This is a genomic window from Psychrobacter sp. Ps7, from assembly GCF_022129225.1.
GTDB lineage: Bacteria > Pseudomonadota > Gammaproteobacteria > Pseudomonadales > Moraxellaceae > Psychrobacter > Psychrobacter immobilis_A.
The window spans coordinates 1-51763 of sequence record NZ_JADQAH010000021.1; the positions used below are offsets into that span (position 1 = coordinate 1).

A 51763-nucleotide genomic window follows, 5' to 3' on the forward strand; every position below is an offset into this window, starting at 1 on the left:
CAACAAATCCCAGTTCATAATTAGTCCGTACTCTGTTTTTTTTAATTATGGACTAAATACCACTATGAATACACTGATTATTTAGCCAATAAAAAGAGCCACCAGATTTCTCCGGCAGCTCTTTTTTTAAATACTGACTAAGTTAGGTTTATTACACCAAACTATTTACTGCTTCAACCACAGCGTCAGTCGTAATACCAAACTCTTTGTATAACTGATCTGCAGGAGCAGATTCGCCATAGGTAGTCATGCCAATGACTTTGCCATCTAGACCAACGAACTTATACCAGTAATCCACATGCGCGGCTTCTACAGCTACGCGAGCGCGAATATTGGCAGGCAATACCGCTTCGCGATAGCTAGCATCTTGCTCAACGAAAATCTCAGCACATGGCATAGAGACTACACGGACGCCAACACCATTTGCGCTCAACGCTTCATATGCTTCCATCGCTAGGCCAACTTCTGAACCAGTAGCGATAATGATAGCTTGTAGCTCGCCTTGTTCTTTCGCCAATACATAACCACCTTTGGTGATGTTGGCTACTTGCTCATTATCGCGTGCTTGATGTGGCAAGCTTTGACGACTAAAAATCAATGCTGATGGATTATGTTCAGACTTAATGGCCTCAACCCAAGCACTGGCAGATTCGGTCGCATCACAAGGACGCCATGTGCGTAGATTTGGCGTGGTACGTAGGCTAGTCAATTGCTCAACTGGCTGATGCGTTGGGCCATCTTCGCCCAGACCGATAGAGTCATGCGTATAGACATGGATGACACGCTGCTTCATCAATGCGCCCATACGGACAGCGTTACGTGCGTATTCCATAAACATTAGGAACGTCGCGACGTAAGGGATAAAGCCGCCATGCAATGCAATACCATTGGCAATCGCAGTCATACCGAACTCACGTACGCCGTAATAGATATAGTTACCGTCAGCGTCTTTTTCGATGCCTTTAGCGCCTTTGAATAGCGTAAGGTTTGAGCCAGCGAGATCCGCTGAACCACCTAGCAATTCTGGTAATAATGGCTGTAAGGTATTGATAGCATTTTGACTGGCTTTACGACTGGCGACATCGCCACCCGCTTCTTGCGTTTGCTGAATGTAGGCTTTTGCTTGGCTATCAAAGTCAGCAGGCAAGTCACCATTTAGACGGCGCAATAGCTCAGATGCCAGTTCAGGATAGACTTTCTTATAAGCGTCAAAGTCCGCATCCCAGTTTTTCTGCTGTACGTCGCCTTTCGCTTTGGCATCCCACGCTTCATAGATTTCATCAGCTAATTCAAATGGAGCATGCTTCCAAGACAACGCATCACGAGTCAAAGCGATTTCGTCATCGCCAAGCGGCGCACCATGACTGGCTGCTAGACCTTGTTTGTTCGGGCTACCAGCACCGATTGTGGTTTTGCAAATCAGAAGACTTGGTTTAGTAGTCTCTTTAAGCGCTTGTTCAGTTGCTTGAGTGATAGCATCGGCATCATGACCATCTACTTTGATAACTTGCCAGCCGTATGACTCAAAACGCGCTTGCGTATCATCAGTGAACCAGCCTTCGACGTTACCATCGATAGAGATGCCGTTGTCATCATAGAAGAAGACAAGCTTGCCAAGACCTAACGTACCAGCCAGTGAGCACACTTCATGACTGATACCTTCCATCAAGCAACCATCACCTAAAAATGCATAGGTATTGTGGTCAACAATGTTGTGGCCATCACGATTGAACTGTGCCGCTAGCGTTTTCTCTGCAATCGCAAAACCAACGGCATTGGCAATACCTTGACCTAGTGGACCCGTCGTCGTTTCAATACCGGGGGTATAGCCAAGCTCAGGGTGACCTGGGGTTTTCGAATGCAATTGACGGAAACCTTTCAGATCATCAACGCTGACGTCATAACCAGATAAATGCAGCAATGAATAAATAAGCATCGAGCCATGACCGTTCGATAAGACAAAGCGGTCACGGTTGTGCCACTGTGGATCGGTTGGGTTGTGCTTCAGAAACTTGCGCCACAAAACTTCGGCAATATCAGCCATACCCATTGGCGCGCCTGGATGTCCAGAGTTGGCTTTTTGAACCGCATCAAACGACAGTACACGGATGGCATTGGCTAATTTACGTTCGCTAATTGGAGCTGGCATAGAGTGTCCTAGTATTGGGCTAAGAGGAGAGTTTACTCAAAGGAGTATAAGCATAAGGACGCCAAATGCGCCCCTAAGTTATAGACTATAAAATCAAAGTATAATATTAACATATTTGCTATGAGGCTAGCTAAGAAATGGTATGACAGAATCGTTTGTGTTTAATAATTATTCATATCAGTTTTATCAAACTACCCTATATTAAAAAGCTGTGAGTCATCTTAGTAACTCACAGCTAGTATAAGCAATATAGCTATTAAACTGAAATAGTCTCAGCACCGCCCATAAACGGACGCAATACTTCTGGAATGGTGATGCTACTATCAGCGTTTTGATGATTTTCCATCACTGCCAATAGTGTACGACCCACTGCCAAGCCTGAACCATTTAGCGTGTGTGCTAAGCTGGTTTGTTTGCCGTCTTTGACACGTGTGCCCATACGGCGCGCTTGGAAGTCACCGCAGTTAGAGCAGCTAGAGATTTCGCGATAGGTATCTTGGCTCGGTAACCATACTTCGATGTCATAGGTCTTTTGTGCTGCGAAACCCATATCACCAGTACATAGCTGAACAGTGCGGTATGGTAGGTTCAACTGCTGCAAGATATATTCAGCTTGTCCAGTCATTGCTTCTAGTAACTCATCAGACTGCTCAGCCGTGGCAATATTGACCATCTCGACTTTTTCAAACTGATGCTGACGGATCAGACCACGAGTATCACGCCCATGAGAGCCCGCCTCACTACGGAAACAAGGCGTATGCGCGGTAAACTTAAGCGGTAATTCACTGATGTCCAAACGCTCGCCACGTACCAAATTGGTCATTGGCACTTCAGCAGTAGGAATGAGATAAAAGTCCATATCTTCGTTGTTTGTATGATTTTTGAGCTTAAACAAATCATCTTCAAACTTAGGCAGCTGTCCTGTACCTTTTAGGCTATCTGAATTCACAATATAAGGCACATAGGTCTCAAGATAGCCGTACTTCATGGTATGGGTATTGAGCATAAATTGAATCAGGGCGCGATGCATTTGCGCCAACTGTCCTTTTAGCACATTAAAGCGGCTACCAGTCAGCTTAGTCGCGGCTTCAAAGTCGAGCATACCAAGTGTCTCGCCAATATAAGTGTGATCTTGAATCTCGAAGTCAAACGTACGAGGCGTGCCCCACTTGCGCACTTCTACGTTATCATCTTCTGACGTACCCACTGGCACATCGGCTGCTGGAATATTTGGAATTTGCATAGCAGCTTTGTTGATACGCTCTTGTAGAGTGCGCAGCTCGTCTTCGGCTGTTTTAATCTCACCGCTGACATTCTGCATCTCAGCCAATAGCTCACTGGCATCTCCGCCTGATTTTTTCAAAGCACCCACTTGCTTAGCACCCGCATTACGGCTCGACTGCAACTCTTCGGTTTTGATCTGCAAAGATTTACGTTCTGACTCAACCATTTGCCAAAAATCTATGTCAAGTGCATAACCACGAGTGGCCAGTTGCTGTTGTAAATCGCTTAAATCGCCGCGTAAGAGTTTTGGATCAATCATAATAGTTGCCTGTAACGCTAGAAGTGAGGAAGAGGTTCGAAAGTGTTATTTTTAAAGATACTGTTTTTAAAGGTGCTGATTTTATCAAAATAAGTGATAGCCGCTATAATACCAAGACACAGCAGATTTGACCATGTTTTGACCTCTGCTGATTGAATTTTCATTTATTACTTTCATTATCCGTAGCCAGTTATATTTGCTTTAAATACATCTCTCAAAGTTCAGCTTACCTCAATAAGCCTCGCCCATCTTTGTTAAAACCATTAATATCACCTCTATCAACGAACAGAGCGGCTTATATGTTTCATTTAGGGGTACTTTTCGGTAAGATAAGCGCATACCTTTTATTCGACTTCTAGCCAAGTACGACGTAGCTGCTACGTTTTGTCGATTTAAACCCAACACTTTCAATACAAGTATTTGAGAAACCTTTATGGCCTTGTACCCCTATACGCTACAACCTGTCGCCTTAAACCTAACTGAGGCAGAATTTCACCAAGCACAATACGAGCTATTTGCCAGTGCCAGCCCTTCTTTCGGTCTAAAAAGCATCAAAATGAAAGAATGGATCATTATGGCGGTAACCGTGGTACTAGCGATCGCAGGGTTGGTTTTTGTCACCGGCTACTCAACCATTATCTTTTGGCTGATGTTAGTTTCAGTCGTCATTTATTTACTGGTTCGTACCCTTGGCTTTAAATGGTATGTGAAAAGAGAGTTTGACAAGCAAGTGGCCGATCAAGAAATGCCAGACGAGATGCGTCAGATGAAATTGGGCGTACAAAAGCATGGCCTCGTCATGGCGATGCCAGTGAACCAGCCTGACACATTTAATAACAACCAAATGCGCGGCATGCAAATGCGAGCAGGCACGACCCAGCAAGCCGTCATTCCATGGTCAGCTGTCAAAAGCTGGGATGAGACGGACGACTATATCTTTATGATGTTTGAGATGAAAGGTCAACAAGGCAGCCAAATTGTGCCAAAACGCTTAGAAGCACAGAAATTCCCGATCGATACGGTACGTCAGCATTTGCAAGAAGTTATCCCCGTTAAAGGCTTAAATCCTGAAAACTTACAGCCGCCAGCATAAAATAGTAGAAGACTTCTTTATCGCTTACTATATGAGCGATAAAGAAATGATCAATAAAAAATATTTTTTACAAAATCAATCGTAATTATAAATTTATTGAATTTAACTTATCGATGGTGCTCTGCTATTATAATAGCTATCAAAAGCAAGGTGATAATTGCTCTAAATTATATGAATGTATAGTTATGATTTCAGCTTAAGCTGATGCCATTCTATATGGCAGTTTTACCATACTATTTTCTAAGATTGTTACTTTTTAAGGCTGAAAAGCGTTAATATATTAACGAGCATAGTAATGCAGCACACGAGTTGCTACACTTCTCATCTTCTTCATTTAATGTTTTATATCAACACTCAAACTATAAGGATAATATTATGAGTAACGCTACTAATCAAATCGGTCTAGAAAAAGCTGACATGAGCGAAGTCATTGCACAACTAAACAATTTATTATCAACTTATCACGTCTTTTATTTAAACGTCCGTGGCTATCACTGGAATGTAAAAGGTGAGCATTTTTTCACCTTGCATCCAAAATTTGAAGAACTGTATACCGCGCTACAGTTACAAATTGATGAAATCGCTGAGCGTATCTTAACTTTGGGCGGCACACCGCTGCATGCTTATAGCGATTTTACTAAACATACTAGCATTCAAGAAGATAAAAACGTCAAAGATGGCAATGCTTGTGTGAAAGGTGTGGTAACGGGTTTACAAGCTTTGATTACAGAGCAGCGTAAAGTATCTGCTCTAGCAGCAGACAGCGAAGATCAAGGAACAGCTGACCTCGTAGATGCCTATGTACAAGAGCAAGAAAAGCTCATCTGGATGTATAACGCCTTTTTGGGTTAATCATTGCTAAAAAAACAGTACATAACTAAAATCTAAATCATAAAAAAGCACCTACTTTAGGTGCTTTTTTTGTGCTTGCTGTTGCTAATGAAACCTTATTTTTGCATCCATTGACGCATTTTTTCGCGCTCAGCAGGCGTGGCTTGTAACCAAATTTGCATAAATTGATCTAAGGTATTAGCAGATGAATTAACGCTAGTGATTTGCTTAGTGGTCGCTACCGTACCCGTATTCACATTCGGTTGATCTAATGCGGCAATCGCACGCTGATTCTGTAGCTCTGCATCATCTGCTCCGCCAAACACACCGCCGAACGCCTTGCCTAAACCTGACAACAATCCACCTTGATTACCAGCGATACCTTGCTGACTTGCAACCACAGTATTGTTTTTCTCTACTGCCAGTATCGGACGTTTGGCATATTCTTTAGCTGCTGCATACTCTTCTGGCTGATTCGGCATGGTCAGACGATAGGTTTGATTGTCCGCCAATTCTGCCGTCACGCTCACATTACCCGAACGTAAATAGTCATGCTCATCACGGCGCAAGTCATATAAGCGGTCATACTTCGCAGTAATCGCATGTTGACCCGGCTGAAGCGTAAACTTTTTAGTCAATGGTTGAAAAGCGCTCTGCTGCACTTCTTGCCCATTAATAGCCGTGACTTTGATATGGTCATCAACCAGTAGCGTTACTTCAGCATGCGACAGCATAGAGACAGAGCCTGCACCAATAAGCAACGTGCTGATGGTCAGTTTTTTTAGCAAAGAAGCATTGGATTTCATAAGTGATTCCATTAATAGTGAAAACGTTTTGGCAATAGTAAAAGCGTTTTGGATAAAAGACTTTAGTTGTTAATGCTAAAAATCGAGTGGCATCGTATGTTGATCTTGTTCCGCTGAATCGTTATCTACTTGTGTCTCTTGCGCAATATCAGCAAGCTCTGCTGCTAGTGTCTGCTCATCAATGGTACGCAATGCGTCAGTGATGACTGCTTTGGATATATTGCTACGCCCAAGGTTCGAAAACATCGGCTGAATATAATTGAGTACTTCCATCATCGCACCGATGCGATGTGGTCCTTCAGTAAGCAAATAATCAATAATTCGATCATCAAACTGCCAACCACGCCGACGCAAGATGGATTGTAATAACGCCTGACGGTCGGCTAAGTCATGACCATTGGGTACTTTAAACGTAGGTGCTTGTGCCAAACGAGTCAGCAAATCCCTCAATTGAAAGGGCAAATCACCAGCAGGCTTATTGGCTGCAAACAACAATTGACGCTGACCTTCACGACTGCGGTTAATCAAATGAAATAAGGCTTCTTGCCATTGACTGCTTTGCTCCAGCACCTCTAAATCATCGATCGCGATTAGATCGAAGTTTTCTAGAGAGGAGAGGACGTGCACATCGGTATGAATCAACTCATTGAGTGACAAACAAATCGCGGACTTGTCCATCTCAATAAATGACTCACAGATAGCAGATAATAAGTGCGACTTGCCCGTAGCAGGACTGCCAAATAGGTACAGCTGACCAATCAGGCCGACATGTAGTTGCCGCACTGCATCAATAATTGACATCCAACCAGGACCGGCGAAGTCACTTAGACTTGCATCATGCTTAATGTCCAGATTGAGACTTAGCTGTGCTTCTGCCATGAATCATCAACTCGTTTTGCGTAATGCAATAAATAAAAGGATAAATTATTAATAACTGTCTTTGAGATGCTCTTATACTACCTGATATAAACTTGCTGCGTTAGCATCTCGTTGTTTTAATCGAGAGTATATCTGAGAATTACCTAATCAAAAGTCATCTTGTTAACGACCAACTGGATAACGGCTGATACTGTCAATACTGCGCCTATATATAACATATTTGCAAAATGACTGACAAGTCTTTTACCTATTAAGCCTTATCAATCACCATTTATTATCCGTCATCAATTTTACTATCCCATTATGATGACCTCGTTACTCTAACGATAAAATACTTATCTCTTCTCAAACAAAGCCAATTGCTTACGACCTTTATAAAAATCAGTCGAACGATAGTAGATGTATAAATGGCGAAACAGTACATTAAGCACGGCAGACACTGGCAGTGCGATGAGCATACCAACGAAACCCAATAAGCTTGCGCCTGCCAATACTGCAAAAATCACCCAAAGCGGCGATAGACCTATCTTATCACCCAATAGTAACGGCTGTAGGATATAACCTTCGGCGGCTTGCCCAACTAAAAACGCTCCGACAATCAGCGACAAATACGTCCAATTTAGCCCAAACTGGAACAGGCAGGCGATAATGGCAGCGATAAAACCAATGCCAAAACCCAAATAAGGAACAAAGCTAGCAATACCGGCAACCATACCAATAATAAGCCCAAGCTCAAGCCCAATAAGCTGTAATTGCACCGCATAAATAGCGCCCAATAAGACCATCACCAATAGCTGACCTTTGATAAATGCCATCAATGCAAGGTCACACTCTCGAGCAATCTGAATGACTTTTTCGCTATACGCAGCGGGAATCGCCAGCTTCCATGTCTGCAGACGCTGATCCCAATTGAACAAAAAATAAAAGGTTAAAATCGGTACTAGCACAATGAGTCCAGCATTATTGATGAAGTTCATGCTCGACACCAATATTTGGTTCATCATGGTACTGGCATCTTCAAACTTATAATTGGTCTGCATGTATTCAACCAATGTCTCAGAAAACCCTTTAGACTCCAACTCTGGCAGATTGATACGACTGTTGTTAACGAACCATTCACGTACGACTTCATTATACCAAGTTAAGACCTTAGGCAGATACTCCCACGCCGCTTGCAACTGATGCCACAAAGTCGGTATTAACCACCAAAGCAGTAGCACCATTCCTAAAGTGATGGTGGAATAGACAATGATAATCGCCACCCAGCGTTTGATATACTTCGATAAGCGTTTGACCAGCGGATTGAACAAATAAGCCAGTACGAAAGCAAAGACAAACGGTATAATGACTGGCATCATCAAATACAGTAACAATATACCCACCACCATCGCAACGACAATAAATAAGCGCCGAAAAAAAGGATCTATTGGTTGGTTCATCATGACAAGGAATCCTATGATAGGCTGATTTAAGATGGAGGTATAATTGAAAGAAATGATACGTCTTATCGTACAACAACGGCGTAATAGCGAACTGTTATCGACAATAAATTTAGCGTTCCATTATCGCAGAGTACAGCAAAAAATCCGTCATTTTTTGTTTCTTAACTTTTTATTTACTACTTAAAGTCAGTCTTCGTGAAATATCCGCCAAATATCCGCAAGTTGCTTTGCGAGTAAGGGTCATTTTTGGGTATAATGCGCGCACTATATTCAGAATTAACACGACCAACTCGATTTTCTACTGACAGACCTTCATTCCCTATAAAATTTGTGAGATGACCATGAGTAACAAGCCTTCTTTAAGCTACAAAGATGCTGGTGTTGATATTGATGCTGGCGATGCGTTGGTACAACGTATTAAATCAGTGGCAAAAGCCACCTCTCGTCCTGAAGTTGTGGGCGGACTTGGCGGCTTTGGAGCGCTTTGTCGTATACCAACTGGTTACACCTCACCGTTATTAGTTTCAGGTACTGATGGTGTGGGCACCAAACTTAAACTGGCGTTACAGCTAAACCGTCACGACACGATCGGTATCGACTTGGTCGCCATGTGCGTCAACGATTTATTGGTTTGCGGTGCAGAGCCATTATTTTTCTTAGATTACTATGCGACTGGCAAGCTTGATATTGATGTAGCAGCGACTGTGGTCACTGGTATTGGTGAAGGCTGTAAGTTATCAAACTGTGCCCTGATCGGCGGCGAAACCGCTGAGATGCCAGGTATGTATCAAGACGACGATTATGACTTGGCAGGCTTTTGTGTCGGTGTGGTCGAAGAAGCAGAAGTCATCACTGGCGAAAACGTCGCGGAAGGCGATGTATTGATCGCTCTTGCCTCAAGTGGTGCACACTCAAACGGTTATTCATTGGTACGTAAAGTCATCGAAGTCAGCGGCATTGATGTGACGAGCAGTGATGAGCAATTAGACGGTCAGCCTATCCAAGACGCGTTAATGGCCCCTACTCGCATCTATGTTAAAGCGATTAAAGCGTTGCAAGATACTCTTGGTAGCTCAGCGCTGCATGCAATGTCACATATCACTGGTGGCGGCTTAACCGATAATTTACCACGTGTATTACCAGAGAATTTAGCTGCTAGCATTGATACGACTAGCTGGCAGTTCTCAGAGCTATTCACTTGGTTACAAACCCAAGGAAATATTGAACAAAGCGAGATGTACCGCACCTTTAACTGCGGCGTTGGTTTTGTCATTGTCGTGCCTAAAGATAAAGCAGATGCGGCCATTCAAACTTTGAACGATGCTGGTGAAAAAGCTTGGCAATTAGGCGAAATGGTGAAGCGCGAAGCGGATTCTGTGGTGTACCGTTAATGTCAGACAGTCAAAAAAAAATTGATAATAACCCTTTACGGATTGCTGTACTGGTCTCTGGTAGTGGTAGCAACTTGCAAGTACTGATAGATGCGATGCAAGCTGGCGCACTGCCGATTGAGATTGTTGGCGTCATTAGTAACCGTGAAGATGCTTATGCCATCACCCGTGCAAAAGACGCTGACATTCCCGTAGCCGTATTGTCACATGTTGCTAGCGGCAAACGCATGGGAATCAAGACCTTTGAGAATCATGCCAGCAGCCAACTAGCCTTATGGCAACCAGATCTCATTGTGTTAGCTGGTTTTATGCGTGTCTTGAGTGCAGATTTTATCGATAATGCACCAGCGCCGATGATTAATCTGCACCCCTCTTTACTACCTATCTATAAAGGCCTTGATACCCATCAGCGTGCGATACAAGCAGGTGAGCGACATCATGGCTGTAGTATTCATGTCGTCACCGCTGAGCTCGACGCGGGTACTGTTTTGACCCAAGCGCTGTTAGAGATACATCAAAGAGACACTGCCGATAGCTTGCAAGCACGCGTGCAAAAGCTTGAGCATCAATTGCTCCCTTGGACGATTTTATTATTGGCCAAAGGCGCACTCTCGCTAGACCATGCTCAAGCAGCCAATCAACAAAGTATGTCTTTACCAACGCTACCATTAAAACTATATTTGAACGACTGAGTAAGTAGCGACAGTCACAAATTATCAGGCACCAACTATCAAGCTTAAACTCTTTGCATAAAAAAGCCCAGTCACTCAATGAATGACTGGGCTTTCTAATAGCTACCTTTAAAATCTTCTAAAGCATATTAATCCCGAAGACGTCAGCTATTATTGACTTTTATGAACATGTAGCCCTTTAATATTTACAAATTCTTTGATACCAAAACCGCCATGCTCGCGACCATGACCTGAGTTTTTCACTCCACCAAATGGCAACGCTGGATTTGCAAGACCGTAACCATTGATGTAGACCATGCCCGTATCAAACTCTTCACGCGCTAGGCGAATGGCTTTGTCTTCGTCTTTAGAGAAGATAGCACCGCCCAAACCGTAGCGACTGTCATTGGCAATGCGTAATGCATCATCTTGGTCTTTGGCTCGTATTAATGAGGCGACAGGACCAAATAATTCGTCATCATAGGCAGGTTGGCCTTTTTCGACATTCTCCAAGATAGTTGCTGGATAAAAACTGCCTTTGCCTTCTGGCAATTGACCACCAACAGCAATCGTTGCGCCTTTTGCCACACTGTCTTCTACTTGCTCATGCAATTTTTCTTGTAAATCTTTGCGGGCTAACGGACCAAGATCAGAGTCATCATCCATCGGATCGCCAGATTTAGCGTCTGCAAACTTTTTGACAATGCGTTCACGGAAATCATCGTATAAACTATCAACGACGATAAAGCGCTTAGCGGCGACACAAGTTTCACCATTATTAATGAGACGCGCTTGGGTACAAGTTTCGACCGCTAACTCTACATCAGCATCTTCTAAGACAATAAAGGCATCGTTTGAGCCTAATTCTAGCACCACCTTTTTAATGGCTTTTGCTGCTTGCTGACCCACAATGCTACCAGCGCCGTCGCTACCTGTCAGTGTGACACCGCGCACTTTGTCATGACCGATTAATGCTTCTGATTGGTCGTGATCGATTAAAATCGTACGGAACAAATCGTTTGGTAACTCTGACTCATGGAAGATTTTTTCGATTAACAAGCCTGAACCAGTCACGTTTGACGCGTGCTTGAGTAAAATACTATTACCTGCCATCAGATTTGCGATGGTATAACGGAATACTTGGTAAGCAGGAAAGTTCCATGGCTGCATGCCATAGATGACACCGATAGGCTGATAAGTCACAATACCTTTTTTCAAGCCTTCAATATCACGCTCATCGTCAGCAAGTGCAGCCACCCCTTTTTCCGCGGTATAGTCGCAAATTGCTTTACACAAATCTATTTCTTGCAAACTCTGACTATAGAGCTTACCACGCTCCTCAGTCATGAGTTTAGACAACTCTTCTTTGTACTTGAGCAATGTCTCACCGATAGAATTGATGACTTTTGCACGCGCTTCGTGGCTGGTTTTACGCCACTCAGTAAATGCTTGGTGCGAGGATTCAACAATCTTGTTCACCTCATCATTACTCATGTAATTGTATTCTTTGATCGCTTCACCCGTTGCTGGGTTTATAGTAGTAATATCTGCCATGATTATTATCCTTATTTATTAAACTATTTTATTGGTTTAAAATTGATCGCTTCAATATCTGAAATCTTAGAAACACATAAACCTTAGAAACACATAAACCAAGAATGGTCATTTTTATAAACGCATCTGGTTAGATTGAACAACTTCATCCACGATCTTATGAAATCCGATACTGTCGTATAACTTAACAATAGGCTATGTATTTGTCTTTTTTCTTAAGTGGGATTTATCATAGCAAAATGTACAACGAGTAGTTTTACAAGTTATAAAGAAGTGTTCGTAAGATGTTAAGAATGTGACTGACCGATTTATCAGGTCAAAATCTTGGACGAGATTTTTCAGTAAAATTACGCAAATAAAAAACCAGCGCTTGGGCTGGTTTAATAAATAAGCAACTGATAACCAAAAATAAATGGCTTAAAACAAATGGCTTAAAACAAATGGCTTAAAACAAATGATTCATCACAGGAATTTCTTGTGGTGGATTCTCTTCTTCGTCAACAATTTGACGAGCCACATGCATGATAAGCTGACGCAACCAACGATGGGCGGGATGATGCTGCAACAAAGGCGACCACGCCATCGTTAGCTCAAATTCAGGGATAAAAAATGGTGGCTCGACCATCATGATACTGTCGTTATTAGCTTGCATTTTTGCCACACGCGTAGGCAAAGTTGCAACCAAATCTTTATTGGCTGCAAGCATGGCTGGCATTTGATAGTGGCGGGTAAAAACACTGATTTGACGTTTTTGACCTAAACGTTGCAGTGCTTGATCAATTGAACCTAGGCCACCAGATTTTTCTGGATTGACACCAAATCCCACACCCATACCAGTTTTAGAGACCCAAACGTGCTGCGCCTTAAGATAATTTTTTAGATTAAAGCGATGAGCATAGGGACTGTCAGAGGACAATAGGCAGCTAAAAGTATCACGCCAGACTAGGACTTGGTGGAAACTTTGCGGAATTTCATTAAAGCGGTTGATCGCCAAATCCACTCGCCCCTGCTCCATATCACGATATGAGACGTCCGATGGCGTTAAGAAGTCCAAGATGACATTTGGTGCCTCTGAGCGCAATGCTTTGACCAATTTTGGTACCAATGTCGCTTCAGCATAGTCTGAGGTCATGATACGAAAAACGCGCGAGGTACTATAAGGACGAAATTCTGTACGTGGCTCTAATACTTGTGTCAAATCTGCCAGTATTTCACGGATACGAGGCTGTAACTCCAAAGCGCGTTCAGTCGGCGTCATGCCTTCGGATGAGCGTACCAGCAACGGATCATTAAATAGCTTACGCAGCCGGCGCAAAATATTACTCATGGCAGGTTGGGTAATGCCAAGCTGCTCAGCTGCACGAGTGACGTTTTTTTCTCGTAGCAACACATCTAGATGTACCAATAAATTTAAATCTACCCGCTGCAAATTCATATATGTCTCTTTACCTTAAAATAAATACCACTACAAACGCGGCGTTTTTTGCCCTGTTATTTAGTATAAATCATCTATGACAGCATGAAATAAGGACAATTTTATATTAATTATTTTGATATACGCTTATTATAACTGAAATAATTCATCATAAGTCATTGTTTTATATGTACTATCATAAAATTAAATACCCAAGATAATAATCATAAACTAGATAAATTAAGGCAACCTAGCTATAGTGGCTAGCAAGCGCTTAATCAGTCCTTGTTTAATGTTAGGCAGTCGCCGTGCGTTTTGATGGATTGACGACCACAGGTATTTTATCGCATTTTCATGCGGAAATACGGACATAACATTTATTACGCAAACTTAATTTTTTGCTCTCATTTGTTTTTAAGCTTGAATTAGTAGTTGGCACTTTTTAGGGTAATAAGCACTTTAACAGTCAAAAAAGACTTATAAAAAAGCGCATTCAACCTAAAACGAAAGACCCAATAATAAAAGCTGACCAATTCGACAGGTTTTATTTGCTTTTATCATAATTTTCTTATAGTTTAGTAGAGATTGCTAACGCATAAGGTTTATATTTTAGATTTTCACTTCTGCCAGCATCTTTCTACATATATCAAAATTACCTCAATACTTGTAATTTTCTAAGTTACTAATTTTCACCACCCCAAGGAGACATAGATGTCAACTGCATATAAATCAGCGATCGACTTAGTACGTGAATTAAAGCAAAAGCACGGTAACTGGCAGAATATCAGCGAAACCGATGCGGCACGTATGATGTCACAAAACCGTTTTAAAACGGGCTTAGATATCGCCAAATATACTGCAAAAATCATGCGTCAAGACATGGAAGACTATGACAATGATACGTCTCAGTACACGCAGTCTTTAGGTGCATGGCATGGTTTTGTGGCTCAACAAACCATGTACGCTAAGAAAAAATATTTCGGTACTACGTCTAAAACTTACATCTACCTATCAGGTTGGATGGTTGCAGCCCTTCGCTCTGAGTTTGGTCCTCTTCCTGACCAATCTATGCACGAAAAAACCTCTGTACCTAAGCTAATTGAAGAAATCTACACTTTCCTACGTCAAGCTGATGCTAAAGTATTGAACGACTACTTCCGTGAGCTAAATGCTGCAGAAGAAGCGGGTCAAGATACCTCAGCCATCCTAGAAAAAATCGAAAACTTTGATTCACATGTTGTGCCAATCATTGCTGACATCGATGCAGGTTTCGGTAACGAAGAAGCCACTTACTTGCTAACTAAGCAAATGATCGAAGCTGGTGCTTGTGCTATTCAGGTTGAAAACCAAGTATCTGACGCGAAGCAATGTGGTCACCAAGCAGGTAAAGTCACTGTACCGCATGAAGACTATATCGCAAAAATCAACGCTATTCGTTATGCATTCTTAGAGCTTGGTGTTGAAGACGGCGTTATCGTTGCTCGTACTGACTCTGAAGGCGCGTCACTAACGCAAAAAATCCCAGTATCAAATGAGCCAGGCGACCTTGCTTCTCAGTACATCGATTTTATCGAGATGGAAGAAGTCACGCTAGAAAACGCCAAAGAGAACGACAGCTTGCTTAAGCATAACGGCAAACTAGTACGTCCAGTTCGTCTTCAAAATGGTCTATATCAATTCCGTGAAGAAACGAACATCGACCGTGTCGTACTTGACTGTGTAACGGCTCTAGAAAATGGCGCGGATCTACTATGGATCGAAACACCGACTCCAGACGTCGCACACATCAAAATGATGGTTGATCGTATTAAAGAGCAACAGCCAAAAGCCAAGCTTGTATACAACAACAGCCCATCATTCAACTGGACACTGAACTTCCGTAAGCAAATCATCGCTCAGTGGGAAGAAGAAGGCAAAGACCTATCTGTCTACAATAAAGATGACTTGATGAGTGCGGATTACGATGGTACTGAACTTGATACAGCAGCTGACGAAGCGGCTAGAAACTTCCAACGTGATGCGTCACGTGAAGCGGGTGTATTCCATCACTTAATCACGCTACCTACTTATCACACCACTGCGCTTAGCGTGCATGAGCTTGCTAAAGGCTACTTCGGTGAAGATGGTATGCTTGCTTATGCTGCTGGCGTACAACGTAAAGAAATCCGTGAAGGCATCGCTTGTGTGAAGCATCAAGCAATGGCAGGTTCTGACCTTGGTGATGATCACAAAGAGATCTTCTCAGGTGAAAACGCCCTTAAAGCTGGCGGCGGCAAGAACACGATGAACCAGTTCTAATCACCGACCACTTATAAGTACATCTCGTAAGTACCAGTTATAGAGAAAGCCGTCCTATCTTGTAGGGCGGCTTTTTTATGTCTGCTTATTTGCACTCTATTATTGTAAGATTTTGAGCATTGTAAGCTTGTTAATTCTTAATTTGAGTGGTTATTATCCTTACTATCAGTCTCTTTCATATTGTTAATGTTACCCTCTACCTGACTGCTCTGTATACCGACTGAATCGTGACTTTTTGGATTTTCACCCATCAGCTCACGCTTCATATTTTTTATACGGGGATCGTGTTTAAAAAATCTATGATAGATTGACTTTATAATTCTGTAAATTAGATAAAAAATACCGCCAAGTACAAGCAGCCACCACAGTTGTATCAATCCAAGCGCTACTGATCTAAGTATTTCCCAGCCATCTTTAAATGCTTGACTCACTTGACTACTAAAACTTGGCTGCTCAGCATCTAATAGCACATCCATATTTTGTGTGGTTTCTTTATAACTGATATCTGGCTGCATAAAGGTCAGGTTAATGGTGCTATATTGAACTTTATCAGCAATAGCCAGTTGCTCAAGCTTGGCAAGCTCTTGCTGACGACGTGCCGCATAAGTCGCGGTAATAGCATCAACATTGCTGCCTTGGTCTTTATCATTTTTACTACTCAGGCGTTCTTGGCTAAGCTCGCTTGCCATATCACTATTTAGCTGGCTCGCTAGCTGTTCACGATAAATATCTAATGTCACATCTTGAGCACTAAACTGCTGCCCATTTAAAAATGCGACTTGCTGTTGTAATTGCGCTAGGAACTTACTGACATTGGCGCGAGGAATACGAACCGTCATGTCAGCTTGACGAGTGTAGGTTGTAATCGTGATATTTTTATTGCCTTGTACAAAGGTTCGATTATCACGTGGATGATTACTAATATTGCTAAGTGCCACATAACCAGCCTGTTGCCGTGTCAAACTCTCAATAGCATCACTAGTTTTGACGACATCTTCAACTTTAAAATCAGCACTGGCAGTTATCAATAGCGCTTTGCCAGCAATTTTAATGCCTGCTGCCTGACTACCAAGGGTCTGTTCACTAGTGCTCGATAGGTTTACAACCTCTAAGCCATTGGATGCGTTATCGACTGCCGCATCTGACATAATACCAAACATCTCACTATCAGCAACCTCCTCCGTTGCAGACTGAACCGACTCCATATCAGCACTACTCTCTGCATATTCAGAAGAGCTATCGCAGCCGCCTATCAATAAAACAGACCCAAGCATTATTGGTAGACATAAAACTGATGGAAACAAGGCTTTAGGCAGTAATATTGCATGAGACTGCTGCGTGTCATACTTCTTTTGATTGCATCGCGTCATTATTTTATAATCCGGCATTTTATGAGATATGATAAATATATTGGATAAAAATATTTTAGCTTCTATTATAAAGCCAACCACCTTTATCCTACTTTTGTTTAATAATTAACGTTAATTATAATGATTACTTACTAAAAGTATATCTCTAATATTGGCTCAGATTATTTATAGAAAAAATTTTGCTTGTTATTCGCCGATAGCTTTCATACGATGGTAGTCATTCAAATTTATTAAAATAATCGGGAGCCATCATGCAAGAGATAGAGCTAAAGTTTTTGGTACCAGAGTCGCGACTGAAAGGTTTGATGCGCCAAGCACGAGTCAAGTCTTCTGAGGTGACGCAACTGGCTGCCCATTATTATGATACCCCCGACCAACAGCTTGCAGAGGCAGGCATTGGCTTGCGTATCCGTAAAGAAGGCGATGCTTGGGTACAGACCGTCAAAGCGGGCGGCGATGGCATTGCAGCACGCCTAGAGCATAATGCGGTACTGGATAATGAACAAGTACAAGCGATGCTCGATAATAATACGCTCATGCCTGATTTAACCATTTATAAAAACACCTCTGTCACCCCTGCTTTGGCTGAATTTAAGCTAAAAAAACTGGCTAAAAATCTCACACAGTTATATGTGACCGATGTAGAGCGCACTACACGATTGCTGGTGGATGAGGGTGACGATGAAGTGATTAACCATATCGAGATGGCGTACGATTATGGAGAAATTATTCACGGCAATGACGAAACTCAGCGCGCTGCTATTCAAGAGATTGAGTTTGAGCTGGTATCAGGAGATATCGACTTTTTATTTGCAACCGCCAAAACTTGGTGCAAGCGCTATAAGCTTTGTCTGTCTACGGTGACCAAGGCTGAGCGCGGTGGTTTACTCATTACTGGGCAACTTCATAGCCCCGCTGTCCGCGCTGACCTTAGCCAGCTAAATATCGATAAGAAAATCAGCATGCCTGCCTTTGTGCGCGCAGCCGTGCATAACTGTCTGTTGCAAATACTACCCAATAGCAGTGCTATCGTCGCTGGCAGCGAAGAGGACGACCATGCATTACAACTATACATTGGTATTACCCGCTTACAAGCTGCCCTACAAGCATTTGCCAGCTATTCTGACGAAATCAATCCAGACTGGCTGCCGATACTAAAACAAACAGCCATGTTATTGAATGAATATCGAGAGCTTGCCCATCTTGCCTCACATATAGAGCCTAATTTGCAACAACAAGGTGCACCTACTGTCGATTGGGCAACAGATATGGATGCGCTGAAGATTACTCCGAAAGATGCTGTCAGTGCCAACGATTTTCAGCTGACCTTACTTGAGTTGATCGCCTTTACCATGAGCGACCCAAGCCTTGAACCGCAGGCTGATCAACTCGCCATCGATAAACTGGCAAAAACCTTATCCAAACAGCAGGCAAAGCTTGGCAAAGCAGTACAAAAGCTACAGAGTAAAAAAGACCTTGGCTCAAATAACATTAATATAGAAAGCAATGATTTAAAAGATGATGATTTACAAAGTGTTGACTTAGACGATAGTGACTTAGAAAACGTAGAGTCAAAAAGTGACGATATAGAAAATATTGATCTAGAAGATAATGATTCAGAGCATGAGCTGCATGAGCTGCATGAGCTGCATGAGCTGCATGAGCAGTTAACCACCTTACTTTATATCAGTGAGTTTGCTACGCCATTATTAGATAAGAAAAAGTCAAAAAAGAAAAAAGCCAAGAATGAAAGCAAACGCTGGCTAAAACGTTTGGTAAAAGCGCAAACAGCTTTGACTCAATACCGCAATCATATAATGTATCAACAGCGCTATCAGTTGAAATCAGAGACAGATAGCAATGCCCTATATGGCGCTGGTTGGTTTGCCGCCATGCTAACAAGAGATCATAAGCGCAGCGAAAAACGCTTGGCTAAAGTGATAGACAGCTCGATATTTTAGTAAAAATACTAATATCATCATGAACCAAGCCAAGCCTAGGATAAAAAAGACAGCTCATTTTATATGAGCTGTCTTTTTTATAAACTTAGCACTTTTATAAACCTAGCACTTTCATACGCTCACTAACTGGCTGATACGTTTTCTCGCCAGCAGGCTCAACAATGTTGCCAAATGGCATTTGTGCCACCAATTCCCAACTATCTCGGATAGCATAAGCCTTAGCTGCGTCTTCATCCACAAGCGGATTGTAGTGCTGTAGGTTGGCACCAACATTTAAAGTACGTAGCTCTGTCCACATCGCATACTGATGCATGGCTGAGGTTTGCTGAGCCCAAACTGGGAATCTATCTGCATATAACGCAAACTGCTCTTGCAGTGACTCAGTCACGTTTTTATCTTCATAAAACAGCACCGTACCCGCCGCCGCACGGAAGCCGTCTAACTTTTGCTTAGTCCCAGAAAAGTCGCCATCGCCGACGGCTGCACGCAGTTTTTCTTCAGCGATGTCCCATAATTTCTGGTGCTCGGCACCAAACAGTACGACCAAGCGCGAAGATTGTGAATTAAAAGCAGAAGGGGTATGTAATAAAACACGCTCTGCCATATTCACAATTGCTTGTGGCTCTACTGGCAGCTCATTGCCCAAAGCATATATTGACCGGCGTTCATCAAAGGCTTGTTGTAAAGTGACTAGGCTTTCTTTAGACATCGATATTATCCTTATAGTTATCATAAAATATAGGTCAAACGAGCCATGTTTAGCATGACAAGTCGATCATTCATAAGCAAGCTATTATATCAATATGCTAAATAATATCTATACTCTATAAAGTTTTATTTATCAATTACTATATGAAGTTATTCTGTTTTACTTAGGAGGTGTCCTGAGCCTGAACGAAATCACCTAAATGAGCTAAGAATGGTTAATGAGCAACAATCGTCACCGATATGCCCTCTGCAATTTGGTCGAACAATTCAATAATATCCTCATTACGCATACGTATACAGCCATGCGAGAGTGGCACACCCATCGATTCACTGTCTGGCGTACCATGAATATAAATATAACGCTGATAAGTATCGCAGCCACCTTGACTATTACTGCCTTTATTAAAGCCATCTTCCACACCACTTAGCCAAAGAATACGGCTTAATATCCAATCGCGTTCAGAATGTCGTTCACCAAGCTCAGCACTATATATCTCGCCTGTAGAAACGCGTCCGATGAACACGGCATTCATGGGTTCATTTGCGCCAATTTTTTTGGCGATAAAGTGTTTGCCAAGAGGTGTGCAGCCGCTATCTTGTTGACTGCCAATGCCATTTTTAGCAGTAGACACCGTATATTGAGCCAATTCTCTATTATGCTGGTAGAGCGTTAATGTTTGCTTAGCAATGTTAACCACCAACTGCACATCAGAACTTTCGTTATTTTTCTCGTTATAGCTTTCGTTATTCTTCATAGAATGTTTCCAACAGTCATTTACCCAATAGATATCATTATTGACCGCGTGATAAGTAAGTGGATTGATTTTTTCTATTATTAAGGGATTGTATCAAGGCTTTTGGCACCGTAATATAGGGACACACTTTTTGATGCTAGCAGATTATGACGACTATTTCACCGACACGTGTGTCGATGTATGATTTTCTCTATCAAGATACTAAGCCAATGGTATCTTTATTGGCCGATGCCGCCAAGCTTTCATTACCACAAGCTCGATTGGCAATGGATGCCAGTTTGCAGGCCATTATCAGTGCCTTGCTTGCTTACCAGCAGCACAATGACGGACAAGCTGTGAGCAAAAAGCTATTTAGTCGTGGCGCTGTTAAAGAGCTACGCCAATATAATTCGATGAATTTTTCGACCATGAATGCGACGTTATATCATCGCCATGAAGCGGCGGATGCGATATTTTATGATAATGCTCGCGTGATTAAAGCGAGTGACTATATTGCTCAGCAGATTGACGCAACAACGCAGCAAGTACAGATACTCCTCACGTCCTTATGCGTGATTGTCTTACGTGAACTGGCTATTTTAGCCGACTATAGCCAACTTGATAATGACGAGATGGATAAGTGGTTCGCTTTACAGCCACAGTTTTTATCAGCTGCTCGCTTTGCCATCAATAAGCCAGCGTCTGTCTCTGTTAAATTGAATGAGGTAAATGAAGATAACAGTCTAGTCGCAGCATCAGAGGTCAATTTAGACTCGACAGTAAAAACAAAAGCAGCAGCCGAATCCGAAAACCATCCTAATACAGAACGTGCCTTATTAAGTACAGAGCAGCTCGCTGACACCCCACCAGCGTTCAATCCTTACTGGCATGAATTAACGACATTCAAGCCTGAAAATCAACAGCCTGTGCAAGATATGCAATTGGCAACTGGTAATTATTTAAAAGCCATTGGACGCTCACCTGATAACTTGCAGCAAGGTCGCCATAACGACATGCTAGTTTTTACAGAAATGCAAGCCCTTGCCCTGCCACACCAACGCTGGCTATTACAGCTCGCAAAAATCTCAGATATCTATCTCAGTCGTAATCGCCTACGTATTACCTCCGAACCTGCCAGCGCACCCAAACCGCCTTTGGTAAGCTTAGGTTTAATTGGTGGTAATAACGACAATACGCCGACCACCACCAGCGAAAAACCCATTGAATACGAGGCATCCATACCCCTCTGGAAAAATCCGGTTATCCTGATTATTATTGCTGTCATCGGAGTGCTTGGCGGGCTTGCAGCGCTCAAGTATCAAAGCCAAAAATCTGACGGTGTGTTACTGGCGACAGAAGAGGTTATAGAACAAGATATTATCGAAGAGCGTCAACAGCAGGATGTGGCTATTGTCATGGTTGACGATGAGGAGCCTGATGACAAAGAAACAAAAGCGGCTCAATGATAAATAAAAGCTCTGAATACAGGACTTCTTAATTAGCAAAAAATTATCGAACAAACCTTCAAAAAATCCACAAAAAAAGGCGCTATTCATATAGCGCCTTTTCTATTCATTTTTTTTATTCATGCTTTATCTAGCATAGTCTATTAAGACCGGCTTACTTTGATAAATCACGACCACGACTGGCTTCAATCGCCAGACGTAGACCATTTAGACGGATGAAACCTTCTGCATCTTTTTGATCGTAAGCGCCCGCATCATCTTCAAAAGTCGCGATTTTTTCGTCAAACAAGGAATCATCTGACTTACGACCAACAACGCTCACAGCACCTTTGTATAACTTCACACGTACGGTGCCATTGACATATTCTTGTGACTTGTCAATCAATGCTTGTAGCATCATACGCTCAGGACTGAACCAATAACCGTTGTAGATAGTTTTAGCGTAGCGTGGCATCAGCTCATCTTTTAAATGCGCCGCTTCACGATCGAGTGTCAGTGACTCAATACCGCGATGCGCTTTTAGCATAATGGTGCCCGCTGGCGTCTCATAGCAACCGCGTGATTTCATGCCAACATAACGGTTTTCTACGATATCTAGGCGTCCGATACCATGCTGACCGCCAATCTCATTTAGCTTAATCATGACTTCGTACGGCTTAAGTGCTTCACCATCGATGGCAACGATGTCGCCTTTTTCGTATTCTAATTCTAAGTATTGTGCTTCGTCAGGCGCTTCTTCTGGGCTCACCGACCAGCGCCACATATCGTCTTCTGCTTCGGCGTAAGGGTCTTCTAAAATACCACCTTCATAAGAGATGTGTAGTAAGTTGGCGTCCATTGAGTACGGAGATTTTTTCTTATTGCCCGCATAATCAATCGCAATGTTATGCTCTTTGGCATATTCCATCAAGCTTTCACGGCTAGACAAGTCCCACTCACGCCATGGTGCAATGGTAACCACGTCAGGCGATAAAGCAACGGCGCCAAGCTCAAAACGGACTTGGTCATTCCCTTTACCAGTCGCGCCATGACTAATAGCATCGGCGTTGTGTTCTTTAGCAATCTCAACCAAGCGCTTGGCGATTAACGGACGCGCGATAGAAGTTCCTAGCAGATACTCGCCTTCATAGATAGCGTTGGCGCGGAACATCGGGAATACATAATCACGGGCGAACTCTTCACGTAAGTCTTCGATATGGATATGTTTGATGCCCATGGCTTCAGCTTTGGCGCGGGCTGGCTCAACTTCTTCGCCTTGACCGATATCAGCAGTAAAGGTAATCACTTCTGCATCATAGGTTTCTTGCAGCCATTTAGCGATGATGGAGGTATCAAGACCACCTGAATAGGCCAAGACGATTTTATTAATATTTTTTGGATCAAGTTGAGCCATGAAGAACTCCTATTGTGAGCATTTAGTGTTAGGAAAAGCGCTAAGATTCAATCAAAAGATAAATTACTTGCTCAGTGTACATCATATTTACTATAGGCAAAAGTGCAACTGCCCCATGGCATAAGCTTTTGATTTAAATTTTGGGTCGATAGATTTCAATTGTTCACATGTAGGTGACAGTTGACTGCCGCAAATTAAAAAATAACCCATGTATTATGTACAGATATTTAGCCGCATATTTAGTCAAGTAGGCAAATCTGTTATGATAGCAGTACAGTATCCCTTCCTTTTATTTCCGTATATGACGATATAGAGCGCGACGACATTATGACTGATTCGATTAGAGAATTGACCATCCTTCAGCCAGACGATTGGCATATCCATTTGCGTGATGGCAAAGCATTGAGCACTACTGTATCGCACGCAGCAAACAGCTTTAACCGTGTCATATGTATGCCAAACTTAGTGCCTCCTGTTAAGAACACTGACGATGCGCGTGCCTATCGCGACCGTATCATGGCGCACTTAGTAGCCAGTGAGCTGAGTGCTGAGCGCAAAACTGCATTTGATCCACGTATGACTTTATATCTCACTGACAAAACCACTGCTCAAGATATCGAGATGGCAGCAAAATCAGGTATCGTCCAAGCGGTCAAGCTTTATCCTGCTGGCGCGACTACCAATTCGGCTGATGGTGTCACCAATATTAACGCCTGTGTCGATGTTTTTGAAGCATTAGAAAAGTACAACCTACCACTATTGATACATGGCGAAGTGACGCAAGATCATGTGGATATCTTTGACCGTGAAAAGCGCTTTTTAGACGAAGTGTTGGCGCAAATCATTGTCAAATTCCCTACATTAAAGATTGTCGTCGAGCATATTACTACCAGTGATGCGGCAGACTTTGTCTTAGCACAAGGCAATCACATTGCCGCCACTATCACCCCGCAGCATTTAATGTTTAACCGCAATCATCTATTGGTTGGCGGTATCAAGCCACACTTTTATTGCTTGCCTATTTTGAAGCGTGAAAGCCATCAAAGAGTATTACTAGATGTGGCAACCAGTGGCAATCCCAAATTCTTTTTGGGCACTGACTCAGCTCCACATGCGACGGATAAAAAAGAAGCCGCTTGTGGCTGTGCTGGCTGCTATAGCGCCGCAACTGCCTTGCCATTGTATGCCACCGCTTTCGATAGCGTGGGGAAAATAGACAAGTTAGAAGGCTTTGCCAGTCGTTTTGGTGCTCAGTTCTATGGACTGCCAGTCAATGAAAGCACGATTACACTTATCAATACACCTATGCAAGTGCCAGCAGCCTATCCTTACTTTGATGGCTCATCATTGACCCCACTTATGGCAGGCGAGACACTGCCTTGGTCTATCAAAGCATAAAACTCACTAAGCAAAACCATCTTTATTCTATTTTAACTTGAGAAGTTTAACCCTATGATAAGAATGACATCTGCTAATCAGCGGTGTGATTTGTATCATAGGTTATTTATTTTTCATTTAATGTCTTAATTCAATATAACAGTACGACTGATAAAAGCGATTTAACCAGATATGACCACTCCAAACGATGCCGCCTTACCTGACGAAAACCCATCAAACCCTATAGATAATAGCATTAAGAGCCCATCAAATAGTCACACAGAAGATGCCGCAGCAGACGAGCTAGCACCAATGCGTCTAAAAGACCGATTTCGTAAGTTTCTGCCTGTCGTCGTTGATGTGGAAACTGCCGGCTTTAATGCGCAAACCGATGCTTTACTAGAGATTGCCTGCATTCCTGTACTACTGAATGAGCAAGGTGTGTTTTATCCTGGGGAAGCATTCAATGCTCATATCGAACCCTTTGAAGGCGCGAATCTTGAGCCAAGTGCCCTTGCCTTCACTGGCATTGATCCCAACAATCCAATGCGTAAAGCCATTGCCGAAGATGAAAAAACAGCACTACGCCGTATCTTTAAGGGGTTAAAAGAAGTACGCCGTACTGAGGACTGCCGCCAGTGCGTCTTAATCGGGCACAACGCCCATTTTGACTTAGCATTTTTGAATGCGGCAGTGCTGCGTACCAATAACAAAAGTCACAACCCGTTTCATAACTTTTCAGTTTTTGACACAGTGACTTTATCTGCGCTGGCATTTGGTCAGACAGTACTAGCACGGGCTTGCAAGGCAGCGGGGCTTGATTTCGATGGTAATGATGCACATTCTGCCCTATACGATACACAAAAGACTGCTGAGCTGTTTTGTCATATCCTAAACCATTATCCTATGCTGGCTAATGCGATGCATACTGAAGAAAATAAAGAGGATTCGACTGAGAGTAGTCACAAATAATCCATTTATCACATATCCTATATTGCCAACTACCCATAATAGTGCTATTTGTAATACTTGATGACTTTAACATCTTGGTTTTACAATCAATAGGGATATGATTGATATCACAATAAATCAGCCTCTTGTCTAACCGTTGAATATCATATTGTGTAAAACAATTCAAAAACCAGACAAGCTGCTGTAATTACTCACATTAGAACGTCTCGTTATATCCTATAGATGGTTTAAGTTGCTCACATTGTCTCGATAGCCAGTACGATTCATGCTATCGAGGCGTAATAGGAGGGACTCTATTATGGATCCACAGCTTAAGTTATGGGGAACCATCCTCGGTTATATGCTGCTCGCATTGACTATTAGTGCTTGTACTTCTCTATGGATTCGCTATCATTTGAAGCGTAATGACTTACATCCTCGCCGTGCGATCAAAAAAAGATACTTAATTTTAAAAAGAAGAAGAAAAAGGCTTGACAGCAAGCGCAGACGCTATTAGAATACGCACCACTTCAGCATAAAGGTGAAAGCAGCTGAGGTGTTGTGTTACTAGTCCCCATCGTCTAGAGGCCTAGGACACCGCCCTTTCACGGCGGTAACGGGGGTTCGAATCCCCCTGGGGACGCCACTATTTGGCGTCACTTATTAGCAAGTTTGCTGCAAAGCATCTGATAAGACTACTAAGCGTACCACCAAAAAGCCCAATCACATACTATTGTGATTGGGCTTTTTTTTATGCCTGTTTTTTATATCATGAGGCTCTTGATACCTTAGCACTCAGTTCGTCATCGCCGATTTACTTAATAAATGAAGGACAATTAATTTTATAGATAAGATTCGGTACTAAGTTCACTCAAGATATTAAGGTATATTTACTAAGTGTCGCTATCCATGGTTTCTATGCCTAACTTGATATTCTGTTTATTTATTGAACTCTTCATCATAAATTTAAGCAAAAAAATCCAGCATTGAATACTGGATTTTTAAGTCAAACAGTCTATTTTTACAAAAACTACCAAATCTTATCTGATAGCATTAGCCACAACAATGTCATCACAATCATGATACCGAGTACTGTTTGAATCAAGAAGAATGCTTGATGCTGACCAACAACCTTACTTAACGTCACCCCTAACGTGCTGTACTTGATAGGTGGCGTGTCAATATTGCCAGTTCTTGCTTGTTCCTCATAATACCCTTGTAAGATATCTAAAAATTCGCGCCATGCGTTAGAGCCCCAATCATAGGGTTTAAATGGCATGAGTTTTTTCAGCTCAGGCTCTTTGGTCATCCAACGTTCAAGTGTAATGGAGCGTAGAGACCAGTTCGAAAAACGGCGTTCGGTAATTTCTGAAAAATCTAAGATTTTTAATTCTTTATGTCGATCATCTAATAATAAGCGATTCTTTAGATTGGTTAAATCTTGTTCTGACCCTTCTGCACATTGAAAAAAGTAGCCATTGCCATAGCAAAGAATACCCGTAACATTATCGGCTTGGTTACGCTCAATCGCGACCTCTGAGATGTCGTTAAGCGTGCTGGGGCTTGAAAGACCAGTCGAAGTAATTTGGCTTATATATATAAGCTGGCAGAGATCTGTCGTCACTGGATTTGTCGAATCGTTGATTGTTGACAATCAGCTTCTCCCTATTTTTAGGTAAATGTAGCTAAGACAACCATACTAAATTTAGAAAAAACATAGAAACAAGATCTTTGAAAATATCAAATAGGCTTGGTATATTATTGATTTTATAAATGTTTATATTAATTGTATTAAGTTGGTTACATCATAGGCTAGTTTAGTCATCAAAGCAATATATGTTTATCTTATATCATTAATTGAAAAAACCAAACAATAATTCGCAATTATTTATATTGAGAACTTGCAGTATGTTTTTTGAACAGTGATAGGATAAATAGGTAATATGGGAGGGGAAAGCGATGATAAAAATCGTCACCAATGAGCGATAAGACTACCGGCTCATTAATGAGATTGATACAGACTAGTGTCTATTACGAGTGTTTAATTATTTTTAGTCTGCTCAGAACTGGGCATTAATAATCGCTGTGAGTAAGATAGCATCATCAGGATAAGTGAGCTTGATATTCTGGCGACTGCCAGTCACGAGGCGAATGGGCAGGTCTAAACATTCAAATGCACTGGCTTCATCAGTAATGGTGAGCTCGTGTTCAGCGACATAAGTTAATACTTTTTGCAGCTGACCTAAGCGAAACACTTGCGGCGTTTGTGCTTGCCACATATGACGGCGATCGATAGTACGTTTAGCGTAAGAATGTGGGCTGCTACTCACTGTCAGGTTAACTACAGGCGTCTCACCTACAAGCTCAGATTGAGCGGTAGACTGCGGATAGGATTCCTTTAAAGTATCAGCCACCGGTGTCGCTAAGATAGCACCATAGGGCTCTAGCATCGCCGCTTCGATGACCTCTTCAATATCATGACTGGAAACCGCAGGACGCGCAGCATCATGAATAACAACCAAATCTGAATCGTCGGCTCCCGCCTCAATAATCGCCTTTACCCCTGCTCTTACTGACTGCCAACGCTCATCGCCGCCAATCACATATTTGATGGGGAGCGCAAAATTAAGCGTCTGTGCTGTACTGTCATCTGCTGCGACGACCAATAAACATGTATCAATATAAGCACTAGTAGCAAGCCGTGCCACACTATGCTGTAGCAAGGTCTGCCCTTGCAACATCGTATATTGCTTGGCGATAGAGGCACCAAAACGACTACCGCGACCCGCAGCGACGATCATGGCATGTACATTAGGGATGATATTCATAAGGCAATATTCATAAGGCAATATTCATAAAGTAGTATTCATGGTTAGAGCCCATGATAGTATTGCTAGGGATAGACGAGGAATAAGAGAAGTAACGAATTTCAGGTGAATAAGATTTCTATTATAGACAATAGAAGATCATAATTCTAGACAGTTAAGAGCAATTAATAACGGCTATGCGTCGTGGGCGCCGTAGATACTTGTACAAAGGTCTCGTTCGGCTTAATCAAACCCAAGTCTAAACGAGCGTGCTCTTCTACTGCCTCAAGACCAGTTTTTAAGTCATGCACATCAGTACGCAATAAGTTATTTGCTGCCACTTGGTTTTCGTTTAAGCGTTGTTGTTCTTCGATTTGAGTCAGCAATTTATTATGCTCAAAGCGACCATTTTCGCCCAGCCAATACTGATATTGCAATCCCAAAAGGACGGCAACGGCTAGAGCAAGTAGCATAAATTGGCTAAAGTATTTCATAAGATAATAACGCCGAACAACATAGAGACAATAATAAAAATAAAAAACCAGCTAAGCTTGCTAAGCGATATATCACCATATTAATGATGACATATCGCCTAGCTGTAGCAAGAAATCTGGCTTGTTAACCACGTAGACCGATGAACTCTTCACGACCACGGTAGCTTGCACGTACTTGTTGCTCGATACGTAGCAGCTGATTGTATTTCGCCACACGGTCTGAACGACATAGTGAGCCAGTTTTAATCTGACCAGCAGCAGTACCAACTGCTAAATCTGCAATGGTGCTGTCTTCAGTTTCGCCTGAACGATGTGAGATAATAGTTGCATAGCCATTTTTCTTCGCTAGATAGATCGCATCTAACGTTTCTGATAAAGTACCGATTTGATTAAACTTAATCAAAATTGCATTGGCAATATGCTTATCAATACCCTCTTGCAAGATAGCAGGATTGGTCACAAATAAATCATCACCAACCAACTGAACTTTATCACCAATCTGCTCAGTCAAATATTTCCAACCATCCCAATCAGACTCGTCAAGCCCGTCTTCGATAGAGATAATAGGATATTGACGCGCCAAGCCGACTAGATAATCTGAGAATCCTTGGCTATCAAAGGCTTTGTTGCCCTCGCCTGCCAAGATATATTGACCATCTTTATAAAACTCACTAGCCGCACAGTCTAACGCCAAATGAATGTCTTCGCCCGCTTTATAGCCGACTTGCTCAATCGCTTGCATAATAACGGTGATGGCTTCTTCATTGCTACGTAAGTTTGGCGCAAAACCACCTTCATCACCAACGGCTGTGTTTAAGCCTTGTGATTTCAAAACAGACTTTAAGCTGTGGAAAATTTCTGTACCAGCACGCAATGCTTCTGAAAAACTAGTGAAACCAACAGGCTCAATCATGAACTCTTGGATATCAACCGTATTATCCGCATGCTCACCACCGTTCAAGATGTTCATCATCGGTACAGGCATCGTCAGCGACGTCTGATTGCGCAAGTTTGCAATATATTGATGTAATGGCAGATTTTGTGACTTGGCAGCGGCTTTTGCAGTAGCAAGAGACACCGCTAGCATGGCATTGGCACCAAGGCTATCTTTGTTTTCTGTGCCATCTAGCGCAATCATTGCATCATCAATGCCTTGCTGTTCGGTGACGTCTTTATCCATCAACGCGCTGCGAATTTGGCTATTGACGTTAGCAACGGCTTTCTTAACGCCTTTACCCATATAGCGACTTTGGTCACCATCACGTAGCTCAAGCGCTTCGCGTGAACCAGTTGATGCACCACTTGGGGCAGCAGCACGGCCGATAGTGCCATCAGCTAAGATTACATCAGCTTCGATGGTTGGGTTACCACGCGAGTCTAAAATCTCACGGGCGCGAATGTCTTTAATTGCGGTGACGTTGGTGGTTTCTTCAGCGTACATAATGTCTGTTAATTCCTTTGGTCATGCCAAGTTTGTGGGATAAATAACGGCAACTAGAATACAAAAAAGATAAAGCAAAATATCGTATAGTGCTATGCTCAAACCAGCTTTGCTTATCTATATAATCAGCAAGTTTTGAGCAAGATTAAAGGTGGTTTTAATACTTTAATCGTCAGCTATAGTGCTTGGCATCATAGCATAAATTTTGCCAAACTTCCCTTATCTTGCACCGACTGGCGCTGATAAAATCACACTTAGATAAACAAATTACCAATTATGGATTTGTCTCAGCACCTATAATATTAAAAGCTATATGACTCTTATGCTTTTGTTAGACGTTCTGTTTTAGCGTGGGAGCCAGATACTGTGTTATCCAGCTCAACCTTTGTTTTAAATTGGGTCAATCGTAAGGCATTCATTAATACTGAAATAGAGCTGAGCGCCATCGCAGCGGCGGCAATCATAGGGTTTAAGAAACCAAAAGCGGCCAGCGGAATACCAAGGCAGTTATAAATAAAAGCAAAAAACAGATTTTGCTTGATGTTGCGCACTGTTGCATTAGCGATTTTTTGCGCGGCATCAATATGCATCAGTGACTCACCCATTAAGCGGGCAGACGCACTATGCTGGGCAACATCTGTGCCTTCAAACATGGCAAAGCTTGCATCGGCAGTTGCCATCGCTGGCGCATCGTTGACACCATCACCTGCCATTGCAACTTTATGACCAGCCGTTTGCAACAAGGCAATTTGACTGGCCTTATCGCGTGGGCTCATTTTACCATAAGCTTGCTCAATACCCAGCTGCCCTGCCACATGATCGACCACAGACTGCTTATCACCACTCATCAAAATAACATTGATACCTGCATCTTGTAGCGCAGTAATAGCCTTCGGAGTATCTACTTTTAAGTCGTCAGCTAGAGCAAAAGCACCCAAAGCTTCATCATTAATACTAACGGCAACGGTACTGGCAATTTGCCATACCTTTGGCATCAGCTTAGGCAGTGTTAAATTAGCAAACTCTGCGGTACCGACTTTTACCACACCCAAACCTTCAATATTGGCCTGTATACCAGCGCCTTTAATGACCCTAATATCAGTCACATTCATCAACGGCAAATTTCGCTCAGTAGCCACGTTAACCAATGCTGTTGCTAGCGGATGACTGGCATGTGCTTCAACGCTTGCGGCAATTTGTAACACATCATCGACTGCGATCGATTTATCCACCATCACATGGTCCACGATAGTCGGCTTACCAATGGTCAAAGTACCTGTTTTATCGAGCACTACTGTATCGATGTTGCCTGCCGCTTCAAGGCTTTGTGCGTCTTTGAACCAGACGCCATGACGAGCAGCAACACCCATACCAGCCATGATAGCGGCTGGCGTTGCCAAACCTAAAGCACAAGGACAAGCAATGACCAACACCGAGACGGCATGCATCAAGGCAGTATCCATCATGCCAGTCAGCCACCACGTCACTCCAAAGGTGGTAAGCGCAATGACAACGACGACTGGTACGAATACCGCCGTCACTCTATCGGCGAGACGGGCTAAATTGGCTTTTGAGCCTTGGGCATCGCTGAGGGCTTGTACCATATCACCAAGCTTTGTATCACTACCTTTAGCACTGACGCGGTATAACAAGCTGCCATTTTCAACCAACGCCCCTGCCAACAACTTATCTCCCACTTCTTTTTTAAGCGGTACCGACTCACCCGTTAAATGACTCTCCACACACCAGCCAGCACCATCGATAACTACCCCATCGGTTGCAACTCGGCTGCCTTGCTTGGCACGCAAAATATCACCAACTTGCACGTCTTTAAGAGCAACATTATGAAAATCACCATTAGGCTGCTGCTGTTCGACTTCATCGGGCGTTAAGGACAATAATAAATCGATACTATTGAGGCTGTGTTTCTTAGTGCGCTCTTCTAGATACTTACCCGTACGTACAAAAGCAATGACCATGACGCCTGCTTCAAAATACACTGCAGGACTGCCATCCACACCGTGACCACCAGCATGACCACTTTGCAGCAAACTGTTTAAAGTGCCATCGCCATGAGTCAGCCATAGATACGTTGAATACGCCCAAATAGTCACGGTACCGATGACGACTAGCACATCCATATTGGCAAGACCACCTTTAATCGACGCCCAAGCGCTTTTGTAAAATGGCAAGGCAAATCCAAACTGTACAATGGTCGCCAATATAAATTGAGTCCAAATCGGCGGCATCCACGCCATACCCTGACCAACGAGCATGCCTGCCATACCAACTAAAAATGGCACCAAACAAATCCATAACCCAATCAAGCGCCATGGGTAGTGAATCGCGGTATCTTCGTCTGTTTTTGCAAACAAACTATCGGCCGCCTGCAAATTGGCAACGAAGCCTGTTTTATTTACCCATTCTGTCACTTGTTCAGGCGTTGTCTGGGTCGGATCATAATCAACATTCGCAGTCTCGCCAGCGAAGTTTACACTCACCTCGTATACCGACGGCTTTTTGTTGAGCACCTTCTCAATTCGCGAGGCGCAGGCTTGACATGTCATCCCCTCAATTGCTAGCTGCAAGTGTGCACGCTGCGGCGCGAGCGGCGTATTGGATTGAATGTCAGTTTTTACATCGTAGGCGTCATGATTGTCGGTTTGGGTAATATCATTCATAAATAAAACTCGGTATGGCGTTTATGCGTTATGGCGTTATAAAGTCGTCTGAGCTAGGACAGCAACTCAGTGGATGGAATATCTAAGTCAAACAAATAGCACACTTTTAAATTTGATATTGGTATGGTCACACTGAATAGTTAGTACGCTACTATCAATAATTTTCAACCATTAAAAAACCAGCCTTGATAGCCGGTTTTTTAATACAAACGGAGTAGGTTAAGCATTGGCAACAGTGGCATCAAAGCCTGCATCGTCGATAGCAGCAGCAATTGTCTCTACACTGGTTTTGCTATCATCAAAAGTAACCGTCGCTTGATTATCTGCCAGCTCAATGCTGATATCGTCTAAGCCATCGATATCGGCAGTGGCGTTATGCACACTGGCCACACAGCCACCGCAAGTCATGCCATCAATTTTAATAATACGTGTTTGGTTTGCCATGAGAGGCTCCTTATTTTTGTAACTGAGTTTTTATAGGTAAATACTTTTATTAAAGAACTGCTTTTATAATTGTCTTTTTAAGACAGCTATCTTTTAAAACGTTATAAAAATAGCACTTAACCAGCTTAAGCCCTATCACGGTTAACAACAAGGCTCTTTGATTATCACTTTATTAATAGAACCGTAAATAATGGAACCGTGAATAATGGAACCGTGAATAATGGAACCGTGAATTTATGCCTAAGTGACAGAAAATAGCGCTTATTTTAGAATAACGTCTAATCATCATGACGTGGGTTTTGCGGTGCATCAAGAGGAAATGGCTGGGTCACATAATCGACCGTACTGATTGCCGCCGTAAACGCATGGATACTGGTGTCTGTATCTTCATAACGTATGGTGGCAACATTATTATCAGGATCAAGCTCGATGGCCGTCACTCCTGTGATATTTTTCAGCGCTGTCATCACACTCTTTAATCCTTCATCATCATCGATATTTTCGATACTGACTGTTGCTGTTTGCATCGCCATAATCTCAGCCTCTTATTGTCTGTGAATACATTAATGGGTATCTAACACCTCAAAGCCTTTGACCAAGTCATCAATTTGCTTCAACTGACGCAAAAACGGCTCTAATTGGCTCATACGTAGCGCACATGGACCATCGCATTTTGCAGTCTCTGGGCTTGGATGCGCTTCTAGAAACAACCCTGCCAATCCTGTCGCCATCCCTGCTCGTGCCAATGTTGTGATTTGTTCACGGCGTCCACCCGCACTATCGCTACGGCCGCCTGGCTGCTGTAAACTATGAGTCACATCAAAAAATACGGGGATATCCATCTGCTTCATGGTATCAAAACCAAGCATATCAACGACCAAATTATTGTAACCAAAGGCACTGCCGCGCTCACAAAGGATCAACTTATCGTTACCACCTTCAAGGCATTTGTTAACGATATGACGCATCTCATGCGGCGCTAAAAACTGCGCTTTTTTGATGTTAATAATCGCATCCGTCTTCGCCATCGCGTGTACTAAATCTGTCTGACGTGATAAGAATGCTGGTAATTGGATGATATCTGCGACTTCTGCGACGGGTGCCGCTTGATACGGCTCATGTACATCCGTGATAATAGGCACTTGGAATTTTTCTTTGATTTGCCCCAGCCAATCAATACCCTGCTCTAATCCAGGACCTCGATATGAGTGCAGGCTTGAACGGTTGGCTTTATCAAAACTGGCTTTGAAGACATAGCCAATGCCCAAACGCTGACATATTTCGATATATTGCTCTGCAATCTCGAAGGCCAATTCCTTTGATTCTAAGACATTCATACCACCGAACAACACAAATGGCTGGTCGTTGCCGATATTAAGAGTATTGCCATTTGGCGTAGTAAGTTTGATATGTGATTGCGCCGTTGATAAATGTTCCATGAAGTCGTTACCCTCTTTATTGTTATTAATATTTCTCTCCCATATTGTAACCGATAGACTCAGTAAAAAAAGGGGTTAAGCGTAATTGCTGACCAACCATTAAAAAAATTGTCATGTTTATTGCTTAAAAACAATCTCATTCATAGCCACAGTCATAAAATTAAACTCAAAAAAAAGACCGATCCGAAGATCAGTCTTTTTTATACATGTAAGTTTTTATACATTAACGATTATTTGTTTTCGTTATAGTTCTTAGCCGCTTTTACAAAGCTGTTGAACAGTGGATGACCACCGCGTGGCGAGCTGGTAAATTCAGGATGGAATTGTACGGCGACAAACCAAGGATGATCAGCAATCTCGACCGATTCTACTAGATGCTGCTTGGCAGAATAACCAGATATGGTCATGCCTGCTTGCTCTAATGGCTCGATATAGCGATTGTTCATCTCATAACGATGACGATGACGCTCAGTGATATTTTTGGCGCCATAGATTTGGCTAAGCTTGCTGCCAGCAACCAATTCGGCTTGCTGCGCGCCTAGACGCATGGTGCCGCCAAGGTCAGAGTCATCGCTACGAATCTGTAATTCGCCGCGCTCATCTAACCACTCAGTGATGAGACCAATGATAGGCTCTGCCGTTTTGCGATCAAACTCAGAAGAGTTGGCATCGATTTTGAGTACATTACGCGCGTACTCAATCACTGCTAGCTGCATACCAAGGCAAATACCTAAATATGGCACGTTGTTTTCACGCGCATAAGTAATGGCTTTTATCTTACCATTGGTACCGCGCTCACCAAAACCACCCGGTACTAGGATGGCATCAGCATTGTGCAGCTGTGCCAATAAGCTGTCGTCGTCTTCTAGACGCTCAGCATCAACATAGTCAATTTTGACATCGGCTTTATGAGTGATACCAGCATGCAGCAGTGCTTCGTTGATCGACTTATAAGCATCAGGTAACTCGACGTATTTACCAACCATCGCTACCGTAAGGCTCATTTCAGGATTAAGCTGCGCTTCAACCACTTTGTCCCAATCACTCAAATCTGCTTCTGGTACATCTAAACCAAAACGCTCACAGATCAAATCATCAAGATCCTGCTCATGAAGCGTGCGTGGTATTTGATAAATACTTTGCGCATCTTCACACATAATGACTGCACGCTCTTCCACATTGGTGAACAACGCTATTTTGCGACGGTTGTCTTGCGAGATATGGTGATCAGAGCGGCAAATCAATATGTCAGGCTGCAAACCGATAGAACGCAGCTCTTTTACTGAATGCTGCGTTGGCTTGGTTTTGGTTTCGCCTGCACTAGCAATGTAAGGAACTAGCGTCAAATGCATCAGCATGGCTCTATTACGACCAAGCTCTACTTGCATTTGGCGGACGGCTTCCATAAATGGTAACGATTCGATGTCACCAACGGTACCGCCAATCTCAATAATAGCGATATCATAACCTTCACCACTGGCTAAGATTTTACTCTTAATTTCATCAGTGATATGTGGAATAACTTGTACTGTACCACCAAGATATTCACCACGGCGCTCTTTATTTAGCACGTTTTGATAGATACGACCACTAGTAAAGTTATTGCTCTTACTCATTTTTGAATGGCGTAAGAAGCGCTCATAGTAACCCAAATCTAAATCAGTCTCTGCACCATCTTCGGTGACGAATACTTCGCCATGCTGGAATGGGCTCATCGTACCGGGATCGACGTTGATGTACGGATCCATCTTGGTCATCGTGACGGTCACGCCACGGGCTTCTAAGACCGCTGCAAGAGAGGCTGCGGTGATACCTTTTCCTAGTGAGGACACTACCCCACCGGTCACAAATATAAACTTGGTCATAGTACTCTGTCGGTAATTGGTAAAGAAGGATTTTACTAAAAATACGTCAAAAAATATAGGGCAAAAGCATAAACTCTTTGAAACATTCAATTTTTAGTACTTAGCTATTATAACGTACTACCCACTCAAAAAGGATATAACAAAAAAAACTCACCCCGAAGGATGAGTTTTTATAATCAGATTCTAATGCTTAGATTAGAATTTGTATTCTAGACCACTACCAACTACGAATACTTCAGCATCGCCTCTAGTAACTAAAGTCTCACCATCTACATCAAGACTCTTAAGATCATCAGCATTGTTCATACCAGCATAGGCATGCATGATGATGTTGTCTTTAAAGAAGTATTTGCCACCAACAACGATTTGGTCTGAATTAGCATCATTCCAACCATTAAGGTTATCAGTTTTGTTGTATTGTGCGTATACAGATGCTGGACGAGCAAAGTTACTTAGACCCATTTGAGCACTAACCACTAAACCTTTTTCTTTCTTAGTATCACGAGCATAATCAAAATCAGCTACTTGATATAGCGCACCAAGTGTTACAGGAGCAGCGATGTATTTACCTAAGTCTACAGTTGCAGTACCACGGATGATATCACCTTGAATGTTCTGATCTTTGTCATAAGCCACACCAGCAGTGAAGCCTGTACCTTGGTCAAACATCATTGCAACGCCAAAACCAGCATCATTGTTGAAGTTATCATCATCAGAGCTATACATAGCATACAATTCTAATGGTAGATTATTGTATTTTGGTGCAGTCCAAATAGCTGAGCTATTGATACGACGACTGTCAGCCATGTTTAAGGCTTCAACAACGTCGTCTTCCATGTCGTTAGTACCCATGTTATCCCAATAACCTTCGTTAACAACAACGTTGTTAATTTTGTCTAGGCTAGATTGGTTTTTACCAACACGGAACTCACCGAATTGCTTGTTGTTAACACCAAGATAAGTATCACGGTTAGAGAAAGTATCATTATCACCGTCAATGCTTGTGCCATACTCTAACTGATAGATCACATCAGTATTAGCAGTCATGGCTTCAGAGCCTTTAAAGCCTAAACGTGAAGAATGAGAGTTGATTTCTACTGTGTTTTCATCGAAATCTTCACCAGCCGCAGTTGCATTGAAATCTGCATTGACATAGTCAAGAGCTAAGAATGCTTTACCATAGACAGTCGGCGCTGCATTGGCTGCAGATACAGATAGGGCAGCAACTGCTGTAGCTAAAAGTAGTTTTTTCATGGGGTATCTCCACTTTACAATTTTAGTAATAAGCTAGCTATTATTAGCTGGTGCTCATAATGGTATCGTCACAAATCCTCAAAGATATAATGTGTAACTGGCTACCGAGATTAGTCAGAAACAAGTGTGGCGAAGTTCTATTACAGTAAGATGAAAAAAACAAGGACTTACATAACTGGGATTAAAAAGTAACTGCCATGTAATCTTAGGTCTTTATCGCTCCGTTGCGTAACATCCGTTACCAAACTCATACTTCGAATACAAGCATAACAACTTTGACATAATTTGCAACATTTTTTTTCGATTTTTAAACCCAGTATTTGTTGAATGCCATATCTACTATAGAATGTAGGTCATTGTAAAAAAATCCCTATCCGCTCAAATAGATAAAGATATTATTGATTAATATAATTACCAAGAACTTGAAACTAGCGTAATGAATATCCTTTAATTAACAAAAATAAAGCCCTACTTGTTCATTAACAAATAGGGCTAATAAAAAATAATAAATGTGATTTATGACATACTGACAGTCACAATTGAGATCGGAAAATTGCTAAAAGAACAGTAAAAAGGTATTTTCACTGCTCTTGTTTCCAGACTATAACCTTAGTCAATGGCTATCACAGACTTCTTATTAAGTATAAAAACCAAGAAGAAGCCTAGTCAGTCATATAAGTCTCATAATGTAATGTCAAGTATGCCATATTTTAATATTAACCTGCGCAATATTAGCAGCCTGCTTTTAGATCAAGACGTGCCTGATGCAGTAGTGGCTCAGTGTAACCACTAGGTTGCTCACGCCCTTTGAATACCAAATCACAAGCTGCTTTGAATGCATAAGAGTTTTCGAAGTTGCTAGCCATTGGTTGATAGTCACTGTCACCAGCATTTTGCTCATCAACGACCTTTGCCATACGTTTCATTGTCTCAAGCACTTGCTCCTCAGTGATCACGTCATGGTGCAACCAGTTAGCAATATGCTGGCTGGAAATACGTAAAGTCGCACGGTCTTCCATCAGACCCACATCATTGATATCCGGTACTTTAGAACAACCAACGCCTTGGTTTACCCAACGCACAACATATCCTAAGATGCCCTGAGCATTATTGTCTAGCTCTTGCTGCTTCTCTTCATCAGTCCAGTTGATATTTTTTGCTAATGGAATGGTTAAAATGTCGTCTAGACTGGCACGCTCACGTGACTTTAGACTGTCTTGAACGTCAGCAACACTCACTTGATGATAGTGCATGCTGTGTAAAGTTGCCCCTGTTGGTGACGGTACCCATGCGGTACTGGCTCCAGACTTAGGATGTGCAGCTTTGGTGTCCATCATCTCTTTCATCTCGTCAGGCTTCGCCCACATGCCTTTACCAATCTGAGCAACACCCTGTAGACCAGTCTCTAAACCGATATCAACGTTCCACTGCTCGTAGGCTGGCTGCCATGCTTGTGACTTCATCTCACCCTTAGGTACAAATGGGCCTGCATTCATGCTCGTATGCATCTCATCACCAGTACGATCTAAGAACCCTGTGTTGATGAAAATGACACGCTCTTTTGCTTGGCGGATGGCTTCTTTCAAGTTGACCGTCATGCGGCGCTCTTCATCCATGATACCGATTTTGATGGTATTACGCTCTAAGCCTAATAAGTCTTCTACTGCGTTGAATAAATCGTTGGCCATTTTAACTTCTTCAGGGCCATGCATTTTTGGTTTAACGATATACATTGAACCTTTACGTGAATTCGATAGCGCATTTTTACCTTTAAGGTCATTGAGCGTTAATAGTGGTGTAATTAGACCATCCATCAAGCCTTCAAATATTTGTTCTTGACCATCACCCAAGTCGACCAATATTGCAGGGTTTTGCATGAGGTGACCGACGTTACGAATCAGTAATAACGAACGACCTGGCAGGATAAGCTTACCACCAGCTGGGGTGGTGTACTCACGATCTGGATTTTGCTGACGTGTGCGGGTTTTGCCACCTTTTTCAAAGGTTTCTTGCAAGTCACCATTCATGAGACCAAGCCAATTGCGATACACTTCCACTTTCTCTTCTGCATCGACGGCAGCGATTGAGTCTTCACAGTCTTGAATTGCCGTAATAGCTGACTCAAGCAGCACATCTTTGATATGTGCAGGGTCGTCTTTACCGACTGGATGATTGGCATCTATTTGAATCTCTGCATGCAAACCGTTGTTTTTTAATAAAATACCCGTTGGGCTTTCTGCATCACCGACGAAACCAACGAATTTTTCGGCATCTTTTAGCTCAGTACTGCTATCACCTTGGACAATTTCAAGCTTACCATCGACCACTTTAAAGCCGGTCGCGTCGTTATATGAACCTGACGCCAATGCAAAGTTTTCATCTAGGAATTGTTTGGCATAAGCAACGACAGCAGCGCCACGAGTTGGATTGTAACCACCTTTTGCTTCTTGACCATTTTCGTCACTGATAACGTCAGTACCATATAAAGCATCATACAAGCTGCCCCAACGAGCGTTGGTTGCGTTCAATGCGTAGCGCGCATTACGTACTGGTACGACTAGCTGCGGCCCTGCAATATGAGCAATCTCATCATCGACATTTTCTGTGCTAACTTTAAAATCATCGCCTTCTGGCAACAGATAGCCAATCTCTTGTAAGAATGCTTTGTAAGCAGGATAATCAATGTTGCCGTCTTTGGCAGGATGTTGCAGATGCCACTGGTCAATCTGCGCTTGAATCTTGTCGCGAGTTGCAAGCAATGCTTTATTGCGCGGCGTAAACTCCTTAATGACTTTTTCAAAACCTGACCAATAACTATCTGAATCAACACCGACTTTCGGCAGCACTTCGTTTTCAATAAAGTCATACAATTGCTGGTCGATGGCAAGAATGCCTTTTTGAATACGATTGGCGTTAGAAGACTGGCTCATGTTGTTATCCTTATCTGTTCGTGAGGGGTGTGAATACGAAGTTGCTACCGCAATGATTACACATTATCGGTCTTAGACATCTATTCCAAATTTAGATGAAATACTAAGCAAACCTACTGATATATCTTACAAGCTGGTGGTTAATAGCAAATTAACTATTTATGCTATGCTATTAACCTATATTTTTGCCGCTTTAGCCATTAGCATGGTCAAAGCATTTATAACGGATGATGGTATCAACCTTGCTTAATGTACTCAGTGTACGATTTGAGCTCGGTTGCCTTGCACCTACTGTAAACGGTTTCAACTGCATAACATTGGCAAGCATCATCACTGCGACAACACAATATGGCGACACATCAATAGTAAGACAAAATAGCGCTTAAGCAAAATATCATCCTACTATCAAATAAAGAAATAAACAAGAAAACATCATTCACTAGATAAATACTGGGGTTGTATTATAATGATAATCTATATGAAACAGGCGCTAAGAGGTTTTATTAGTGCTTATCCATCAATACTTGATATCGCATAGACAAACTGTCAGTAATCATTACCTCACGGATTTATGCTTAACCGTTATCTATTTGATATTAGTAAAAGATTTTTTAAACGTTCGATTATGGCAAAAACTATGAATAAAGAAGATATAAGAACCAAGAGCAGTAACAACAAGGCTATGAACGACAGCAATAGCAATATAGAAGAACCTAGTATAGTAAAAGACGAGATAGATGAGGACGATGTTGATATCACAAAGCTACGCACCCCGATCAAGGTTGACCTATCTGCTGTTTATAATTTTTTGGGTGCGCGCACAACACAAGCTTGGGTTGATGCGGCGATTGCGAATGTACCGCTGATCATTCAAGATCATGCCAATTGCGAAAAAAAAGCCGCTGGCACTGCCATGAATCTCATATTTCGCTATGAGTTTTCTTATGATTTGCAGCGTAAATTGGCGCAATTGATACGTGAAGAAATGCTTCATTATGAGCAGGTTTTAGGTATTATGAATGACCGTGGTCAGGCGTGGAAATATCTGAGTGCCGGACGTTATGCCAAAGGCATGTTAAAGCACAAACGTACTTATGAGCCAGCAGCGATGGTCGATGTATTGATAATTGGCGCATTTATCGAAGCACGCTCTTGTGAACGTTTTGCCGCCCTTGCTGAAGTCATCGACGACGAACGCTTGGCAAAGTATTATCGCTACTTACTTAAGTCAGAGAGTCGTCACTTTGAGGATTATTTAGCCTTGGCTCAATCACTGTCTGAGGACAGTATTGATGAGCGCGTCGCATTTTTTAAAGAAGTAGAAGCAGAACTGATTTCTAGCCCAGATCATGAGCTACGCTTTCATAGCGGTACGCCTGCTTAAATACATAAGATTAGGTATCACTTTAGATTAAATACCCTCTTATACAGTGAAAGTTATACAGCAAAAAAGTGAAGTAATTAACCAAGCTTCATGCTCTGGTCTGCTACTTCACTTATTAGCCTTTTATTTGAACTTTTTTATAGCAAAATGAATGGTTATTTATCATCTTTCATCAATGAGCTGTCGTACTGTTTGCTATCCTTCGCAACATGATGAGGATCGTGATCATCGGTTGCTCTTTCTGCCGCTGCTGGATTGACTTTTTGTAGCGCATCATCAGGTACGATGCCATGGTTATCGTTCGCATCTCTTAACTGATGGTCTTCTTGGTTGACAGCCTTGTCATCTGGCGTATTCATCATTACTCCTTATTATCATCATGGTCATTCTATAAAGATAAAAAATCTGTATTTAATCAATATTTTATAAAAGGCTATTAATCTTTTTCATCAGGATTTAACACTCGTGTTTGGGCATTATCGATATTTGCATAACGATTCATGTTGTTAATACTTTCGCTTTTGGATGTCTCGCTAACCATCGTATGCTCATTCACGCCATCATCAAAGGCATTACCTTCTTGGTCTCGGCGATCAGGCTGACGTGCGGGGTTGTCATTATTATTAACATGCTCTGAGTGGACGACGCCTTCTTTAAAAGTATCCGTTCCTTTATTTTCAGTGATGTTCTTTTCAATACCACTATCACTATGCTCATTAGAAGTAGGACTACTAGGTAGGCTATTAGCAGAATCATGACTATTGATTGAGTCATCATTTTCACTGATGCGTGTCTTGGTAAGTGCTGGATCATTGGTTTGCATGGCTATATCCTTATTATTGTTATTCGTGTTTTAGCAATTGCTTAATGTGCTTAGATTTTTTATGGCGGTTTAGCAAATGGTGAGCCTGATTTAATACCCAACTCAACCTAGCCAGCAATTCATACTATTCATTGCCTTCTTGGCTTAGGTCATAGGCATTCAAATCTGCGACGTTCTTGCCACCAGCGGGTAAATTCTCTTCTTTACGAGGGTCAACATATATCTCGTCGGTTTCTTGCGACTCTTGTTGTGGACCATCGATATTAGGTTCGTGCTTACGACCTTCATAACTGTCTTGTACATTGTCTAGGTGTAAAGCGGCTGGATCACTAACTGGTACCGCTTCTTCATGGTTTGGATGAGTATTATTTGGCATTGCAGTTCCCTCGCATCAATATGTCATTCATAGATAAAATAAGTTAATACAAATATTTATGTCACAGCTTATTTATCATTTATCCGTACGCAAATCATCTTCAATAAAAGAGGTTTGCTCGTCTTTATTTAATGCTTCAGGTGCATCGACCGCTTTATTATCTTGAAGGTTTTGCGCAATTTGCTGACTGTCTGCTTGCTCAGCAGCTTTTTTGATATCTGATGTGTCATTATCGATATTGCTCATAAGATGTTTCCTATTTTTATAATTCGTTGATTTAGGCAGTCCCTACTCTTTTTCGTAATACGAGCAATTTTGCGTGAATTACTAGAGTGCTAATTATTTATTAAACCATCAAACCCGTTTAATAATAGCGTGAGGGCTGATCTTGATTATAAGGATGAGATAACGTACTGCACTAGTGTGCTGCCGTATCAATATGTGAATAAATGTGAGGTTACAAGACAGTTTGTAACTTAGACAAATCGTTTATCCAAAAAAAAACCAAGCATAGAAAGTACTCTATACTTGGTTTTTTGCTTGATATTTATTGATTGTAAAGACGTGTTTACCACTTTGAAGATGTCGTTGAAATATTAAGCTAGCTTGATGCGTCAACGCCATTAATCACTTTTAATAAATACTCTTGAGCGGTATGCGGCGTTTCACCTGCGGCTGATTGCAGCTGCTGCCAAACACCATCACCGCTAAGTATCCACGCTTGGGTATTGTCTTTCAGATAGTTAAGTAAACCGTCTTGATATACTTGTTGAAACAGTTTTTTGTCTTCGATTGGAAACGCCACTTCGACGCGATGGAATAAATTACGATCCATCCAGTCTGCACTACCACAATATAAGCGTTCGTCGCCATTATTATAGAAATAATAAACACGCGTATGCTCTAAAAAACGCCCAATAACAGAGCGTACAGTAATGTTTTCTGACAGACCTTTTACTTGCGGACGCAAACAACACATGGAGCGTAAGATGAGCTCGATTTTGACGCCTGCTTGCGAGGCATCGTATAACTTGCTAATCAATCGACGTTCGGTTAAAGCATTAACCTTAACGATAATATGAGCGCGCTTGCCGGCTTTTGCATGAGCAATTTCATCATCGATAAAGCTTATCAACTTATCATGCAAGGTAAAAGGCGCATGCAGCAGCTTTTTGAGATTGGCAGGCTTACCCATTCCCGTCAGCTCTTGAAATATATTATGTACATCCTCTGAGATATCAGGATCTGCGCTAAATAAACCATAATCGGTATAAACTTTGGCATTGGCGGCATGATAGTTACCCGTCCCTAAGTGCACATAGCGGCGGATTCGATCATCCTCACGGCGCACAATGAGCATCAGCTTGGCGTGGGTTTTATAGCCGACAATCCCGTAAACAACGACCGCACCCGCTTCTTGCAAATAATTGGCGACGGCGATATTAGAGGCTTCATCGAAACGCGCACGCAGCTCGATGACGGCAGTCACTTCTTTGCCATTACGAGCAGCAGCAGCCAATGCTTTAACGATTTCTGAATTGGTGCCTGAGCGGTACAATGTCTGCTTAATCGCTAACACTTTAGGATCGCTCGCCGCTTGCCAAAGCAGATTGATAATCGGTGAAAATGCATGAAAAGGATGATGCACCAACACATCGCTTTTACGCATGGCGGCAAACATACTGGTTGCTTTGTCCAGCTTATCCATCTCACGGCGGAACTCTTTTGGCACTACATGGGTAAAGGGCTGATAGCGCAGCGCTGGAATATTGAAATCAAACAATAAGCGCGTTAGGTTGACAGGACCATTGACGCGGTACAGCTGATTGTCATGCAGCTCAAACTCATTGAGCAAATAATCACTGATAGGCGTTGGACAATCGGTGGTGACTTCTAGCCGCACTTTATCACCGAAGCGGCGGTTTTCTAGCTCGCCCTCCAGAGCCTTAGCAATATCTTCAACATCATCAGCCAAATCTAAATCGGCATTGCGCGTCAGTCTAAACTGATGGCAGCCCGTCACACTCATCCCAGGGAACAGCTCACCGATATGCTCATGAATAATAGCTGAAAGCATGACGTGATGTTCTTTGCCACCTGTCAGCTCATCAGGCAGGCGAATCACGCGCGGCAAACTGCGCGGTGCGGGCACAATCGCTAGATTGATATCACGACCAAAGGCATCTTTACCTTCTAAAGTAGCGATAAAGTTTAAGCTCTTATTGACCAATCGCGGAAACGGATGCGCCGGATCGATGCTAATCGGTGTCAACACTGGCGATACTTGCTCCGTGAAGTAGCGCTTCATCCATGCCGACTGCTCAGCATTTAGCTCGTCGCGTTTTAGATAACGAATATCCTCAAGCGCCAGTGCTGGTAAGATATCTTCATTGAGAATACGATACTGCTCAGCGATGGCATCGTGCATTACGGTGGATATCTCATTCAGCACTTCACTGGGACGCATGCCATGAACACTGGTCGAGACATCACCAATATTGAGCTTTTGCATAATGCCTGCGACACGAATCTCAAAAAACTCATCGATATTCGATGAGAAAATAATCAAGAAAAACAAGCGCTCAAGTAGCGGATGACGAGGACTTGCCGCCTGCGCTAAGACACGTAAATGAAACTGTAATAAAGACAAGTCGCGATTGATATAACTGCTGGGTGAATAGCTGCCGTCTTCTGAACGCTGCCATGCAACCTCAGTTAAATTGTCATTGCGACTCTCTATATGGCTTTTATTATCAACTGCTATCACTGTATTATTGCTATCAGTGTCCTGCTTATTATTCACATCCATCACGTCACTACTCCTTTGCGTTATCGATACGCCATCATCTTCAATATCAATTGTCTTTTATAATCGCTTTTCCACTAAGAAATTTATCAGGGTTCTTTTTTTATCCATTACTACTCGAAACTATCACTTGAAACTGCCATTCAAAACCGTCACTTAAAACTATCATTCAAAAACACAGCGCTATTTATTAAATGGTCATAGGTACAATCCATTAAGCTGATTGTGGTAACACCGCATTGCTCATGCGCTTTTTGATAATACGTTGTTTATTGCGTAAACGTCTATCACCCTGATTGTCTTCGTAGTATTTTGGATTGGTCAACATAGCGATAAGTAAGGCTGATTCATCACGGTTCAGCTTGGCAGCAGATTTATCAAAGTAGTGCTGAGCGGCTGCTTCGATACCATAAATACCATTGCCAAACTCTGCCACATTGAGATAAGCGGTCAAGATACGCTGCTTATCCCATAATGTCTCAATCATGACAGTGATAATAGCTTCCTCAATTTTACGAACATACGAGCGATGCGAGGTCAAAAATAAGTTTTTTGCTAGCTGCTGGGTAATCGTTGAACCACCAGCGGACATCTTACCCGTCTCTTCATTTTTCTTACGTGCCGCCTCAATGCCTTTGAAATCAAAGCCATTGTGCTGACTAAATGTCGAATCCTCACTCACTATCGCGGCTTGTTTGGCAGATTTTGCGATGGCATCGTATTCAGTCCAAGTTTGGGTGACAGTACCGCCCGTCAAACGATGAGTCAGCATAAACATGCTGTTATTAATCGGCTGCGTTTTCCAAATTAATAGTAGCCCAGCGACTAATACATGAAATGCGACGACCAATAGCATGATTGCCATCAATAATCGTTTGAAAAATTTGCCAAAACTTGCCATGCGCGATATCCAAGTGATTGAAAAGGTAATAAGATAAGATGAACTGAAGAGCCAGTAATTAAAAACAGCAGGTCATCTTACCTAATCTCACAATCGCTGTCATTATTTACCCCACTTCTTTATCATGCCATAGAGTTTAAGTGAAAAAGGTCAGGCAGTATTCATACTGCTAGTCGAAGCCTTAAAAACCATCACTTTGCGACACGTATTAAGACAAGAGAATAAATATGTACGATGATGATAATGTAAAAGCCTTACGGGAACGTATGGTTGCTGCAAACCCCGATCTTGGTCAGGCTGAAAATAATGATAAATGGTGGCTACTTGGAACGTCTGGCTGTCATTTGTGCGACATCGCGAAGCAAGTGCTGATTCAATTTCAAGCCGTACAGCCGATTACCTATCAACAGGTCGATATCGCACATTTCGATGAACCATTGATGATGGAATTTGCCACTACTATTCCGGTGATTTTGACACCATCAACACGATTAAATTATCCATTTTCAGTCATGGATTTGCAGCAACTTTTCATGCAATCATAGCAAGCCTACAATAAAAAAAACGATGTAGTGAGAACATAATGAAAGATTTAAAAAAGATAACAGAAATTGAAGACCTGCGCCGCGTTGCCGAACGTAAAGTACCGCGTATGTTTTATGATTATGTCGATTCAGGCTCATGGACTGAGACGACTTATCGTAGCAATGAAACCGACTTTGACCGTATCAAATTACGCCAGCGGGTATTGGTAGATATAGACAATCGCAGTCTGGCAACCCAGATGATTGGTGAAGAGATAAAAATGCCCGTCGCCATCGCGCCCACTGGCTTTACCGGTATGATGTGGGCGGATGGCGAGATTCATGCAGCGCGGGCAGCAGAAAAATTCGGCGTGCCGTTTTCGCTATCGACCATGAGTATCTGCTCTATCGAAGATATCGCCACTCATACCAGCAAGCCCTTTTGGTTTCAGCTATATGTGATGCGCGATCATGACTATGTGGCTAATTTGATTCAGCGGGCGAAAGATGCCAATTGTTCGGCGTTGATTCTTACCGCGGATTTACAAGTGCTGGGACAGCGCCATAAGGACATCAAAAATGGCTTGTCTGCACCGCCTAGACCCACACTTGCCAATATCGTCAACCTGATGACCAAGCCGCAGTGGTGTATGAATATGCTGGGCACCAAACGTCATAGCTTTGGCAATATCGTCGGTCATGCAAAAGGAGTGGACGACTTATCTTCTCTCACCGCTTGGACGGAAGAGCAATTTGATCCGCGCTTGAGCTGGGATGACGTGGCACGCATCAAAGATATGTGGGGCGGTAAATTAATTATTAAAGGTATCATGGAACCTGAAGATGCCATTATGGCTGCTCGTAGCGGTGCCGATGCACTGGTCGTCTCAAACCACGGTGGCCGTCAATTAGATGGCGCCCTTTCCTCCATATCTGCCCTATCCGATATCGTACAAGCGGTGCATGCTGAAAATAGCGATATCGAGGTGTGGTTAGACAGCGGCATTCGCTCCGGTCAGGATGTGCTAAAAGCCATTGCGCTTGGCGCGAAAGGCACAATGATTGGTCGCGCTTTTCTTTACGGTCTGGGCGCTTATGGCGAAGATGGCGTGCGCCGTGCGCTGGAAATCATCCATAAAGAATGCGATCTATCGATGGCGTTCTGTGGTCACACTGATATCAATAATGTCACCACTGATATATTGGTAAAGGGCACTTATGAGAATCTCAAAGTTGCTAATCGTTAAATTTGTCGTTAAACATGTCATTAAAACGGTCGTTAAAACGATCCATTATTAAGGGCACTAATCGTTTAAGAGTACTAGTCATTAAATCATAATGTCATGCAGATGTCTGACATTATTTGATCATACCCTTTATACTCTATTTATAACATTCTAATGATATCTCACCTTTATGACCATTCAACAATTATTAAAAACAGCCCCTGTCACCACGCTGTTACTAGCCAGCTTTATTGGGTTATTCATCATGCAGGTACTGACAGGCGTCGATGCCAATAATCCATCGACTGAGGCGCTCTTAAAATGGGGTGCCAATGCATTGCCATTTACCATGGGCGATGAGCCGTGGCGCTTGGTCAGCAGTGCCTTTTTACACATCGGCTTGATGCATTTATTGTTTAATGGATTTGCTATGTATTTCTTTGGGCAGATTGCCGAGCCGATGTTTGGCTCAGCCAAGTTTTTGGCATTGTTTTTACTGGCGGCGATCGGGGGCAACTTACTGAATAATTATGTCACGTGGCACAGTATTGTAGAAGGAACTGGTCAACCGGGTCTATCGGCTGGGGCGTCAGGTGGCATCATGGGTATCGGCGCAGCACTATTAATAGCCGCACTGTTTAAAATATCGGTCAATGGCATGGTGCTCAATCTTAAGAGCTTGATATTTATCATGGGCATCAACCTAGTTTATGGTTTTGCCGTACCGGGTATCGACAATGCGGGGCATATTGGCGGCGCGGTGACTGGCTTAGTGATTGCACTGGCATTCGCAATCGCCTACCGTCAGCGTATGACAATAGCGTTACAGAATATGCCTAACCCAGCCACTTATAAAGACCGTTATCGAACGACTTATATCAATTTTCCAGCAAGCAGCGATACTGACTCTTCTGCTAATAACGAGCGCTTTAATAATGCTGATTTTGACAATAACAGCAGTTTCCACCCCGACTCTGCTGTAAACTCACACTTAAATACTCATGCTAGTCGCAGCCACCTTAGTGAACAGGAAACAACGACCAAATCTATCCTTATTTGGCAATTACTACCATGGCTAATGATGCTACTGATTAGCATTGGCTTTATTTGGTGGTGGCAAGATATTCATAATCAAATACTACAAATATTAAAAACCATTGAGTAAACCTTCATAGTTATTTATCATTGCTAAATAGTTCATGATAACAGCTTACTGGTTAGGTTTTTCTTACTCGCTTCTTGCTATAAGTCAGAGCACTTTTAAACCGCTACGGTGTTACCCGCCCTAGATGTACTCAGTTTACTATCTGCGGTCGGTCGCCTTGTAGCGATTCTAAAATTTCTTGACTATACACAATTGCCCCCAATTATTTCATCCATTCACGAGACTCTATTATGTTTAAACCTGTAGCGCTACCTCATATTTCTACGCGCGTCACGCTTAGCGCATTAACGGCTACCGCGTTATTTAGTGTCGCCAGTATGTCCAATGCTGCACTTTTTAAGGACAATTTACCTACTGACCAAGACGCTGTATTAAGCGTGGGCGTCAACGTCATAGCCGTCAACTCAGCCTACGATATGGAAGACAGCCTCGATGTACGTGTGTTGCCGGGCGCGTTTTATGACAACAATAGATTCTATGTGCGCGGCGCCCAAGCGGGTGCTTATATTATTAATGATGGCAAAAATCAGCTGTCGGCTTATGCTCAGCTCGCTGGCAACGATTTCGATCCTGATGATGCTAGAGGCGCATTGCAAGGTTTTGATGAGCGTGAAGCGTCAGTCGCTGCTGGTCTGACTTATTTGCGCCGCACGCCCGTCGGTGGTTTCCGTGCTCAAATCGCGACTGATGTTTTAGACCGTAGTGGTGGTAACACAGCTCGTTTGACCTATCTTGCTCGAATTACGAAAGACAAGCTAACAGTCTATCCAAGCATTGGCTTTGAATACAACGATGCTGACTATAATGAATACTATTATGGCGTCAGTGAAAAAGAGTCAGCGGAAACAGGCGTCGCCGCTTATAAGTCCAATTCGAGCTTGAACCCTTACGTTAACATTAGTGCCAACTATGATTTCAATGAACGCTGGGCATTGTTTGCCAATCAAAGCTTAAGCTATTTGCCGAATGAACAATACGATAGTCCTATGGTTGACTCGCGTACTGAGTCAACCTCGACGCTTGGTTTGCTTTATAAATTCTAATCAAGCTTAGATTTTTGATATATAGTTAAGTCTTTATAAAATCGATACAGCCCATATCATGAAACAGTTTAGGGAGATTATTCTCCATCCATCCTTGGCGTAGAAACTTAGCCTGTGCCCATTTTTTCT

Annotated in this window: 43 protein-coding genes and 1 tRNA gene; 16 read left to right on the forward strand and 28 right to left on the reverse strand. The window is 42.5% G+C overall.

Annotated elements, in window-relative coordinates; translation table 11 throughout:
- Positions 1-151 precede the first annotated feature (151 nt).
- Entirely contained in the window at positions 152-2149 is a 1998-nt protein-coding gene (gene tkt / locus I3257_RS08445) for a transketolase (protein ID WP_238049417.1), read from the reverse strand.
- 256 nt (positions 2150-2405) lie between these two features.
- Positions 2406-3692: a serine--tRNA ligase gene (gene serS / locus I3257_RS08450; protein WP_238049418.1), complete on the reverse strand. Its 1287-nt coding sequence runs from the start codon at positions 3690-3692 to the stop codon at positions 2406-2408.
- Between the two features lie 433 nt (positions 3693-4125).
- Between serS and I3257_RS08455 the strand changes: the two genes are divergently transcribed.
- Positions 4126-4785 carry a YcxB family protein gene (locus I3257_RS08455; protein WP_055125130.1) on the forward strand — a complete coding sequence of 220 codons (660 nt, stop codon included), beginning with the start codon at positions 4126-4128 and terminating at the stop codon, positions 4783-4785.
- 375 nt (positions 4786-5160) lie between these two features.
- A complete protein-coding gene (locus tag I3257_RS08460) occupies positions 5161-5637 on the forward strand; it encodes a Dps family protein (protein WP_060491632.1) in 477 nt (158 codons plus the stop codon).
- Positions 5638-5732: 95 nt separating this feature from the next.
- Here the strand turns inward: I3257_RS08460 and I3257_RS08465 are convergent, their stop codons facing one another.
- The 3 genes from I3257_RS08465 to I3257_RS08475 all read right to left on the reverse strand — a co-directional run bounded on the left by I3257_RS08465 (position 5733) and on the right by I3257_RS08475 (position 8743).
- Complete coding sequence (locus I3257_RS08465; RefSeq protein WP_060491633.1) at positions 5733-6422, reverse strand: DUF2057 family protein; 690 nt, start codon at positions 6420-6422, stop codon at positions 5733-5735.
- A gap of 75 nt (positions 6423-6497) precedes the next feature.
- The gene (gene hda / locus I3257_RS08470; RefSeq protein WP_060491634.1) at positions 6498-7301 is read right to left on the reverse strand and encodes a DnaA regulatory inactivator Hda; all 804 of its coding nucleotides are present in this window, start codon (positions 7299-7301) and stop codon (positions 6498-6500) included.
- 335 nt (positions 7302-7636) lie between these two features.
- Positions 7637-8743, reverse strand: coding sequence for an AI-2E family transporter (locus tag I3257_RS08475; RefSeq protein ID WP_060491635.1), 1107 nt, complete (start codon positions 8741-8743; stop codon positions 7637-7639).
- Positions 8744-9084: 341 nt separating this feature from the next.
- On the opposite strand from I3257_RS08475, the gene purM reads away from it, so the two are divergent.
- Positions 9085-10134: a phosphoribosylformylglycinamidine cyclo-ligase gene (purM, locus tag I3257_RS08480; protein ID WP_201554535.1), complete on the forward strand. Its 1050-nt coding sequence runs from the start codon at positions 9085-9087 to the stop codon at positions 10132-10134.
- A complete protein-coding gene (gene purN, locus I3257_RS08485; protein WP_201554537.1) occupies positions 10134-10826 on the forward strand; it encodes a phosphoribosylglycinamide formyltransferase in 693 nt (230 codons plus the stop codon). The genes purM and purN overlap by 1 nt, the downstream gene beginning before the upstream one ends.
- A gap of 150 nt (positions 10827-10976) precedes the next feature.
- Here purN and I3257_RS08490 read toward each other — a convergent pair whose 3' ends face one another.
- A complete protein-coding gene (locus I3257_RS08490) occupies positions 10977-12359 on the reverse strand; it encodes an NAD-dependent succinate-semialdehyde dehydrogenase (RefSeq protein ID WP_238049420.1) in 1383 nt (460 codons plus the stop codon).
- 445 nt (positions 12360-12804) lie between these two features.
- Complete coding sequence (locus tag I3257_RS08495; protein ID WP_045444529.1) at positions 12805-13794, reverse strand: LysR family transcriptional regulator; 990 nt, start codon at positions 13792-13794, stop codon at positions 12805-12807.
- Positions 13795-14484: 690 nt separating this feature from the next.
- Here I3257_RS08495 and I3257_RS08500 point away from each other — a divergent pair.
- Positions 14485-16071: an isocitrate lyase gene (locus I3257_RS08500; RefSeq protein WP_238049422.1), complete on the forward strand. Its 1587-nt coding sequence runs from the start codon at positions 14485-14487 to the stop codon at positions 16069-16071.
- Positions 16072-16208: 137 nt separating this feature from the next.
- Here I3257_RS08500 and I3257_RS08505 read toward each other — a convergent pair whose 3' ends face one another.
- Entirely contained in the window at positions 16209-17345 is a 1137-nt protein-coding gene (locus tag I3257_RS08505; RefSeq protein WP_238049424.1) for a DUF4349 domain-containing protein, read from the reverse strand.
- Between the two features lie 347 nt (positions 17346-17692).
- On the opposite strand from I3257_RS08505, the gene I3257_RS08510 reads away from it, so the two are divergent.
- Complete coding sequence (locus I3257_RS08510; RefSeq protein ID WP_238049426.1) at positions 17693-19402, forward strand: CYTH and CHAD domain-containing protein; 1710 nt, start codon at positions 17693-17695, stop codon at positions 19400-19402.
- A 94-nt stretch (positions 19403-19496) separates the two neighbouring features.
- On the opposite strand, the gene I3257_RS08515 is transcribed toward I3257_RS08510, so the two are convergent.
- Together I3257_RS08515 and I3257_RS08520 are read right to left on the reverse strand one after the other, a co-directional pair.
- The gene (locus tag I3257_RS08515; RefSeq protein WP_238049427.1) at positions 19497-20111 is read right to left on the reverse strand and encodes a nitroreductase family protein; all 615 of its coding nucleotides are present in this window, start codon (positions 20109-20111) and stop codon (positions 19497-19499) included.
- A gap of 214 nt (positions 20112-20325) precedes the next feature.
- Positions 20326-20865, reverse strand: a complete 540-nt coding sequence (locus tag I3257_RS08520; RefSeq protein ID WP_238049429.1) for a L,D-transpeptidase — start codon at positions 20863-20865, stop codon at positions 20326-20328.
- A gap of 146 nt (positions 20866-21011) precedes the next feature.
- On the opposite strand from I3257_RS08520, the gene I3257_RS08525 reads away from it, so the two are divergent.
- Entirely contained in the window at positions 21012-22310 is a 1299-nt protein-coding gene (locus tag I3257_RS08525) for a hypothetical protein (protein WP_238049431.1), read from the forward strand.
- Between the two features lie 154 nt (positions 22311-22464).
- Here I3257_RS08525 and I3257_RS08530 read toward each other — a convergent pair whose 3' ends face one another.
- Positions 22465-23703, reverse strand: a complete 1239-nt coding sequence (locus I3257_RS08530) for an argininosuccinate synthase (RefSeq protein ID WP_060491644.1) — start codon at positions 23701-23703, stop codon at positions 22465-22467.
- A 327-nt stretch (positions 23704-24030) separates the two neighbouring features.
- On the opposite strand from I3257_RS08530, the gene pyrC reads away from it, so the two are divergent.
- The 4 genes from pyrC to I3257_RS08550 all read left to right on the forward strand — a co-directional run bounded on the left by pyrC (position 24031) and on the right by I3257_RS08550 (position 26677).
- The gene (gene pyrC, locus I3257_RS08535) at positions 24031-25101 is read left to right on the forward strand and encodes a dihydroorotase (protein WP_060491645.1); all 1071 of its coding nucleotides are present in this window, start codon (positions 24031-24033) and stop codon (positions 25099-25101) included.
- A gap of 291 nt (positions 25102-25392) precedes the next feature.
- Positions 25393-26052 (forward strand): ribonuclease T, encoded by a 660-nt coding sequence (gene rnt, locus I3257_RS08540; RefSeq protein WP_201600334.1) that lies wholly within the window; start codon positions 25393-25395, stop codon positions 26050-26052.
- Positions 26053-26350: 298 nt separating this feature from the next.
- Positions 26351-26548, forward strand: coding sequence for a hypothetical protein (locus tag I3257_RS08545; protein WP_140412980.1), 198 nt, complete (start codon positions 26351-26353; stop codon positions 26546-26548).
- 53 nt (positions 26549-26601) lie between these two features.
- A tRNA-Glu gene (locus I3257_RS08550) sits at positions 26602-26677 on the forward strand.
- Between the two features lie 384 nt (positions 26678-27061).
- Here the strand turns inward: I3257_RS08550 and I3257_RS08555 are convergent.
- The 11 genes from I3257_RS08555 to I3257_RS08605 form a co-directional block, all read right to left on the reverse strand.
- Entirely contained in the window at positions 27062-27685 is a 624-nt protein-coding gene (locus I3257_RS08555; protein WP_045444510.1) for a BLUF domain-containing protein, read from the reverse strand.
- 406 nt (positions 27686-28091) lie between these two features.
- Complete coding sequence (gene ispD, locus I3257_RS08560) at positions 28092-28859, reverse strand: 2-C-methyl-D-erythritol 4-phosphate cytidylyltransferase (protein ID WP_238049433.1); 768 nt, start codon at positions 28857-28859, stop codon at positions 28092-28094.
- 164 nt (positions 28860-29023) lie between these two features.
- A complete protein-coding gene (locus I3257_RS08565) occupies positions 29024-29332 on the reverse strand; it encodes a septum formation initiator family protein (protein ID WP_055125147.1) in 309 nt (102 codons plus the stop codon).
- A 124-nt stretch (positions 29333-29456) separates the two neighbouring features.
- Entirely contained in the window at positions 29457-30773 is a 1317-nt protein-coding gene (gene eno / locus I3257_RS08570) for a phosphopyruvate hydratase (protein ID WP_055125148.1), read from the reverse strand.
- Between the two features lie 320 nt (positions 30774-31093).
- Complete coding sequence (locus tag I3257_RS08575; RefSeq protein ID WP_238049435.1) at positions 31094-33454, reverse strand: cation-translocating P-type ATPase; 2361 nt, start codon at positions 33452-33454, stop codon at positions 31094-31096.
- A 219-nt stretch (positions 33455-33673) separates the two neighbouring features.
- On the reverse strand, positions 33674-33898 hold the full coding sequence (locus tag I3257_RS08580; protein WP_011280902.1) for a cation transporter: 225 nt from the start codon (positions 33896-33898) through the stop codon (positions 33674-33676).
- Positions 33899-34176: 278 nt separating this feature from the next.
- Positions 34177-34431: a cation transporter gene (locus I3257_RS08585; RefSeq protein WP_060491650.1), complete on the reverse strand. Its 255-nt coding sequence runs from the start codon at positions 34429-34431 to the stop codon at positions 34177-34179.
- Between the two features lie 30 nt (positions 34432-34461).
- Positions 34462-35337, reverse strand: coding sequence for a 3-deoxy-8-phosphooctulonate synthase (gene kdsA / locus I3257_RS08590; RefSeq protein WP_201540193.1), 876 nt, complete (start codon positions 35335-35337; stop codon positions 34462-34464).
- Positions 35338-35567: 230 nt separating this feature from the next.
- A complete protein-coding gene (locus I3257_RS08595) occupies positions 35568-37202 on the reverse strand; it encodes a CTP synthase (protein WP_060491652.1) in 1635 nt (544 codons plus the stop codon).
- Between the two features lie 195 nt (positions 37203-37397).
- Positions 37398-38456, reverse strand: coding sequence for a porin (locus I3257_RS08600; RefSeq protein WP_193011699.1), 1059 nt, complete (start codon positions 38454-38456; stop codon positions 37398-37400).
- A 731-nt stretch (positions 38457-39187) separates the two neighbouring features.
- Positions 39188-41386: a malate synthase G gene (locus I3257_RS08605; protein WP_238049437.1), complete on the reverse strand. Its 2199-nt coding sequence runs from the start codon at positions 41384-41386 to the stop codon at positions 39188-39190.
- Positions 41387-42011: 625 nt separating this feature from the next.
- Between I3257_RS08605 and I3257_RS08610 the strand changes: the two genes are divergently transcribed.
- Positions 42012-42770 (forward strand): tRNA-(ms[2]io[6]A)-hydroxylase, encoded by a 759-nt coding sequence (locus I3257_RS08610; protein ID WP_238049439.1) that lies wholly within the window; start codon positions 42012-42014, stop codon positions 42768-42770.
- A gap of 155 nt (positions 42771-42925) precedes the next feature.
- Here the strand turns inward: I3257_RS08610 and I3257_RS08615 are convergent, their stop codons facing one another.
- From I3257_RS08615 to mtgA, 6 genes are all read right to left on the reverse strand, one after another.
- Entirely contained in the window at positions 42926-43129 is a 204-nt protein-coding gene (locus tag I3257_RS08615; RefSeq protein WP_201540196.1) for a hypothetical protein, read from the reverse strand.
- A gap of 77 nt (positions 43130-43206) precedes the next feature.
- Positions 43207-43593: a hypothetical protein gene (locus I3257_RS08620; protein ID WP_238049440.1), complete on the reverse strand. Its 387-nt coding sequence runs from the start codon at positions 43591-43593 to the stop codon at positions 43207-43209.
- Between the two features lie 124 nt (positions 43594-43717).
- Positions 43718-43969 (reverse strand): hypothetical protein, encoded by a 252-nt coding sequence (locus tag I3257_RS08625; RefSeq protein WP_045453166.1) that lies wholly within the window; start codon positions 43967-43969, stop codon positions 43718-43720.
- Between the two features lie 75 nt (positions 43970-44044).
- On the reverse strand, positions 44045-44215 hold the full coding sequence (locus tag I3257_RS08630) for a hypothetical protein (RefSeq protein WP_238049442.1): 171 nt from the start codon (positions 44213-44215) through the stop codon (positions 44045-44047).
- A 355-nt stretch (positions 44216-44570) separates the two neighbouring features.
- Positions 44571-46778 (reverse strand): polyphosphate kinase 1, encoded by a 2208-nt coding sequence (ppk1, locus tag I3257_RS08635; RefSeq protein WP_238049449.1) that lies wholly within the window; start codon positions 46776-46778, stop codon positions 44571-44573.
- A gap of 211 nt (positions 46779-46989) precedes the next feature.
- Entirely contained in the window at positions 46990-47676 is a 687-nt protein-coding gene (mtgA, locus tag I3257_RS08640; RefSeq protein WP_238049444.1) for a monofunctional biosynthetic peptidoglycan transglycosylase, read from the reverse strand.
- 227 nt (positions 47677-47903) lie between these two features.
- Here mtgA and I3257_RS08645 point away from each other — a divergent pair, with 227 nt between their 5' ends.
- From I3257_RS08645 to I3257_RS08660, 4 genes are all read left to right on the forward strand, one after another.
- Positions 47904-48221 carry a glutaredoxin family protein gene (locus tag I3257_RS08645; protein WP_238049445.1) on the forward strand — a complete coding sequence of 106 codons (318 nt, stop codon included), beginning with the start codon at positions 47904-47906 and terminating at the stop codon, positions 48219-48221.
- A gap of 38 nt (positions 48222-48259) precedes the next feature.
- Entirely contained in the window at positions 48260-49447 is a 1188-nt protein-coding gene (locus tag I3257_RS08650) for an alpha-hydroxy acid oxidase (RefSeq protein WP_238049446.1), read from the forward strand.
- A gap of 169 nt (positions 49448-49616) precedes the next feature.
- Positions 49617-50591: a rhomboid family intramembrane serine protease gene (locus I3257_RS08655; RefSeq protein ID WP_238049447.1), complete on the forward strand. Its 975-nt coding sequence runs from the start codon at positions 49617-49619 to the stop codon at positions 50589-50591.
- Between the two features lie 230 nt (positions 50592-50821).
- A complete protein-coding gene (locus tag I3257_RS08660) occupies positions 50822-51634 on the forward strand; it encodes a MipA/OmpV family protein (RefSeq protein ID WP_238049448.1) in 813 nt (270 codons plus the stop codon).
- The last annotated feature ends 129 nt before the right edge of the window (positions 51635-51763 follow it).

Bases quoted from the DNA above. Each gene is read 5' to 3' on its own strand.
- I3257_RS08530 (WP_060491644.1), bottom strand. From the start codon at position 23,703: ATGGCTCAACTTGATCCAAAAAATATTAATAAAATCGTCTTGGCCTAT.
- I3257_RS08605 (WP_238049437.1), bottom strand. From the start codon at position 41,386: ATGAGCCAGTCTTCTAACGCCAATCGTATTCAAAAAGGCATTCTTGCC.
- I3257_RS08545 (WP_140412980.1), top strand. From the start codon at position 26,351: ATGGATCCACAGCTTAAGTTATGGGGAACCATCCTCGGTTATATGCTG.
- purN (WP_201554537.1), top strand. From the start codon at position 10,134: ATGTCAGACAGTCAAAAAAAAATTGATAATAACCCTTTACGGATTGCT.
- I3257_RS08615 (WP_201540196.1), bottom strand. From the start codon at position 43,129: ATGAATACGCCAGATGACAAGGCTGTCAACCAAGAAGACCATCAGTTA.
- I3257_RS08645 (WP_238049445.1), top strand. From the start codon at position 47,904: ATGTACGATGATGATAATGTAAAAGCCTTACGGGAACGTATGGTTGCT.
- pyrC (WP_060491645.1), top strand. From the start codon at position 24,031: ATGACTGATTCGATTAGAGAATTGACCATCCTTCAGCCAGACGATTGG.
- I3257_RS08505 (WP_238049424.1), bottom strand. From the start codon at position 17,345: ATGCTTGGGTCTGTTTTATTGATAGGCGGCTGCGATAGCTCTTCTGAA.
- I3257_RS08495 (WP_045444529.1), bottom strand. From the start codon at position 13,794: ATGAATTTGCAGCGGGTAGATTTAAATTTATTGGTACATCTAGATGTG.
- I3257_RS08500 (WP_238049422.1), top strand. From the start codon at position 14,485: ATGTCAACTGCATATAAATCAGCGATCGACTTAGTACGTGAATTAAAG.
- tkt (WP_238049417.1), bottom strand. From the start codon at position 2,149: ATGCCAGCTCCAATTAGCGAACGTAAATTAGCCAATGCCATCCGTGTA.
- I3257_RS08650 (WP_238049446.1), top strand. From the start codon at position 48,260: ATGAAAGATTTAAAAAAGATAACAGAAATTGAAGACCTGCGCCGCGTT.
- I3257_RS08580 (WP_011280902.1), bottom strand. From the start codon at position 33,898: ATGGCAAACCAAACACGTATTATTAAAATTGATGGCATGACTTGCGGT.
- rnt (WP_201600334.1), top strand. From the start codon at position 25,393: ATGCGTCTAAAAGACCGATTTCGTAAGTTTCTGCCTGTCGTCGTTGAT.
- I3257_RS08625 (WP_045453166.1), bottom strand. From the start codon at position 43,969: ATGCCAAATAATACTCATCCAAACCATGAAGAAGCGGTACCAGTTAGT.
- ispD (WP_238049433.1), bottom strand. From the start codon at position 28,859: ATGAATATCATCCCTAATGTACATGCCATGATCGTCGCTGCGGGTCGC.
- I3257_RS08600 (WP_193011699.1), bottom strand. From the start codon at position 38,456: ATGAAAAAACTACTTTTAGCTACAGCAGTTGCTGCCCTATCTGTATCT.
- I3257_RS08585 (WP_060491650.1), bottom strand. From the start codon at position 34,431: ATGGCGATGCAAACAGCAACAGTCAGTATCGAAAATATCGATGATGAT.
- I3257_RS08455 (WP_055125130.1), top strand. From the start codon at position 4,126: ATGGCCTTGTACCCCTATACGCTACAACCTGTCGCCTTAAACCTAACT.
- I3257_RS08525 (WP_238049431.1), top strand. From the start codon at position 21,012: ATGACGACTATTTCACCGACACGTGTGTCGATGTATGATTTTCTCTAT.
- I3257_RS08475 (WP_060491635.1), bottom strand. From the start codon at position 8,743: ATGATGAACCAACCAATAGATCCTTTTTTTCGGCGCTTATTTATTGTC.
- I3257_RS08490 (WP_238049420.1), bottom strand. From the start codon at position 12,359: ATGGCAGATATTACTACTATAAACCCAGCAACGGGTGAAGCGATCAAA.
- I3257_RS08630 (WP_238049442.1), bottom strand. From the start codon at position 44,215: ATGAGCAATATCGATAATGACACATCAGATATCAAAAAAGCTGCTGAG.
- mtgA (WP_238049444.1), bottom strand. From the start codon at position 47,676: ATGGCAAGTTTTGGCAAATTTTTCAAACGATTATTGATGGCAATCATG.
- kdsA (WP_201540193.1), bottom strand. From the start codon at position 35,337: ATGGAACATTTATCAACGGCGCAATCACATATCAAACTTACTACGCCA.
- I3257_RS08575 (WP_238049435.1), bottom strand. From the start codon at position 33,454: ATGAATGATATTACCCAAACCGACAATCATGACGCCTACGATGTAAAA.
- I3257_RS08655 (WP_238049447.1), top strand. From the start codon at position 49,617: ATGACCATTCAACAATTATTAAAAACAGCCCCTGTCACCACGCTGTTA.
- I3257_RS08465 (WP_060491633.1), bottom strand. From the start codon at position 6,422: ATGAAATCCAATGCTTCTTTGCTAAAAAAACTGACCATCAGCACGTTG.
- I3257_RS08595 (WP_060491652.1), bottom strand. From the start codon at position 37,202: ATGACCAAGTTTATATTTGTGACCGGTGGGGTAGTGTCCTCACTAGGA.
- I3257_RS08520 (WP_238049429.1), bottom strand. From the start codon at position 20,865: ATGAAGAATAACGAAAGCTATAACGAGAAAAATAACGAAAGTTCTGAT.
- purM (WP_201554535.1), top strand. From the start codon at position 9,085: ATGAGTAACAAGCCTTCTTTAAGCTACAAAGATGCTGGTGTTGATATT.
- I3257_RS08510 (WP_238049426.1), top strand. From the start codon at position 17,693: ATGCAAGAGATAGAGCTAAAGTTTTTGGTACCAGAGTCGCGACTGAAA.
- serS (WP_238049418.1), bottom strand. From the start codon at position 3,692: ATGATTGATCCAAAACTCTTACGCGGCGATTTAAGCGATTTACAACAG.
- I3257_RS08610 (WP_238049439.1), top strand. From the start codon at position 42,012: ATGGCAAAAACTATGAATAAAGAAGATATAAGAACCAAGAGCAGTAAC.
- hda (WP_060491634.1), bottom strand. From the start codon at position 7,301: ATGGCAGAAGCACAGCTAAGTCTCAATCTGGACATTAAGCATGATGCA.
- I3257_RS08620 (WP_238049440.1), bottom strand. From the start codon at position 43,593: ATGCAAACCAATGATCCAGCACTTACCAAGACACGCATCAGTGAAAAT.
- I3257_RS08565 (WP_055125147.1), bottom strand. From the start codon at position 29,332: ATGAAATACTTTAGCCAATTTATGCTACTTGCTCTAGCCGTTGCCGTC.
- I3257_RS08660 (WP_238049448.1), top strand. From the start codon at position 50,822: ATGTTTAAACCTGTAGCGCTACCTCATATTTCTACGCGCGTCACGCTT.
- ppk1 (WP_238049449.1), bottom strand. From the start codon at position 46,778: ATGGATGTGAATAATAAGCAGGACACTGATAGCAATAATACAGTGATA.
- eno (WP_055125148.1), bottom strand. From the start codon at position 30,773: ATGTACGCTGAAGAAACCACCAACGTCACCGCAATTAAAGACATTCGC.
- I3257_RS08460 (WP_060491632.1), top strand. From the start codon at position 5,161: ATGAGTAACGCTACTAATCAAATCGGTCTAGAAAAAGCTGACATGAGC.
- I3257_RS08515 (WP_238049427.1), bottom strand. From the start codon at position 20,111: ATGTCTAAAGAAAGCCTAGTCACTTTACAACAAGCCTTTGATGAACGC.